Genomic DNA, 43,305 nt, shown 5'->3' with positions numbered 1-43,305 from the left:
GAGCGTTACTCGCCGGGCGAGCGGTACGGCCGCGTCTACCAGATCAACTACGCCCGCTGCATCCTGTGCGGCCTGTGCATCGAGGCGTGCCCCACCCGCGCGCTCACGATGACCAACGAGTTCGAGCTCGCCGACTCCAGCCGCGCCAACCTCATCTACACCAAGGAGCAACTGCTCGCGGGGCTGGAGGAGGGCATGGTCGACTCGCCCCACTCGATCTTCCCCGGCACCGACGAGCAGGACTACTACCGGGGCCTGGTCACCGAGGCCGCGCCCGGCACGGTGCGCCAGGTCGCCGTCTCCCAGGGCGAGAAGCCCGAGGACGAGGGGGCGGGGGCATGAGCGCGCAGCTCGCCGCCACAGTCACTCTTTCTGCCGGCGCCTCCACCGGTGAGGCCGTCCAGTTCTGGGTGCTCGGCACGGTCGCCGTGATCGGCGCCCTGTGCACCGTTTTCATGAAGCGGGCCGTGCACAGCGCGCTCTGCCTCGCCGCAACGATGATCATCCTGGCTGTGTTCTACCTCGCCAACGGGGCCTACTTCCTGGGCGTCGTGCAGATCGTCGTCTACACCGGCGCGATCATGATGCTGTTCCTGTTCGTGGTGATGCTCGTCGGCGTCACCGCGGCGGACTCCCTGAAGGAGACCATCAAGGGCCAGCGCTGGCTGGCTCTGATGTGCGGGCTCGGCTTCGGGGTCCTGCTGTTCGCGGGCATCGGGAACGCCTCCCTGAAGGAGTTCACCGGCATCGGCCAGGCCAACGCGAACGGCAACGTGGAGGGCCTCGCCGTGCTGCTGTTCACCAAGTACGTCCTTGCCTTCGAGATCACCAGTGCTCTCCTGATCACCGCCACTGTCGGGGCGGTGATGCTCACTCACCGAGAGCGCATCGGGCGGGCCAAGACGCAGCGCCAGTGGTCCGAGGCACGGGTGCATAGCGGGCACCTTGCGCCGCTGCCGGCCCCCGGCGTCTACGCCCGGCACAACGCGGTGGACATCCCCGGACTACTGCCCGACGGCACACCGTCCGAGCTCACCGTCAATCCCACCTTGCGCGCCCGTGGCCAGATGCGCCACGTAAGCCGCGACCTACTGCGTGGGATCGAGCGGTGGGAAACCTCCAGCGCCGACTGGCTGGGCCGTACGCCCCCGCGTCGCCGCGCGGACGGCTCCCTACGCGCTCCGCTCATTGCGGGCGCCTCCGACACGGCGAGTGAGGCGGCCCGGACCGAGTCGCAGTCCCGGCCGTCGCCGGCAGGGCAGCCCTCTGCCACGACCTCCACCCCAGCGGAGGCGGAACAACGGTGAACCCTGTCAACTACCTGTACCTCGCCGCCTTGCTGTTCAGTATCGGCGCGACCGGAGTGCTGGTCAGGCGGAACGCGATCGTGGTGTTCATGTGTGTGGAGCTGATGCTCAACGCCTCCAACCTGACGCTCGTCGCCTTCTCGCGCATGCACGGGAATCTCGACGGCCAGGTCATCGCCTTCTTCACGATGGTCGTCGCCGCGGCCGAGGCGGTGGTCGGACTAGCGATCATCGTGACGATCTTCCGCACCCGCCACTCGGTCTCGGTCGACGACGCCGGCCTGATGAAGCTGTAAGGGGTCGCTGAACCGTGAACGCTGAGAACCTGATTGTGCTGCTGGTCGCGGCGCCCCTGCTCGGAGCGGCCGTCCTGCTGTGCGGCGGCCGGCGGCTCGATGCCGTCGGCCACTGGATCGGCACGGCCCTGGCCGCCGCCTCCTTCGTCATCGGTGTCGTCCTGTTCGCCGACATGCTCGGCAAGGAGGCCGAACACCGGGAGATGGGCCAGTACCTGTTCAGCTGGATCCCCGTCGAGGGCTTCACGGCGGACGTCGCCTTCCAGCTCGACCAGCTGTCGATGACGTTCGTCCTGCTGATCACCGGAGTCGGCTCGCTCATCCACGTGTACTCCACCGGGTACATGGAGCACGACGAGCGCCGGCGCCGCTTCTTCGGCTATCTCAACCTGTTCCTCGCGGCGATGCTGCTGCTCGTCCTCGCCGACAACTACCTGCTGCTGTACGTCGGCTGGGAGGGCGTCGGCCTCGCCTCGTATCTGCTGATCGGCTTCTGGCAGCACAAGCCCAGTGCCGCCACCGCCGCGAAGAAGGCCTTCCTGGTCAACCGCGTCGGCGACGTGGGCCTGTCCATCGCCATCATGCTGATGTTCACCACCTTCGGGACCTTCGCCTTCGGGCCGGTCCTGGAGGCCACCGGTGAGACCAGTGAGGGCAAGCTCACCGCGATCGCCCTGATGCTGCTGCTCGCGGCCTGCGGCAAGTCCGCCCAGGTGCCGCTGCAGTCCTGGCTCGGGGACGCCATGGAGGGCCCGACCCCCGTCTCGGCCCTCATCCACGCCGCGACCATGGTCACCGCCGGCGTCTACCTGATCGTCCGCTCCGCCGACATCTTCGACGGCGCCCCGGAGGCACAGCTCGTCACCACCGTCGTCGGCGCGGTCACGCTCCTCTTCGGTGCGATCGTCGGTTGCGCGAAGGACGACATCAAGAAGGCGCTGGCCGGCTCGACGATGTCCCAGATCGGGTACATGGTGCTGGCCGCGGGCCTCGGCCCCATCGGCTACGTCTTCGCGATCATGCACCTGGTGACGCACGGCTTCTTCAAGGCCGGCCTGTTCCTCGGCGCCGGCTCGGTCATGCACGGCATGAACGACGAGGTCGACATGCGCAAGTACGGCGGCCTGCGGAAGTACATGCCGGTCACCTTCGTCACCTTCGGCCTCGGCTACCTCGCCATCATCGGCTTCCCCGGCCTGTCCGGCTTCTTCTCCAAGGACAAGATTATCGAGGCGGCCTTCGCCAAGGGCGGCACCGAGGGCTGGATCCTCGGCGGCGTGGCCCTGCTGGGCGCGGCCATCACGGCGTACTACATGACGCGCGTGATGCTGATGACCTTCTTCGGTGAAAAGCGCTGGCAGCCGACCGTCCGCCCGGACGAGACATCCAGCGTCGAGCCCGGCATCGGGGTGCGGCCAGAGAAGAAGCCGCAGCCGCACGAGTCCCCGGCGTCGATGACCGTCCCGATGATCCTGCTGGCCTTCGGGTCGGTCTTCGCAGGCGGCCTGTTCAGCGTGAACGACGCGTTCCTGCACTGGCTGGAGCCGGTCACCGGCCACGACCACGGTCACCCGCCCGTGAGCGCGCCCACCGTGACCGCGGCCACCATGGTCGCGCTGGTGACCGGCCTGGCTGCGGCCTGGGCGCAGTACGGCCGGCGTCCGGTCCCCGTCACAACGCCTCACGGATCGCCGCTGACACGGGCCGTCCGGCGTGATCTGTTCCAGGACGACGTCACCCACGTGGTGTTCGTCAAGGCCGGTGGGTATCTCACCCGCCGACTGGTCCGCCTCGACCACTCTGTCGTCGACGGTGCTGTCCAAGGCACTGCCTCCGCGGTCGGCGGTTTTTCCCGGCAACTGCGCCGCCTTCAGACCGGGCAGGTCCGGTCGTACGCACTTTCCATGTTCGGTGGTGCCGCGGTGCTGGGCGCCGCCATTCTCCAGATGAGGTCGCTGTGATGAGCCCCTTCCCGCTGCTGACCCTTACCGTGGCGGTACCCGCGGTCGGCGCGGTGGTGACGGCCGCGCTGCCCGCCGCCACGACGGATGCTCGGCGGCGCACAGCCAAGACCGTCGCTCTGGTCTTCGCATGCGCCACCCTCGCCCTGGCCGTCGCCGTGGCCGGGCGTTTCGATCCGGGTGGCGCCCGCTACCAGCTGACCGAGTCATACCCCTGGATCAAGAGCTTCGGGGTGGGCTTCTCACTTGGGGTGGACGGCATCGCCGCGATGATGGTGTTGCTCACCACGGTGCTGGTGCCGCTGGTGATGCTCGCTTCGTGGCATGACGCCGACGCGGATCCTCTCGCCGAGGCGCCGTTCGGGAACCGCCGCCGCACCCAGGTCTTCTTCGCCCTCATCCTCGCCGTCGAGGCGATGGTGGTGTTGTCCTTCCTGGCGACCGACGTCTTTTTGTTCTACGTCGTTTTCGAAGCCATGCTCATCCCGGTGTACTTCCTCATCGGGGGCTTCGGCGACCGGGCTGACGGCGGCGACGGCGAGGCGGCCGCACGGCGCTCCCATTCGGCCCTGAAGTTCCTGCTGTACAACCTGCTGGGCGGCCTGGTCATGCTGGCCGCCGTGATCGGGCTGTACACGCTCTCCGCCCGGGCCGGGATCGGCAGCGGGGCTGACGGCACGCTGGACCTGACCACCCTCATCGGTGCTCTCCGCGATGGTCGACTGTCCATCGACCCGGTGGCGGAGCGGGTACTGTTCCTGGGCTTCTTCTTCGCCTTTGCCGTCAAAGCCCCGCTGTGGCCGCTGCACACCTGGCTGCCGGGCGCCATGGGGGAGGCCACCGCCGGTACCGCGGCCCTGATCACGGGGGTCGTCGACAAGGTCGGGACCTTTGCGATGCTGCGGTTGTGCCTGGAGCTGTTCCCTGGTGCCTCAAGGTTCTTCGCGCCCGCGATCATGGTGCTCGCCGTGACCGGAATCATCTACGGCGCACTGGTGGCAGTCGCTCAGGAGGACATCAAACGCCTCATCGCCTATGCCTCGATCTCCCACTACGGCTTCATCATCCTGGGCATCTTCGCGATGACCCCGCAGAGCCAGGTCGGCGCGAGCTTCTACATGGTCAGTCACGGCATATCCACCGCCACGCTGATGCTGGTCGCCGGGTTTCTGATCTCCCGACGCGGCAGTCGCCTGATCGCCCACTACGGCGGCGTGCAGAAGATCGCCCCGGTGCTCGCCGGAGCCTTCCTCATCGGCGGCCTGGCCAACCTCTCGTTGCCGGGTCTGGCACCGTTCGTCAGCGAATTCCTGGTCCTGGTCGGCACCTTCACCCGCCACCAGGCGCTGGGCGCCATCGCCACCCTCGGCATCGTGCTGTCCGCGTTGTACGTGCTGGTGCTCTACCAGCGCACCATGACCGGCCCGGTGGCGAAGAGCGTGGCCGCCATGGCCGACCTCAGGGCCAGGGAACTGCTCGTGGTGGGCCCGCTCGTGTTCCTGCTGATCGCGCTCGGCGTCTATCCCAAGCCCGTCACGGACATCGTCGCCCCGGCAGTCGACGCCACACTCTCCGAGGTCCACCGCACGGACTCGAAGCCCGTCCACCCGGCTGCCGAAGACCGCGGCTGATGTCGTCCTTCTCCCACCATCGGACCGTCAGAGGTGAAGTGAAGTGAGCGCCTTCGTCGCACCGGAAACCGCCCGCACCGTTTGGACGGCGGCGTCCGGCAGTGTCGGCATTCCTGTTCCGCAGATCGAGTACGGCCAGCTGGCGCCCCTGCTCATCGTCCTCGGCTCCGCCGTCGTCGGCATCCTCGCCGAGGCGTTCCTGCCGCGTCGCAGTCGTCACCGGGCCCAGGTGTCGGTCGCCGTGCTGGGATTGGCGGCTGCCCTCGGCGCCGTCATCGCTCTCTTCGCCGACGGCCGATACGCCACCGACAAGGCCGGCCTGGCCGCCATGGGAGCGGTCGCCGTGGACGGTCCGGCGCTGTTCCTGCAGGGCGTCATCCTGATGACCTCCATGGTCGCGGTCCTCTCGTTCGCCGAACGGCGACTGGAGCCGCGCGGAGCGGACGGCTCGCCCGTGGGCGCGTTCGCCCCCCAACCGGCCGCGGTGCCCGGCAGTGAGGCAGAAACCGCCGCAGCCCGAGCGGAGTTCGCCACCACCGAGGTCTTCCCGCTGACCATGGTCGCGGTCGGTGGCATGCTGCTCTTCCCGGCGGCGGCCGACCTGCTGACGATGTTCGTCGCGCTGGAGGTCTTCTCCCTGCCGCTGTACCTGCTGTGCGCCCTGGCCCGACGCCGTCGGCTGTTGTCCCAGGAGGCCGCACTGAAGTACTTCCTGCTCGGCGCCTTCGCCTCGGCGTTCTTCCTGTTCGGCACGGCCCTGATGTACGGCTACGCCGGCACCGTCTCACTCGGCGGCATCGCCGATGCCATCGCCGGCCGGTCCGCGGTCGGGCCTGCGCTGGGCAGTACCACCGCGAACTACACCCTGCTGCTGACCGGTCTGGCCCTGCTGGGAGTCGGCCTGCTGTTCAAGATCGGCGCCGTCCCCTTCCACTCCTGGACGCCGGACGTCTACCAAGGAGCCCCGACACCGGTCACCGGATTCATGGCCGCCACGACCAAGGTGGCAGCCTTCGGAGCGCTGCTGCGGCTGCTGTACGTCGCACTCCCTGACCTCGTGCGGGAATGGCGTCCGGTGCTGTCCGGCGTCGCCGTGCTCACCATGGTCGTCGGCGCGGTGCTGGCCGTCAGCCAAACCGATGTCAAGCGGCTGCTGGCCTACTCCTCCATCGCCCACGCCGGCTTTCTCCTCATGGGTGTGCTCTCCGCCAGCCAGGCGGGAGTGTCCTCGGTCCTCTTCTATCTGGCTGCCTATTCCTTGGTGACCTTCGCTGCCTTCACCACCGTCACCCTCGTCCGTGATGCGGGTGGGGAGGCCTCCCGCCTGCCCGACTGGGCCGGCCTGGGCCGCCGTTCCCCGCTGCTGGCCACGGTTTTCTCCCTCTTCCTCCTGGCTTTCGCCGGCATCCCGCTCACATCGGGGTTCACCGGGAAGTTCGCCGTCTTCCAGGCGGCACTGATGAGCGGCGCGGTCCCGCTGGTGATCGTGGGTGTGCTGTCCTCGGTGGTCGCGGCATTCGCCTACGTCCGGATCATCGTCCTGATGTTCTTCTCCAAGCCGCAGCCCGACGGCCCGTCCGTCGCCGTCCCCAGCGCGCTGACGATCATCTCCATCGGCTTCGGGGTGCTGGTCACTTTGGCACTGGGTCTGCTCCCGCAGTACTTCCTCGACCTGGTCGACACGGCCTCGGCGTTCGTCCCCTGAGAGGGAAGCTGCCCGCCCCTCCGAGGGGGAGCGACCGTGATCTCCGACCCGCTGACGCCTGACGGGTGAAGAGTCATCGTGCCGACCGCGGACAGAGCGGGCGGCTTGAGCGGGGGTGGCCGTGAGGGCAGGACGCCGCGAAGTGGTTGCTGCGACGCTGTGAGGAGTTGGGGCCGCCCGTGAGCGGCAACGAATGTACCGGGCAGTGCGCGCCCCCAACGCCCGCTCCGGCCCGGACCGCGCGGGTGCGCTGTCGGCCGGACCGCGCGCAGGACACGGCCTGGAGCGAGCGGTCGGCTCCGGATGCTTCTGCGGTGGGGCAGCACCTGGCCCGACTGATCCGGGCTGTTCGGCTGGAAGCGCCGCTCGGACCAGTCGGCGGTCCCGATCGAACGGGGGAGTGTCACCCAGGGCCTGGCGGGCGGGCGACACTGAGCACCGGATCGATGAGGTGCTCATTCGAACCGGCCGGTGACCGAGCCCGCCCGGTCTCGCTGCAAGGATCTCGCCGGCCAAGACCCGGTGTGCGGTGATCTACGACGACCGCTTGGGCGCGGCGTTCGGCTGTGCGGCGGGGCGGGTGCATGGCTTGCACGGACGGAGGTTCGCGGACGTTCCGGTGGATGGACGGCGGGTGGTCGTCTCGGTGAGGTTGCGGCGGCTGACGTGCCCGGTGCTCGACTGTCCGCGGCAGACGTTCTGTGAGCAGGTTCCCGGCGTCGTGGAGCGCTACCAGCGTCGCAACAACCGCCTGGCCGGCCAACTCGGCTCTGTGTCAAGGAGTTAGCGGGCCGGGCGGGCACCCGCCTCTCCCGCGTGCTGGCCTGCGCGATCTCCCGCTCGACCGGCGCATGCTCCTGCGCAGGGCGGCAGCGCCGCTGCGGTCCCGCCTGTGCTCGGCATCGATGACTTCGCCCTCAAGCGCCGGCACCGCTACCAGCGTGATCTTCGACGCCGAGACCGGCGAGCGGATCAACGTCCTGCCCGACCGCACTGCCCAGAACCTGGGCGCGTGGCTGCGCGAGCACCCCGGCGCCGCATACGTCTGCCGCGACGGCTCCGGCTCCTACGGCGAGGCGATCCGCCAGGCCCTCCCCGAAGCGGTACAGGTCAGCGACGGGTGGCACCTGTGGAGCAACCTGTGCGGCAAGGTCCTGGCCGAGGTCCGCTCCCACACCGCAAGCTGGGCCACGGCCGTGAACCCCGCCCGGCCCGGGGGCGTGCGCGAGCAGACCACCCGCGAGCGCCGGCAGCGGGTCCACCATCTGCTCGACCAAGGAGTCGGCCTGCTCTAATGCGCCCGCCGCCTTGATGTCGCCCTGAACACCGTCAAGCGATACGCCCGTACGAAAGAGCGCACCCGGCGACCGCCGCGCACCCCGCCACAGGCCCACGCTCGTCGACCCCTACCCCGACCACCTGCGCACCCGCCGTGCGGAAGACCCGGTCGTCCCCGTCCTCCGGCTTTTCCGGGAGATCAAGGAGCTGGGCTGCACCGGTAGCCTCAACCTGCTCCACCGCCACATCACCCAGGGCCGCGCCGAGGGCGTCGACAAGCCGGTCACCACCCCGCAGCGATTCGCCCCGCCTCCTGCTCACCCGCCCCGAGAACCTGCGCGACAAGGACACCGCATTCCTGCCGGAACTGACCGAAGCCTGCCCCGAGATGACCGAAATCGCCCGCCTCACCGGCGGGTCCGCTCAACTGCTGACCACGGCGGAGGGCAACGACGCCAAGCACACCGACTGAATCATCACGGTCCGCGCCACCGACTTGCCCCACCTGCACTCCGCAGCGGACTCGGCGAGGCCGGCTGTGCCCGGCGCGCAGGTCGGCGATGGTGGGCACCGTACTCGCCGCCGAGATGTTCACGGATCAGCAGCCTGGCCGCCTCAAGGAGTGATTCCCCCTGTTCCGCCACGTGGTGACTCCATCCGGGCCGACATGGACGACGCTGTCCGCCTGGAGGTGAACGAGCGGCTGACCATGCCTGCGGAGTACGCCGGCGGCGCCGCCGGCGCCGCCGGCGTCGACGCCTGGCGCGACCCGCTCGCCGTAGGTGCTGTCAGCCCCATCGGGGCCGGCCTGAAGACCACGGACGTACCAGTTCACACGCGCGGTTGCACTACGGCGTCGGCGCCGCTGCCTTTCCGGAAGCCGTCGGCGAGTCGGTGACCGAGGTGTTCGGCGTGAATCGTCCGCCCCCGCGCGGCGCGGATGCGATGCGTAGACGTGCGACGCCATTCTCGCGGCCCTGGCAGCTGAGCTGCGGGTGGTGGGGGCGGTGACGAAACGCTGCGGGCGAGCGGGACCTCGCCGAGGAACGCGGAACGGTCCGCCTCCTTGGTGCGCTTCGGGGATCCGGCGGAGAAGCGGCCTCCCGTCCTCCCCGTCAGTCCTCGTCCCAGGGCCCATCGGCCAGGCGGGAGTCGACCCAGTGTGCGAGGAGGACGTCGAGCTCGGCCTCGCAGTCACGCACCGCGCCTGCCTGACGGCCAGGATTCCGATGCAGAACTCGAGGGGAAGCACCGCCGCCGCGCAGCCGGCCGCGATCAAGACGGTGCCCATGTGCGACCTTCCGTGTGATCACGAGAGAGTCTCGCGGACCGCGAGGAGCCCCCGGTGACCGGTCGGACCTCGATGTCGGCGGTGCCGGTGGCAGGACCGCCTCGGCCGCGGTCGGCAGGCCGGTCAGCGGGTGGCTTCCAACAGGTGGTACAGCAGGAGCAGCTGGGTGATGGCCAGCGGCTCGCTGCGGTCGGTGCCCTCGAGTTTGCCCAGGGTGCCGGGAGGATCGCCGGCGTCTACGCCGAGCTGGGACCAGATGGACTTCTCCACGACTTCGCTCTCCTCGCGCGGCGCGTAGCCGTGCACGTGCAGGGCGTCGACGGGACGGCCGTCCTCGTCCCGGGCCAGCTTCAGGTGGATCGCACGTCGGTCGCCCTTGGACAGTACGCCGTTGAGTTCCGGGTGCCGGATGGTCGGCCGCAGCAGCAGCTCGGCGGACAGGGGCGTGCCGGGCGGGTCGTCCCTGCCTGCGATCGGCGCGAACCGTACGACGATGTCGGCGGACTTCCGTTGGGGGCGTATGAACGCCTCCGACTCCGGCTCGCGGCGGTTCAGCTCGGCGAGCACCTGGTCAACGGTGTAGCCGCGCTTCTGGGTGTCCCGCTTGATCTTCCACTCCCGGCGGACTTCCTCCGGGGGGTTGAGATAGACGGTCACATCGAAGCACGCTCGGGTCAGCGTGGTGTGCAGCGGCAGCAGGCCCTCGACGATGACGAAGTCCCGCGGCTCGATCAGCTGAGGCCGTGTCAACTGCCCGGTGGCATGGTCGTACACCGGCTTCAGGATCGGCTGGCCGGTGGCAAGCAGCTGCAGGTGCTGCTCGATGATCCCGACGTAGTTGCAGTCCGGGTGCAGCGCGGTGAACGGCAGCTCCTTACGCTCCTGGCGGTCGTAGCGGTGGTAGTCATCCACGCAGATCGATGTGCTGCGCTCCGGTCCCAGTGCCTCGACCAGCCCCTTGGTGAGGGTGGTCTTGCCCGTCGCGCTGTCGCCCGCGATGGCGAGCATGACCGGTCGTCTCCGAGAGCCCTGATTGACGGCGCGCTGCATCTGCATCAGCTTGTGCGGCATTGCGTCTCCCGCTTCGTCTCGCTACGGATGCTGCTCAGCGCGGCCTGGACGACCGCTGAAACCGTGAAACCGAGTTCGCTGTAGACCACCGGGCCCGGGGCGCTGGCGCCGAACCTCCGCAGCCCGATGACCTGGTCGCCGGCCCTGGCCAGGGCCTGCCACCCATGCGGCACGCCGGCCTCCACCCACACCGCCGGGCACCGCGGCAGGAGCTCCGGGTCGGAGTCCAGTGCCTCCTCGAGCCGCTCGCGCCAGGGCACCGACACCACCCGGGCGACAACGCCCTGATCGGCCAGCTCGTCGGAAGCGGCACACGCCAGCCCGACCTCCGACCCGGTCGCTATCAGCACCACGTCGGGCTCCCCGGAAGAACGACGAACCACCTGGGATCCCTCTCGGCGGAGCAGGTCGGCGGGCACTGGCTCAAGCACCGGCAGGTCCTGGCGGGTGAGCACCAGTACCGTCGGCCCGTCGAGGCGTTCCAACGCCAGTTGCCAGCAGGCCACGGTCTCGTTGGCGTCACCCGGCCGAAGCACCGTCAGTCCTGGAATCAGCCGCAGCGACTCCAACTGCTCGATCGGCTGGTGAGTGGGCCCGTCCTCCCCGACGGCGATGGAGTCATGGGTGAACACGAACACCACCGGCAGCCCCATGAGCGCGGCCAGCCGCACCGCGGGTCGCATGTAGTCGGAGAACACCAGGAACGTGCTCCCGTATGGCCGCAGCCCCCCGTGCAGCGCCATGCCGTTGAGCGCAGCCCCCATGGCGTGTTCGCGAATACCGAAGTGCAGCGTGCGGCCACCGTAGGCCCCGGGCCCGACATCACCCGCGCCGGGGATCGTGGTGTTCGTCGAGGCCGCCAGGTCGGCCGACCCGCCCACCAGCGCCGAATACTGAGGGCCCACCGCGGCCAGTACCGCTCCGGAGGCCTTGCGGGTGGCCATCGCCGTACCAGGCTCGAACCGCGGCAGCAGGTCGCCGAGGTCGCGTGGTGGCTGCCGGCACGCTTCGGCATCCCACTCCGCGGCGAGCTCGGGGTGGGCCTCGGCCCACCGCGCCCGTTCCTGCTCCCAGGAGAGCCGGTCGGCCTGCCCTTGTGCGGCCAGCTGCCGACAGTGCTCCGCCACCTGTGCGGGCACATGGAACGGTTCGTCCGGCCAGCCGCACCGTGCCCGGGTCGCCGCCAGTTCCTGCTGCCCCAGCGGGGCACCGTGTGCCGTGCTGGTGCCGGCCAGCGTCGGCGCACCGAACCCGATCGTGGTGCGCACCGCGACGAGGGTGGGCCGGGTCTCGTCGGCGACCGCCTCGGTGAGCGCAGCCGCCATCGAGGCCACGTCGTTGCCGTCGTCGACCCGCAGCGCCTGCCAGCCATAGGCGGCGAACCGTGCCAGGACGTCGTCCCGGCAGGACTGGGAGGCCGGGCCGTCGATGGTGATGTCGTTGTCGTCGTAGATGACGATCAGACGGCCCAGCCCGAGGTGCCCGGCGAGCGAGGCCGCCTCGTGGCTGATGCCCTCCATCAGATCGCCGTCGCCGGCCAGCACCCATGTGCGGTGGTCGACGACGGTGTGTTCGCCGGTGTTGCAGCGGGCGGCGAGCATCCGCTCGGCGAGGGCGATGCCCACTCCGTTGGCCAGCCCCTGCCCCAGCGGGCCGGTAGTGGTCTCCACCCCGGGCGTATGCCCGTACTCCGGGTGCCCCGGGGTCGCCGACCCCCACTGCCGGAACCGGCGCAGCTCATCGAGCGGCAGGTCGTAGCCGAACAGGTGGAGCAGCGAGTACAGCAGCATCGACCCGTGCCCGGCGGACAGCACGAACCTGTCGCGGTCCGGCCAGCCGGGCTCGGTCGGGTCGTGCCGCAGAAAGCGTGACCACAGCACCCATGCCGGAACCGCGGCACCCATGGGCAGGCCAGGGTGCCCGCTCTGTGCGGCCTCCACCGCGTCGGCCGCGAGCAGCCGGATCGTGGCGACCGCCTGGGCGTCCAGGTCGTCAGGGAGCGGCACCAGGTCAGCCGTCACGGGGACGGTCGGCGCGGTGAGCACCCCCCGGTCTCCGGGCCTGCTCATGCTGCCTCCTCGATGTTCTCCTGCAGGCCGTACGCCTGCGCGTCGTGCGGTGCCGCCGCGGCGAGCGAGCGCAGCGTCGTCACCTCCTCACTCATCCGGTGCCGCTCGGAGAACAGCGCGCTGCCGGCGCAGAAGGTCGTGGCGCCGGCCCGCGCGGCACCGGCGATGGTGCTGCGCCCGATGCCTCCGTCCACCTCCAGCTCGATCTCCCGCCCGGTGCGCGCGATCATCGCGCGGGCCTGGGCGATCTTGGGCTCCATGGACGTCAGGTAGGACTGACCACCCCACCCCGGGTCGACCGTCATGACGAGCAGCAGGTCGACAAGGTCGAGCACATGCTCCACCTCGCTCAGCGGTGTCGCCGGATTCAGCGCCACCCCGGCACGCGCCCCCAGCTCCCCTATGGCGCCGAGCGTGCGGTGCAGGTGACGGGTCGCCTCGGCGTGGACGATGACGATCTCGCAGCCGGCCTGCACCCAGTGCGGCAGCATGCGATCCGGCTCCTCGACCATCAGATGGGCCTCGAACCCCAGGCTCACCAGCGGGCGCACCGACGCGATCACGTCGGGGCCCATGGTCATGTTGGGCACGAAGACGCCATCCATGACGTCCCACTGAATGCGGTCCACGCCCGCCTCTTCCAGCAACCGGCACTCTTCCCCCAGTCGCGAGAAATCCGCCGGCAGCACGGAAGGGACGATGCGTGGCGGCAATGCGGTCGGCGCCATGAAGCCTCCTGTCGTTGGCGTTGCGGAAGAAGCTACGTTCGGATGGTGCAAGCGACTCCCCCCGAGCGGGGGAGACTTCCGGGGGATTCGGGGACCTGTCGCCGCCGACCGGCGGGGCGACGAGCAGGGGGAGCAGCGGTCAGAATCCGTTCGCCGGAGGACCAGAAGCACCGCGACATCCTCAAGCAGCCCGCGGACCGTGTCTTCGCTGTCACCGACGCCTCGGCATCGAGTCTTCGGTGGCGTCGACGCAACGCCGAGCAGGGACTCGCCGGTTCCAGGAGGGTCCGTGCGGGACCGCCTCCGCCACCGGCTTCACGCGCGGCGCCCACCTGACACGGGATGCGGCCGGCGGGCGCGGCTCCTACGGTTCCGGCACCGTGGTCAGCGCATCCCGGCGGACTTCCGCGCCGGACGACCAGCCACGGACCGACAAGGGCGCCACCCACCGGTTCGCTCGAAGGTGGGTGGCGCCAGGGTGGACGGGATCGCACGATCGGGCCGGGCGACGCCGGGACAGGACCGCGAGCGGGTGCGTCTCCCCGCCTGCGGTGGCCGGACCGCCCGACCCCTGCCGCCCGAACGCTCGCTGTTCCCCGCGCGGCATCAGGGCCACGGAAACAACTCACCGACCTGCCACAGCAGTTGTCGGCGGGGTATCACCTTGCCGTGCCCGGCGTACCCCTGGGATGCCATCAGCGGGAGTCCGCCTCGGCCGCCTGGGCCGAGGGCTCGGCCGAGAACACCCTGCTGGAGAGGAAGTCCTCCGGCTCCAGCCGCATGAGGTCGCCTTTCGACAGCGGTGCGCCGCCGCGGTCCACCAGCCGGTTGGCGTGCCGCAGCCGCGCCCGCTCCAGGGCGTTGCGGACGCTGCGCGCGTTGGCGAACCGGGGCTGTTCGCGGCGTCGCGCGAGGTACTCCCGGAACGTGGTGTGCGCCTGTGGGGAGAGAGCGTAGAGCTGCTCGCCCACGATGAGCTCGCCGATCTGCGTCAGCTCGTCGAGTGTGTAGTCGGGGAAGTCGATGTGGTGCGCGATACGCGAGCTCATTCCTGGGTTGGACTGGAAGAAGGTGTCCATCCGGTCCCCGTACCCGGCGAGGATGACCACGAGGTCGTCGCGCTGGTTCTCCATCACCTGCAGCAGGATCTCGATGGCCTCCTGTCCGTAGTCGCGCTCGTTCTCCGCTCGGTACAGGTAGTAGGCCTCGTCGATGAACAGCAGGCCGCCCATCGCCCTTTTGAGGACCTCCTTGGTCTTCGGGGCTGTGTGCCCGACGTACTGCCCGACGAGGTCGTCGCGGGTGACCGAGACCAGGTGACCACGCTTGAGGTAGCCCAACTGCTTGAGGAGTTCGGCCATGCGCAGTGCCACCGTGGTCTTCCCGGTGCCGGGACTGCCGGTGAAGCACATGTGGAGATTGGGCCGACTGGCCGAGAGGCCGAACCGCGCCCGTTGCCGGTCGACCAGCAGCAGCGCCGCAATCTCCCGGATGCGTGTCTTCACCGGGGTGAGCCCGACCAGTTGGCGTTCCAGAGCCTCCAGCACCGTGTCGATACCCGAGTGCCGACGCTCCGCCTCGAGGTCGACGGTCGCGTCGTCGGTCAGAAGCGGCTCGGCCGGATCCGGCAGTTCCGGGGGTCCGTCCGCGCCCGGTACCGGACCGGACGCGGACGGGCGCATCCCGAACACCGGGCGATCGCCTTCCTCAACAGTCATGCTGATATCGCCTCACTGGTTGGAGACGTAACGCCGGCCGGCCGGGTTGTCGGTGGCGTACGCGTGCGTGGTGTACTGAATCCGGCGGTCGCTCGTCTCGTGCCGGGTGAGCCGGAACCCGGGCTCCTCGGCGGGGCGGTTCACGATGAACGACAGGGCGGTGGTCTGTCGGCCCAGCCGCGCGTCGTACGCGTTGATGCGCACGTAGTGGTTGGGGTACGCCTTTCGGCATTCGTTGACCTCGAGCAGCACGCCTGCGGCATCCCGCAGCTCGAACATCGGCAGGCCCCACATGTCCCAGTAGGTGTTGCGCGGGTGAGGGTCGTCGGTGAACTCCACCGACAGGGGCCAGTCGTTGTCCAGCGCGTACTGGATCTGCTTCTCGATCTCCTCGTCGCTCAGGTCGGCGAGATAGGAGAAGGCGCCTTGGGTGATTCGCATGGTTTCTCCCGGCCGTCAGGCTGTCGTCGGAGTCGCGATGACGTCCGGTGTGTCGGTGGACTCGTAGGTGAAGGTGATGTCGCCCCACGTGGACAGTGCGACATCGAGCTCGCGGTTTCGCCTCGCAGCGGCCCGCAGGATGTCCGGCCCCTCGGCGAGGAAGTCCCGGCCCTCGTTGCGCGCCTTGATCATCGCCTCGAGTGCGACGCGGTTGGCCGTGGCGCCCGCGGCGATGCCCATGGGGTGGCCGATCGTGCCGCCGCCGAACTGCAGGATGACGTCCTCGCCGAGGTAGTGCAGCAGTTGGTGCATCTGACCGGCGTGGATGCCGCCGGATGCGACCGGCATGACGCCGGCCATGGAGGCCCAGTCCTGCTCGAAGTACAGGCCCTTGACCGGGTCGGCGTCGACCTTGTCGAGGCGCAGCGTGTCGTAGAAGCCGCGCACCGAGTTGGGGTCGCCCTCGAGTTTGCCGACGACGGTGCCCGCGTGGATGTGGTCGACACCGGCGAGGCGCATCCACTTGGCGATGACCCGGAAGCTGACGCCATGGCTCTTCTGCCGGGTGTAGGTCCCGTGACCCGCACGGTGAAGATGCAGCAGGACCCCGTTGCGGCGGGCCCATTGGGCCATGGACTGGATCGCCGTGTAGCCCACCGTCAGGTCGACCATCACCACGAGGCTGCCGAGTTCCTTGGCGAAGTCGGCCCGCTCGTACATGTCCTCCATCGTCGCCGCGGTGACGTTGAGATAGTGGCCCTTGACCTCACCGGTCTCAGCTTGCGCCCGGTTGACCGCCTCCATGCAGAACACGGACCGGTCCCGCCAGCGCATGAACGGCTGCGAGTTGATGTTCTCGTCGTCCTTGGTGAAGTCCAGCCCGCCGCGCAGTGCCTCATACACCACCCGGCCGTAGTTGCGGGCGGACAACCCCAGCTTCGGCTTCGTGGTGGCACCCAGTAGCGGACGCCCGTACTTTCCGAGGTACTCCCGCTCCATCACGATGCCGTGGGGGGGACCTTGGAAGGTCTTGGTGTAGTGCGGTGGGATCCGCATGTCCTCGAGTCGCAGCGCCTTGAGCGGCTTGAACCCGAAGACGTTGCCGATGATGGAGGAGGTGAGGTTCGCGATCGAGCCTTCCTCGAACAGGTCGAGTTCGTACGCGATGTAGGCGATGTACTGGTCGTCGGCGCCCGGCACCGGCTCCACCCGGTAGCACTTGGCCTGGTAGTGGTCGTACGCGGTGAGACGGTCCGTCCACACCACCGTCCAAGTGGCCGTCGAGGACTCACCTGCCACCGCGGCACCGGCCTCCTCCGGGGGCACGCCCGGCTGCGGCGTGATACGGAAGGCCGCGAGTATGTCCGTCGGTTTCGGCTCGTAGTCGGGCTGCCAGTAGCCCATCTCCGCGTACGGAATGACTCCGGCACCCCAGCGCTCCGTCATGGGTCCTCCTGCTCGATCGGGATGTCTCTCATCATCACCTCGGAAGCCCTGCATATCCATCAAGTCTTTTCGGAATCACTTGAATGAACAGTCAAGTGTTGTGCCTGCCTCCCGCCGGACGTGCAGCCGCGATCATGGCGAACACGCTGGTCACACGGCCGGTCCGGCGTACAGCCGTCACCAGCCTGTGGCGCGGCCGCGCTCGCCGAGGCCGCGGCGATACTGTGCGGAGGCCGCCTACTGGATCGAGGCGTGAACGCGCCGGTCGGCGGCGGCACACAGCCCGGAGACCGGACCGGAGGGAAGACCGGGGACCATGGTCCCGGTACGACGCGGCGCGGCGAGATTCGCCCACAAGTGCAGCCGACGCCGGTGAACCTCCGCCCTTTCCGAGCAGAGAGGTTGTCAACGCAAGGGGACCTTGGCCATGACAGTCGTGCCGTGGTCGGGTTGGGACGTGACTTCGAGTCGGCCGCCGACGAGTTCGGCGCGCTCGGTCATGCTGCTCATGCCGTACCCGTCGCCGCCGAGGTTCCCGGGCGGCAACGAACCGGCATCGAAGCCGCACCCGTCGTCCGTCACCCGAAGCGACACCTCGTTGTCGCTGTAGCGCAGATCAAGCTGGGCCAGGTCCGCCTGCGCGTGCTTGACGACGTTGTGCAGTGCCTCCTGCGCGATGCGGTAGAGCGCGATCTCCACGTGTTCGGGCAGCCGGCACTCATCGAGTTCGAAGGCCACCTCGATGCCGGGGGTGGAGCGGGCCAGGCTGGCCAGGGCGTGGGCGAGCCCGAGGTCGTCGAGAACTGGGGGGCGCAGGCCGTTGATCGCCGCGTGGGCCTCGTCCAGGGTGAGGCGCGTGAGCCGAAGTGCCTGCACGAGCTGCTTGGCTGTGAAGTCCGGGTCCTCAGCCAGGGCGTCGGTCGCGGCGTCGAGATGGAAGCGCAGGCTGATCAGCCGCTGGGTGATGCCATCGTGGATGTCGGCGGCCAGCCGGCGTCGCTCCGCCTCCTGCGCGGCGATGACCTGCTCGGCGAACCGTTCCAGCGCACGCTCGCGTGCGGCGAGCCGGCGGTGGGACCGCGCCTGATGCATCGCTCCCGCGACAAGGCTGCCGATCGAGGTGAGCAGCCGGACGTCCCGGCCGGAGAACTCGCGGCGATCACGGGTGTGCACGTTGAGGACTCCGACGAACCCACCGGGATGGCTGATCATGGGCACTGAGGCCATGGACGTGAAGTCCTGGCCGCGGAGCTGTGGGAAGTGCAGGTATCTCGGATCGTCCTCTTTCCGCTCGACGATCACCACGGGCTGCTGATGGCGTGCCACCCACCCGCTCACCCCCTGGCCCAGCGGCAGCCTGATCCGGCCCACTTCCCGGTCGAACGGCCGAGTCGCGCCCGTGAGCGTCAGGGTCTCCCCGGTGTCATCGAGCACATGCACGAAACAGAGGTCGGTCGCCGTTGCCTCGGAGATGAGCCTGGCGACGTTCGCGGCCAGCGGCCCCAGCTCGGGGCCGGCCGATATCGCTTCGATGATCCCCACGAGCAGCGCGTTCTCCCGCTCCGGATCAGCCAGTCCGAGACCCTGCCTGCTCAACGGAAGATTCCTTCCCGGAGCGCGACGGTGATCGCGCCGGCCCGGTCGTGCACCTCGAGCTTGCGGTAGATGGAACTCATGTGGCTCTTCACCGTCTCGGTGCCCAGGACGAGTTCGGTGGCGATCGCCCGGTTCGACAGGCCGGTCACCATGAGCGAAAGGACCTCGCTCTCTCGCTGGGTCAGGCCCACAGCCGCCCCAGGCCAGAACTCCCCGGCCTGCAGTCGCGCGGCGGAGGCAGCGGCCCGGCCGGCCATGGTCGGGTCGATGACCGTCTCGCCTGCGGCGGCCCGCTCGAAGTGGCGGAGCAGTTCTTCGCCCCCCATCCATTTGAGCAGATAGCCGACCGCCCCGGCGCGCAGCGCCTGGAACAGATACTGCTCGTCGTCGTATGCGCTGAGCAGCACAACTTTCGTCTCGGGGTCCGCCTCGACGAGCCGCCGGCACAGATCCAAGCCGCTGTGGGCTCCACGCAGCCGCACATCGGACACCACGAGGTCGGGACTGTATGTCGCGACCTGGCGTTCCGCTTCCTCCGAGTTCACCGCCTGCCCGACTACGCGGACCCGTCGGGGGAAACGTGCCAGCAGCGCTTTGAGCCCTTCGAGCACCATCTCGTGGTCGTCGACGAGTACGATCCGCATCGGTCGATCTCTCATTCGAGGGAGCTTACTCGCGCCCTATGCAGCCCACCCCGGTCGTGCGGCCTCGGCTACGTATCCCGGCGGTCTTCTCCTCGCCGCATCCCTGCAGCGCCCCTCATCGGTGGGACCGAGGCCGAACCCGGGCAGATCCGGTCCCCCGCGAGCGCGACGCCGACCGCGCGACCGCAGAGAGGTCACGGGAGCGGGCAGAGGCCGCCCGCCCCCGACGACCGCGGCCGAGCTTCATGCGCAACGCCGCACGCGGACCTGCCACTACACCACAGCCGAACCGGTGAGCACCGCGGAGTTGGCCGACGTCCGCTCCGACAGCGCCTGCTGCCCGGCCTCGATGAGGTCCGCTTCGCCGCGCCAGGCCGCCAGTGCCGGATCGACCAGCGCCCGGCCGAAGGAGAACGTCAACGGCCACGGCGAAGGCAGCGGCTGCATCGCAGCCAGGTTCGCGGTGGCCCTCCGCGGGCTCTGCCCGCCGGACAAGAAGGCGACACCGGCCAGTTCGGCGGGCATCTGCTCGATCAGTACTCCCACGGTGGCCTGTGCCACAACGTCCGGCGAGGCATGCTCACCGGAGGAGGAACCCGGCAGCACCATGTTGGGCTTCAGTACCGTGGCGGCGAGGTCGACTCCGAAGGAGCGAAGTTCTTGGGCGACCGCCTGAAGCACACGTGCGGTCACCTCTTGGCAGCGAGCCATGGAGTGAGAACCGGTCATCAGCACTTCGGGCTCCACGATCGGCACCAGCCCGGCCTGGTGACAGGCACTGGCGTAGCGGGCCAGGGCGTGCGCGTTGCTGCGCACCGCGGCAACGGAAGGCCGTGTCCGATCGATGGTGATGACCCCACGCCACTTGGCGAATCGTGCGCCCAGCGTGACGTACTCCTGCAGCCTCGGAAACAGCCCGTCCAAACCCTCGGTGACGGTATCGCCGGGCGATCCTGGGAGCGGCTTGGCACCGGTGTCCACCTTGATCCCGGGCAGAATCCCCAGGTCTTGCATGGCCTGGGGGAACGGGCGGTCATCGGAGAGCCGCTGCCGCAGCGTCTCGTCGCAGAAAATGACCCCGCTCACTCCGTCGGCCAGATCAGGCGTCATGACCAGCATCTCCCGGTAGGCCCGGCGGTTCTCCTCGGTCGGTGCGACCCCGGCCGCCTCCAGACGCGACGACATGGTGCCGATGCTCTCGTCCGCTGCGAGGATTCCCTTGCCACCGCTGACCAACGCGGCTGCTGTCTCGGTCAGAACACTCATCCGGTACCCACTCCTTCGATCGATGGCTTACTGCCTGGCGCCGCCGGGCACCGAGGGTGTGCCGCACCGAATCCGCTCAAGCAGGCGACGCCGGCGCAACGACCCTAGGAATCAGCGGCCCGCCCTGCCTCCCCCGCGAGGTGGACCAGGCAGGGGAGAAGCCGCGCTCCGGGGCTTCGAGGGGGCTGTGCGCCGATTTTGGCCGAATGTGCCGTTCTGTCGCTTCCGTGTTCGCCATGTGTACGACCGCAAGCGTCCTCCGAGGCGGAGGAGCGACCTGGACAAGCGCACTGCCGACGCGGCCGGAGCGCTGGGCCCAGTCCGTTGCGGGTACCGGTGCGCTCTACGGTGCGGCTCGGCACGGGCGGTGACCTGCTCACGGCGAGGTTGTCCTCGTGCGCCGCAGGCGGGGACCGGTTGGCGGCCGGGACGTCCTGCCCCCTTGGTCTTGCGCGCCCCGCCGCGGGTGCCGGGCCGGGTGGCCCGAGCTGTCAGAAGACGCCGTCGATGTGACGGTGGGCCAGGGGGTGGAGTTTGGGGGGAGCTGACGGTCGGTCAGGGTTGTGTGGTGAGTTCGGGGAGGGTTTGCTGGGGGTTCGGTCGTGTTGAACCTCGGCGTCGGATGCGTTCCTACCCGCGGGACTGCTCAGCGAGGCCGAGCGGAAGAACGGCTGGACGCCGGCCGAGGCAGCGAGTGACGCCGGCCCGCGGGGAATGCAGCGTCTTGCGGTCATCGACCCGTCTGCGGCACGGGTTACGGAAGCGCCGCTGATGCTTCGGTGGCCGAGGCTCGATCATCGCTCACAACTCGTCGCCGGCCCCCCTCGGCTCCGCTGTGTCATGGTCACTCCACGAACACGGGCTGCTCACCTGCAACTCCACCGTGCCACCACAAGGTCCTGCAGGGACCCTTAGGATCGGCCCGCACACCGAAAGGTTCACTCAGGTGTTATCACTGACGTCTGAGTAATGCTTCAGATCGATGGAGGTATGGGGATGACAACGACCTCCCGCTTGCGTGCCTTCGTCGCTGTCGCCGATGCGGGGTCTGTCCGGGGCGCGGCACAGCGGCTGTCGCTGACAGAGTCGGCGGTCTCGGCGGCCATCACCGCACTGACTCGAGAGGTCGGCGTTCCCCTGATGGAGCGGGAGGGACGGAGCGTACGCCTCACCCGCTCGGGGCAGACCTACGCCGACTACGCCCGCACCATCCTCGGCCTGCATGACGAGGCGCTGGCCGCCGCGCGTGGCGACATCGACCCTGAACACGGGCAGGTGCGGCTTGCTTCGGTGACATCGGCCGCGGAGCACGTGCTTCCCTCGGTCCTGGCCGGGTTCCTCCAGCGCCATCCCGGAGTGGACCTCGGGCTCGAAGTCGGCACCAGCGAGCGGGTGTGGGCCCTGCTGTCCAGCCACGAGGCCGACCTTGTCATCGCCGGGCGGCCACCGGCCGGCATCGACACCACCGTGCACGCCATCCGCCCCAACGAGCTGGTGGTGGTGGCCGTGCCCAAGCTGGCCGAGCGATTCGATCTGGGGCGCACCACCTGGCTGCTCCGTGAGGCGGGCTCCGGCACGCATGTCACATGCGAGGCCCTGCTGGCCGGTCTGCAGGTGGACCCGCCCAGGCTGACCTTGGGGTCCAACGGCGCGGTCGTCGCGGGGGCGGTGGCCGGAGTCGGAGTCACCATGGTCTCCCGCGACGCGGTCGCCCGGGAGTTGGCCACCGGAGAATTGACCGAGGTGAAGGTGCCGGGCACGCCGCTGCTCCGGCCTTGGCATGCGGCCACCCACAAACGGACCTCGGCGAGCACGTCGTTGCTGCTGGAGTATCTGCTGGACAGCGAGCACACCACCGGATGGCGTCGCCCCCCGCCGGGCGGCTTCCCCCGGCGCTCCACCCGCCGGGGGGTGGGAGCCGACGGGCTGCGCTCCTAGTCTCCGACACAGGGCACCGTCCGTATCACATATGAAATCCCCGACCACTGTGCGTACGGGCGGTTGCCCCCTCATCGGATACCGCCCCGTGTGACAGCAGACAGGGGCTCCCCGGAAGGGAGAGGGATATGACGACGGTGCCCGCCGACGCAGGTATCGAAGGCGGTGACGTCGCGGTCTCGGCACCAGACCGCAACCTGGCAATGGATCTGGTGCGAGTGACCGAGGCCGCGGCCATGGCAGCCGGCCGCTGGGTCGGCCGGGGCGAGAAGAACGGCGCCGACCAGGCGGCCGTCGACGCCATGAGGGCGATGATCGGCACGTTGCCGATCGACGGCACTGTGATCATCGGCGAGGGTGAGAAGGACGCCGCACCGATGCTCTACAACGGTGAACGCGTCGGTGACGGCAGCGGTCCGGCGTGCGACGTGGCGGTCGACCCGATCGACGGGACCACGCTGGCGGCCAAGGGCATGGGCAACGCGCTGTCGGTGCTCGCTGTAGGCCCGCGCGGGTCGATGTTCGATCCGTCCGCTGTGTTCTACATGGACAAGCTGGTCACGGGACCCGCCGCCGCCGACGCCGTGGACATCCGCGCCCCGGTCCTGGACAACGTGCGCGCTGTCGCGAAGGCCAAGGGCTGCGCCGTGGAGGACATCACCGTGTGCATCCTGGAGCGGCCGCGACACAAGGAACTGGCGGAGCAGGTCCGCAGGGCCGGCGCCCGGATCAAGTTCATCTCCGACGGCGACGTGGCGGGCGCGATAGCGGCGGCCCGCGACGACACCGGCGTGGACCTGCTGCTGGGCATCGGTGGCACCCCGGAAGGCATCATCGCCGCCTGCGCGATCAAGTGCCTCGGCGGTGCGCTCCAAGGCAGGCTGTGCCCGCGCGACGACACCGAGCGCCGTCTCGCTCTGGAGGCGGGACACGACCTGGACCAAGTACTGACAGTCGAGGATCTCATCGCCAGCGAGGACGCGTTCTTCGTGGCCACCGGAATCACCGACGGCGAGCTGCTGCGTGGAGTGCGCTATGGCCCGGAGCGAGCGGCCACCGAGTCGCTGGTCATGCGCGCCCGGAGCGGCACCGTTCGCTTCGTGCACAGCGAGCACCGACTCGACCGACTCGGCGTCTACAGCGCCGTCGACTACCGTCAGCATGAAGACCCGGCGGAAGCACCGGGATGACAAGTCCGAACCGGAACGGCGCCATTGTCTTCGACGTCGATGGCACACTCGTCGACAGCGAGCGGGACGGCCACCGCATCGCCTTCAACGCAGCTTTCTCCGCAGCCGGCTTGCCCTACCACTGGGACGTCGAAACCTACGGCCTTCTCCTGCAGATGACCGGGGGACGTCGGCGCATCGCGACGTTCCTGCGGCGCCAAAGCCACAGTCACGACGAGGCGGAGGAACTCGCCGCGATCCTGCACGCCGACAAGACCGCCCGCTTCCGCACGATGGTCGAACAGGGCGCGATCCCGCCGCGCCCAGGGATCCGCGCGCTGCTGAGCGAGCTTTCGGCCACGGGAACGACGCTGGCCGTGGCCACTACCGGCACCCGGATATGGGTCGAACCCCTGCTGGACAACCTCTTCGGCAGGGGGCGGTTCGCCTGTGTGGTCACCGGCACCGAGGTCCCCACGCTCAAACCCGACCCGGGCGCCTACCTGCGGGTGCTGGACGGGATAGGTCTGCCCCCGAACCGGGCGATCGCCGTGGAGGACTCGGTCAACGGGCTGCGCGCGGCGCAGGGAGCCGGGCTCCGCTGCCTGGTGGTGACCAACCACTACACCAGGGGCCAGGACTTCACCGGGGCCCTGGCCGTGCTCGATCGGTTCCTCGTACCCGATGTGGCGATGCTGCTGCGCCACCACCTGCTCCCGAGCACGGAGTGCATCTCCTCCAGACCGAACACCGAAAGTGATCCTTAGGGGCCACGAAGTTTCCGGACGAGCGCCGATGAGGACGTTTCATCGCGGTTTCGGGGCTGGGCGGCCTATTACCGGGGGGTGGTGTCCAGCAGGGTCTTCACGGCGCTGGCTCACTACGTGTGGTGGCTCACCTACCAGTGGGCCAGACGCATGCACCCCAACAAGTCGAAGAAGTGGATCGTTCGACACTACTTCGGCAGGTTCAACAAGTTCCGGAACGACCGATGGGTGTTCGGAGATCGCGCCAACGTGCTCAACGACCGCGGAGATCCCGATTCTCCTCAAGTTCTCCTGGACGAGCATTGTTCGGCACCAGTCGATCGCAGGCGGGGCGTCACCCGACGACCCCGGCCTGACGGACTACCGGGCCCAGCGGCGACGAAAGGTCAACACCCGCTGGACAGCTACAACTTGCGCCTGCTCGCCAAACAGGACGGCCGCTGTCCGCTCTGCGGGGAACACTTTCTCACCGCCGATCAGCCGCCGCAATCATCCTAGGAATGGGAGCGGTGGTGGTTGAACGTCGTCAAGAGGGCGATAGCCGCCGACCATCTCACTCACCACGGACGGCCTGACGCGCCGAGCACGGACCGAACTCGCCTCGTGCACGCCTCCTGTCACCGCAGGCTTCGGCCTCGCAGCCGCAGGAGACCAGCAGTTGCTGCACCTTCGTGAAGTCCATGGGGCTTGCTTGAGCCGAGGTGCAGGGAAACCCGCTCGCCCGGTTCTGAGGGGGCGGGGACGCAGCAATGCGTCCCCGCTACCCGACACGAGGGCAGGATCCTCGCCCACGTCGGGATCCCGAAGGTCTACTCGTTCCACATGGTCTTGTCCTACTCGCGCGACCCGTTCTGCGGCTTCACCACGAGCCAGGACATGGTGCCTTCTTCGACTGCCACCGCCAGGCATTTGCCCACTTCGGCGGGGTGCCGATGTCGATCGTCTATGACCGCACCAAGACGGTGGGGCCGTCGGCATGTCGCCCCTGGCGAGGCCGTGCCGCTGCATCCGGAAGCTGAGGTGGTGCCGGGCCACACGTCGGCGACCTCCGGGACGAAGCGGCCGGGGGCGGGCTGGATTTCCATCGGTTAGGGGTTGAGGTTCTCGTCCAGGATGATGGGCGGGCCTACGGGAACGCCGTTGGTGTCCCGCGCTCCCGCTCCCCCTTCCTCGGTCTTTTGCCCTGGCCCGAACGCCAGGTTGTCGCCCGGGCGTTGCGCACGGAGACGGCCGGCGGGCTGGTCCTGCTGGCGGCCGCGGTGTGGCGCTGGTGTGGGCGAACAACCCACTCCTACACCGCGCTTCGCGACGTCTATTTCGGGTCGATCACGTACCTCGACGGAACGTTCTACTGGTACGGGGGCGCGCTGGAGGTTGATCAGGTTCGGTAGACCGAGTTGGGAAGCGACGCACTGGGCGTAGAACGCGTCCAGGAAGGCGACGTCCGTCGGCAGTACCGGCTTCTTGGCGCCGGAGATCCTCTCGGGGCGCAGCGCCGCTCCGGGCCGTGCGGGAAACGGGGCCAGCGCACCCCGATCCGGTCAGACGGCTCTGCGGTGTCAAAAGTCGAAGGTGAGGGTGACACCACGTGCGGCGAGGCTGTCGATGACCCGGGCGTTGTCGAATGCGGAGAGGACCGGGTGCTCGTCCCCGCGGATGCGGGCGAAGCGGCGGTACTGGAGCGTGCGCAGCGAGGCGATGTGCTCCAGTGGCGCGAGGTCGATCACGTCGTGGCCGGCGCCGTCGTGACAACCGTCGAGGGAGAGATGCTCCAGCGGAAGGCCACTCAGAGGGCGCAGTTCCTCCACGCGTTTGGAGTGCAGTGCGAGCGAGGTCAGCATGCGGGTGGCGGAGAGAGGCGCGAGGTCGGTCTCGTCGTCGTAACCCCCGGCCAGGGTAAGGGTTCGGAGCCGGCCGCAGGAGGTCAGAGGCGTCAGGTCGGTGACCTCGGTGAGTTCCAGATGCAGTGCCTCCAGGCCGGGAAGGGCCGCGCCTATGCCGTCGAGTGCGCGAATGTGGAACTCCTCGCACTCACCGCCCCACTCGCTCCAGACCAGGGCAATCGCCTTCGAGGAGGTGTGCCACCTCAGCTCGCGTACGGTGGCGCACTGGGCTTCGGTGACGGGCAGTCCGAGCAGGGCATCGGCCACGTCCTGTCGGTAGTCGAAACTCTCGAGGCCGTCGAGCCACTCCTCGCACTCAGCGTCACAGGCGTCTGTGCAGACGTGGGTGCCCTCAGCTGCCGGGGGTGGGAAGGGCGGCACTGTGCCCGCTTCCATCAGCTGACTGACCACCGCCAGACATAGATTGGTGTCGGGCAGCTCGTCGAGAGGGCCAGCGTTGCGCATGTCGGCACTCTAGTGCTGGCGGTCGTAGAACAAGTAGGCAGGTGCGGCTGACCTTCCCCTGCACGTGGGGAAGGCAGGGCGCAGATTGGTAGGGCGCGACCTGCGTACACACCTCACAACGGGCAAGAGTGGCTCCTCCACCCAACGACGGACGCTCGGCACTTGGGGAACACACGTCGTCGATCACCCATACCTCGGGCCGGACAACTTTGGACAGCCGCTCAGCGATCCGCTGCCTGACCGGCAGCGGATCCCACGGCGACTGGTTCACGAACTGCCGCAGGGCCTGCATGTTCCCGTCCGGCAGACGCTTGGCCATCGGCGAACGCTGCACGGCGGGCTCCCGGGCACTCGTCACGAGGAGTTCACCCGCCGCCTCGCGGAGCGACCGAGCGGGTCAGGGTCGGCCTGCCCTCCGACCCCGCCACCGAGGTGGGGGCGCTGGTCCACACGGAGCACTACGAGCGCGTCCTGAACTACGTCGAGATCGGCAAGAAGGAGGCCCGGCTGGTGGTGGGCGGCGCCCGCCCGGATCACGTGCACTACTGCCCCAGCGCTGCGTGTGGGCGGTGCACGGGCCGGTCAAGGCCGGAAATCCAGCCGGGCAGAAGCGTTTTGCCGCCAACGATCAGTAATCAACCCACCGCGTGGAGTGGTTCGAGCTACTTGTGGGCTGGGACGTTCATGCGGAGATGGAGGGCTGGCCGGTGGTTCTGTCGATCAATGTTGCGGTTCTGCTGGCGGTCATCATCGTCGTGCGGCTGCGGCGGCGTACGCAGGCCCGGAGCCGGAACGACGAGAAGCTGACCGTCGTGATCGTGTTGGTCTTCGGCGTGCTGATCGCCCCTACCGCGTTCGGCCAGACGATCCTCGACGTCGTCGGCCAACTCGCGCAGGGCGTTACCCAGTCGGGCAGCCCCTGAGCACTGTGCCCTTCCCGACAGCCCCGAGGCTGCGGCGATGTGGCATCGGCCACGGACGAACCATCCGGTCAAGGGGTGGTCAAGGGGTAAAACGGACACTGCGGTCCGGGACGAACAGACCGCGGACAAGGGGTGCTTCCTCACGGTGGCCCCGGCCCGTGCGCAGATCCGCGCGGGCCGGAGGACCGCCGACCCGGGCCGTAGGCCGGAGAAACCGAGGACACCGTGCCCGCCGAACTCACCCCCGACCCCGCCCACGAGCCGCACGCCACCAACGACCACGCGCACGCCACCGACGACCACACGCCCCCCGGCGAGGCGGACCAGGCCCCGGAGCTCCACTCCATGGGCCCCTCCATCGCCCCTCCCGGCCACTTCGCCCGCCGGACGCGTCGGTGCAGGTCAGCCCCGGAATTCAAGGTCCCGTGACGCGTTCAACAACCCTCCTAGGCCGACACAGGTCTGGAAGCCGACCGGACCGCGAAGGAAGGAAGTACCGAGGGCTCTGGGGATCTTCCAGCGAGCTACCGCTGATCAGCTCTGGCGGATGCTGCGCCCCCAAGACCGGCACGACCGGATCACCAGGGACACCCTGAACGCGTTGAAGGACTCGGGCCTGGTCCGGGTGGAGACGCGACTGGAGTCGGGACACCAGCTGTGGGTGCTCACCGAGAAGGGCCACAAGGAAGCCAAGCTGCTGCTGCCGAAGAACGTACGGATCTCCGCGCTGGGCAAGCTCGATTTCGACGACGAAGGCCGGCCGGTGCAAGCCGACGGCTACGACGAACACGCCGCCGCCGTCACGACGTCCGCCGCCGTGCTCACCGGCGCCGGGTACGGCACCCCGCTGTCCTGGCAGACAGAGATCGCCCACAAGCTGCCCTACTGCTACACCCAGTACGCCGACCTGACGATGCGCGCCCCGGACGGAGTGCCCGCGATGCTCCTGGAGGTCGACCGCGTCACCGAGCCCGTCGACGAACTCGTGGACAAGCTGCGCCGCTACCACGAGTGGTTCGAGCTCCTGGCGCCGAAGGCCGACAAGGACAAGGCGCGGATGACCCCGGGCGCGGCGGTGCACGACTTCCGGCTGTGGTCGCGCCTCTACCCGCCCGCTGGCCGGGAGGGCTACGTGCCGGTGGCGTTCGTGTTCACCGGCAAGACGGTGGCGCAGCGCGAGAGCCGGATGCAGCGCCTGGAGCAGGCCGCCCGCCGTTACTTCGCCGGCGAGCCGTTCCGGGCCAGGCCGCGGGGATCACGGCCGTCGACTACCACCAGGCGGTGCCCGTGGTCGTCACCGAGCTGGAGCGGATCACCGCTGACCCGGCCGGTGCCGCCGGGAAGGTGTGGCGGCGGCTGGGGCGCGATGAGTGGCAGACGCTGCGCGAGGCCTTGGACAACCCCGCGGTGACCGGCTGTACGCCGTGCAGCGGGAGCAGTCTCGCCAACGTCAGGCGGAACGCGAGGCTGCGAAGCGGGAGGCGCAGCGGCCGGTGTGCACGCGTTGCGGGGCGAAGTTCACCGACGACCGCTGGGATTCGATCCGACAGTACTCGTGGCGCGGCGAGGAAGACGACCTGTGCGGGCCGTGCGCACAGGAAGACGCCGACCGCGCCGCAACTGAATGCGTCGCGCGCCGCCAGGCGGAAGAGGCAGCCGCACGCGAGGCGGCCGAAGCGGAGGCGAAGAAGAACCGGCGCCTGTCCGGACGCCGCCGATAGAGCATCCGCCCTGACTCCTCTTCCTGGTGAGCACCCTGACCATGAGCCCGACCACAGCAGGTCAGCGCCCGGTTGGCCCGCCGACGAACAGTTCGACGTCACGGGGGCAGAGTTCAGGTCGGGCGCGGCACCAGCGGGCTGGGTGCCGCCAGCGCCCGGCACTGTCCCGGGCGACGTCGACGCCGGCCTCCACCGCCAGCTCGGGTTGCTCGAGAGTGACGCTCAAAGTCTCCTTCGTGCCCCGTCCGGCGGAGAGCGTCCAGCCCGTCGACTGATTGCGCGCGGTCGGCCAGGGTGAGCAGGCCGGCAACCGCGCTGCTGGCCGTGTGGGGGGAGGGTGGTGGTGCGGCCCACGTACGGCGGGCGTCCGTCGTGGTCGTGCCGGCCGAGGAGCAGGGTGCGGGGCGCGGTCCGGGAGCCGGGGAGAGGCTGCGGAAGGACAGCGGGCGCGGCATGGCTCGAGGTCCGGAACACGCTCCCAGTAACGGATTGACCGGCGGGCGTTTCATACCCCCACGTGGGTTAGTGCTCTGTTTGCAGTGCTTCGCGGGCGGCTTGCTGGAAGGCGATCACCGGGGTCTCCTCGGCAGAGGCGGCAGTGTCGAAGCGAGCGAGACAGACGTCGACGTGCGCCGTGCCATCTCGGATCGCCGCGCGCGCCCACTCCACCCCGATCATCTCCCACGCGCGCATCGCCCTGTGCAGTTCTGCCGCAGCCACGGCAGCCGATTGCGGTCCCGCCACGGCCACAGCTGACGAGGCCGTACTGAACTGCGCCCACGCATCATGCGTTTCCAACAAGGCTGCCTGCCATTCGGCCGGTGTGCTGCCCTGCGCGGCCAACTGGTCATCGGAGAGGTAGAGAAGGAGGCTGTCGACCTCGGCGATATCGCCGGGATGTGCGACGCGCAGCGACTCCCACGTGCGCGGGACCCGTGGCACGTCAGCAGGCCGCCGGCGGCCTCGGCACGCTGTCCGCGCTACAGGAGACGCACCGTCAGGTGAGGAAGGGGGTGAGGGCTGCGGTGACGGCGGCGGCGAGGGTGATCACTGTGGTGAAGGTGATGGCGGCACGGGTGAGGGCGGTGGGCCAGGTGGCGCCGTCGAGGCGGGCCAGTGTTGCGGCGCCGGCGGCGGCCAGCAGTGCTAGGACGGTGACGACTGCGATGGCGAGGAGGACGACGGCGACGGTCACGGCAAGCTCCCTGTAGACGGTGGGGTGTTGACAGGGATGAACCTCCCGGAATGCCTGTGCGCCATGGTTCAGCGGGGCGAAGATGAACACGGGCGCACACATAACCCTGGGGGACTAGCACATGCACGAGGCGGACAACGGCCGCGGTCCGGCACTTGCTGAGCTGCGCGGAAGACTGGAAGACGCACGGGCCCGGGCCAGGCTGAACCAGACGGAGCTGGCCGGGAAGGCCGGGCTGAGCCGTGGAACAGTGTCCAGGGCGCTCTCCCCTGAGGGCGGTATTCCGTCGGTGCAGACAGTGGCTCGTCTGGCAGGCGCGTTGAAGTTGCCGGTGGGCGAGCTGCTGGAGTTGCAGCGGACAGCGGTCGAGGAAACGGACGGGCACCCGGCCGACATGCCGGGTCCGGGCCGTCCGATCGGGCAGTGGGAGCCGCACGAGCTGGAAGTCCACCCCGCCGGTCCGGCCACCATCGCGGGCGGGGAGCGGGCGCTGCCCGCATACGTGGAGCGCCGGCATGACGAGGTGCTGGCCGAGGCGGTACGGGAGGCGGCCAACGGCCGCAGCACGATCGTGGTCCTGGTGGGCAGCTCGTCGACGGGCAAGACGAGGGCGTGCTGGCAGGCCGTGCAGCCGCTCGCGAAGACGCGGTGGCGGCTGTGGCACCCCTTCGACCCGACCCGCGCCGAGGCCGCGCTCGAAGAGTTGCAGCAGGTCGGGCCGCGCACCGTGGTATGGCTGAACGAGGCTCAGCACTACTTCGGCGACCGGACCTCCGGCGAGCGGATCGCGGCGGCCGTGCACCGGCTGCTGACCGACGAGGAGCGCGGCCCGGTCCTGGTGCTGGGCACGCTGTGGCCCGAGTACGCAGCCCAGTACACCGCTCTCCCCGCCCCGGGCGGGGACGATCCGCACACCCGGGTGCGGGAACTGCTCACCGGACGCACCGTTGCCGTCCCCGACACCTTCGACGCCGCGGCCTTGGCCGCCGCGACCGTTCTGGCCGAGGGGGGTGACCCCCTGCTGGCCGATACCCTCGCCCGCACACGCGAGGGTGGCCGGGTCACACAGGATCTGGCCGGAGCCCCTGAACTCCTGCGCCGCTACGAGCAGGCCACCCCAGCCGCCCGCGCCCTGCTGCACGCAGCGATGGACGCCCGGCGCTTCGAAGTCGGCCTCCACCTTCCTCAGACCTTCCTGACCGACGCGGCCCCCGACTACCTCTCAATAGATGACTACGACCAGCTCACCGACGACTGGGCGAAAAAGGCCTACGCCGAACTCGCCACACCAGGGCACGGCAAACAAGCCCCGCTGTGCCGGGTGCGACCTCGCCCTCAACGACGCACACCCGGCCCGCCCCAGCCAGCCGACCACCCCTCACCTCAGCCTGTGGGCACAATGTTCCGGCTCGCCGACTACCTCGAACAGCACGGCCGCCTTACCCGCCGACCTCTGTGCCCGCCTGCCTCCTTCTGGCATGCCGCGTACACCCACCTCTCCGACCCAGACGACCTGGACGTCCTGGTCGAGGCCGCCGAGGACCGACACCGCCTGGAATGGGCCCACCACCTCCGCCACCGCGCGGCCTCCCGCGGCAGCATCAACGCCCTCTGCGTCCTGGCCGGGATGCGAGAGGACGTGGACGACCAGGAGGAGGCTGAGAACCTCTATCGGCGGGCAGCCGACCTTGGCGAAACCAGCGTCCTCTTCTACCTGGCCGTCTTGCGGCTGGGAGCGAATGACAGGGAAGGCGCTGACGACCTCGCACGGCAGGCCGCCGAACAGGGCAACTTCAGCGTTCTGTCCGACCTGTCGGAGTTGCGGGAGGAGGCCGGGGACCACGAGGGCGCTGAAGCCCTGGCCCGGTTGGCCGCCGACCACGGCAGCACCAGCGCTCTGTACCGCCTGGCCATGATGCGGGAGGAGACAGGGGACCGGGCGAGTGCCGTGAGCCTCTACGAACTGCTCGTCGACCACGTCGGCGCTGATGCCCTGTACTGCTTGGCCGTGATCCGGGAGGACCTGGGAGACCGGGACGGTGCCGAGACGCTCTATCAGCGCGCCGACGACCTCGGCGACTTGGATGCCTTGTGCCGCGTGGTCACGGTGCGGGACATGGTGGGCGATTGGAAGGGCGCTGAAGTCCTCGCCCGGCGGGCCGCAGTGCACGGCAGGCCCGACGCCTTGCACAGCCTGGCGCTGTCCGTGGAAAGAGCAGGGGACGGTAAGGGTGCTGAGGGGCTCTATCAAGAGGCCGCCGATCACGGCAGCACCGAAGCCCTCTACCGGCTGGGCCAGTTGCGGGAGGAGGCCGGGGATCTGAAGGGTGCCGAGAAGTGTTACCAGGAGGCCGTCGAACACGGCATCACTGAAGCGTTCTTCCCGTTGGCTGTTTTGCGGGAGCGGGCAGGGGATGGGGAAGGAGCGGAGGATCTTTACCGGCGGGCTGCGGACAACGGCAAGTCCGACGGCCTGCGCCGCGTGGTCACGTTGCGCGAGAGAATGGGAGACAGGGAAGGGGCTGAAAGCCTTGCACGTCATCTTGCAGACACCGGCGACCCCAACGGGATGAGCTACCTGGGCCACTTGCGGGAAACGACCGGGGACCGGGAGAGCGCTGAACGTCTCTACCGGCAGGCCGCTGAACGTGGCAGCCCTTTCGCCCTGAGCTCCCTGGCCAGGCTACGGGAGCAGGCGGGGGACCTGAGGGAAGCAGAGACCCTTGCCCAGCTGGCCGCTGACCTCGGCAGTCCCGACCCCCTCTACCGGCTGGGCCGGTCGCGGGAGAAGGCAGGAGACCGGGAAGGCGCCGAGAACCTCTACCGCCAGGTCGCCGATCGCGGCCGTGCGCGCGACATGCCAGACGAAGCCTTCAGTGCACGCTGGCCGGCTGGTCTGGATCCGGACGGACTGCCCACACCGCCATGGCAGTGAACTGCGACGAACTAGGACCACCGCGCCGGCGTACCACGGCATGACCAAGCCCGACGGCACCACGACAACGGTCACCTACCGGGCCCGCTGCCGTGCGGCAACGATGGCACGCCTCACGTCACCCCTGAACGGCTTCGGTCCCCGGCGACGTGACGTCACCGGGGCGGGATGTTCGTAACGGGGGCGAATTTGAACCTGCGACGGATCCACAGCGCGGCCAACGCGCTGCCTCACACGGGCACCACCTCCTGGTCGTCTGACTCTTCGAACAGGTAAGTGACGGTGTGGTGGGATGCCCGAAGGAGTGCCACAAGACGCGCGTACTGCCGCTGATTCGCCTGCCGGACGGGCTCTTTCGCGAGCGCTGACTCTACCTCTGCGAAGAACTCCTCCGCCGTGCCCAGCGTTGCGCTTCGCTGCACCAGCATCTGCATCAGGCTCGCGTTGTGTTGTACGCCCTGTACGCCCTGTACGGCCCAGTTCCTGAACTCTGCGGACGTCTCGTTGGAATGTGCGGCGCCCCTCAGCGAGGCCAGCAACTCCGCCAAGCCTTTCAGTGCCCCCCGCGAGAACCGGCCCGACAAAAGCCGAGTCGGAGACGATGGCTGCATAAACCTGTTCTGCCTGCTCTGAGGGGTCGCTCGGCAAGAAGGGCGGAGGGCAGGCCTTCCCGCTGATCTTGGTCTGCGGGTGGCTCTGGGGCCGCTCGCAAGGCTGTGGGAGCGGCTGAGTGGTTGGCAGCAGGACCAGGTCGAGGCGGCGGCGAGGGCGGAGTTGGCCCACCTGGCGGGCATGCTGATCCGGCCGGAGATGGCGCCGCGGCTGCTGGCCGACCGGCTCACCGAGCGGCTGGAGGAGACCGGCGGTGAGCCCTTGGTCACCGGCCCGTACGGGTGGCTGATCCGCCGGGGGCTGGTGCAGCGGCCGTCCTGCTCGGACCGGCGGTGCGACGACGGGATCCGGCTGGACGCCGGCTGCGAGTGCGAGAACTGCAACAACGTGGTCCACATCCGGCGCGCCCGGCGGGCGAAGATCGCGTCGGAGGTCGACCGGGAGCTGCCCGGTCTGAGTGACGGCGAGCGCCGCAGGGGCCTCGAGGAGCGGCTGCGCGAGCAGGCGGCTATCGAGGCGGAGGACTTCGCGCGGCGGCGCGAGCAGGCCAGTGCCGAGCAGGCCCGCCGGGATGCGGCCCGAGGGGCTGCCGAGGAGCGGGCGGAGCGCCAGCGCCAGGCCGCGGCCGACGCGGTACGACAGGCCCTGCCGTGCGAGGACTGCGGGCAGGACCGGTCGGCCGGGTGCGAGGCGTGCCGTTACCGGCCCCGGACCCGAGGCCCTGATCGTGGAGGCCGGTCTGGTCGCCGCGTCCTGGGCGGCCGCCCAGGACGACGCGGACGACGTCGCCGCGGTCTCCGCCCACGTCCGTGCATCGCTGGAGGCCGACATCGAGCGCGTCCGGCGTGAGTTCCTGGAGCTGGTGGAGCCTGGCGCGCTGGACGCGGACCCGGCCATGGCGGCGTCCGCGCTCGCCTTCACCGCACTCCAGGCCGTGGAGCAGGCCCTGCCGGAGTACCGCAGCAGCGCCCTCGGACGGCTGGGGCGGACCGAGGAAGCCGAGGCGGAGGCCCGGCAGGTGTACAAGACCGAGCAGAATCGCAGGTGGTTCCGTGCGAACCCGAACGGCGCGGACGCTGTCGCCGCCGCGACGAAGGCCGCCGACGCGGCCCGGGAGCGCGCCGCGCAGTACCTGCTGGCGACGCGGCTGGAGCAGCTGCGCAAGCAGGCGGCGGCTGCGCGCCCTCGGCCGTGTACGCGTCGGCGCACAGGCCTGCCCGCACCCCCGGCACCTTGTTCGCCGCGATCGACGCGCCGAGTCCCGGTCCAGCAGCACACGACCGCCTGGTCCGCCTGCCCGTCGGCGACATCCCGCGCCGCCACCTCCGAGCACACGGCCCACTGAGGGTCGTCGCCGGCCCGCAACGCGCCGTGCGCCACCACGTCGTGGCCCCGCTCGCGCAGCTCGGCGAGGAGCGCGCGGGCCACGGGCTCGTCCATGTCCGAGGAGACAGAAATCCGCATGCCGAACGTCCCACCCGACTTGCTCCACCGTCACAACCGCCGGTGGGACGGTAGCTGCGGAAGTGCATCCGGAGCATTCCATTCACCTCCCTGAGCTGGGCTTTTGCCCCCAGACGCAAGAGTGTGTCGGTGCCGTGGAGGAACTGAAAAGGTCATCTCGAAGCCCAGCACGGACCGGTCGAGACCGTTCCGGGGCCTCGGCACCGAGGAACGTGCGCGAGGTGCCGACCTACGACCCGAAGGGGAACGAATGCGATCGACTGTCCTCACCAGGACGCTCGTCACCGCCACCGCTGTCGTCGCCATGGCCGCCGGGAGTCTGGCCGGAGCGAGCACCGGGTTCGCTGCATCCGACTCGGCCCCGCAGCAGGCCGTGGCCGCCGAGGCCGCGCCGCTCGCGGTGGTCAATCTCGGGCTGAACTCCACTCGGGCCAAGGCCGTCCAGCGCTGGTTGAAGGCGCGCTGGAACTACACCGACCCGATCGACGGACAGCTCGGCACCGACAGCTGGAAGGCCTTCCAGCGCCACCTCAAGGCCTCCTGGGACTACAACGGCAACATCGACGGAGACCCCGGAAGCGGCACGATCAAGGCGCTGCAGCGCAAACTGTCGCAGCCCGACTACGGCTACACCGGCAACATCGACGGAGATGCCGGACCGGGGACCCAGGCAGCGCTCAAGAAGTTCGCCGACTGGTGCGACAGCGTCTACTGATGCCGCGGTCCTGAGACGGCCCGTCGCCGCATGAGCGGTTGAGCCGATCTCGAACAGACGGGCCCCGGTCGCCCGGGCATGCGCACGGGGGTGCCCGGGCGGCGACCGGGGCCCGTCACCCGCACACGTCACCCGTCCAGGTGCGGTTCACCGGGCAACGCCCGTCCCTGCCCTTCGACCTGCCGACCGCCACCCACGCTGGGGGAGACACCATGCGCACCCGCACCCACCGCCTGGCCCTCGTCTGCGGCACCGCCGTACTGGCAGCCGGAGGTCTCCTCGCCGGCGGCCCCACGGCGAGCGCCGCATCGAGCGCCACAGCGGCGGAGACCCACTGCAACCACATCGACGACTCCGCCCGGCCCACCGTCAACCCCGGCGCGACGGGTGACGCGGTTCGCCAGGTGCAGTGCCTCGTCAACTTCTACAGCGGCTTTCACAACTGGCTGGAGGAGGACGGGGGGTACGGCCCGAGGACCCTGGAGGGCGTCCACTGGGTGCAGACCTGCAACGGTACCGCGGGTGGCCCGGACGGCATCGTCGGCCCCGGTACGTGGTCCCGCCTCTACGCCCCCAAGCCCGAGTGCGCTCTTCAGCCGAGCCCGCGGGTCCACGGATCCACAGGAAGGACCACACGATGAGGCTCTCGGACTTCTCCGGCTCCCGGAGCACCGGGCAGTCGGTTCCCCTCCTGCACCGCCGTACGCTCCTGGCGGCCGTCGGAGCCGCCGCCGCCTTCGGCGCGGTGTCGCGTCCGCTCCCGGCCGTCGCCGCCACACCCGCCACGTACACGCTGCTGACCCGCAGGGACTGGGGCGCGGACGAGACCCTGCGCTTCACCACCGGCGGCACCGAACGCTGGCCGGCCCAGTACTACCCCGTCCAGACGCTCAGCGTCCACCACACCGCCGACGGCAGCAACGACCCGGACCCGGCCGCTCGGGTCCGCGCGATCTACCGCACCGCCGCCGGCGCGTACGGCGACATGGGCTACAACTACCTGATCGACGAGAACGGCCGGGTGTACGAGGGACGCTGGTCCGGCACCGACGGCACGGCCGCGCACGACGCCGCGGGCCGGCTCGTCACCGGAGCGCACATCGAGGGCTACAACTCCGGGAACATCGGCATCGCCCTCCTGGGAACGCTGACCTCCAAGCCCGCGTCATCCGCCGCACGCGGCGCGCTGGTCCAGCTGCTGGCCGAGCTCGCCGAGCGGCACGCGCTCGCTCCCCTGGGCAAGGTGGTCTACCGCAATCCCGTGAGCGGAGTGAGCCGGCCCGCACCGGCCATCGGCGGGCACCGGCACTGGGCGGCCACCGACTGCCCCGGCACGGTGTACACCGCCATGCCGTCGATCCGTGACGAGGTCGCCGCGCTGATCGCCCGGTGACGGGTGACCGTCACCGGCGGCGCCCCGGGCGGGGCGGCGGGCAGTGCCGAACCCTCCGCGGGGCGGCGTGGTCACTGAGGGCGGCCCGGGGTGTTGGCACGGAGCAGCGCGGCCCCGAGGGGGGTCAGGGTGTGCAGTACGGATGCGGCGTGCCGGTGGCTGACGATCAGACCCGCGTCCCGCAGGGCGGTGGCGTGGTTGCTGGCCGACGACGCGGAGACCACGGCGGCACGGGCGAGTTCGCCGGTGGTGGCGCCGGTGGCGACGGCACGCAGGACGGCGGCGCGGGTACGGCCGAGCAGGGCCGCCAGGGGGGCGCCGGAGCCGAGGTCGCCGGGGAGAGCGGTGTGGTGGGGCTCGTGGCTGAGTGAGTAGATCAGTACAGGGTCGAGCGTGGTGTCGCCTAAGGTCACCGGGTTCCCCCAGCAGAAGTACGACGGGATCAGGAGGAGCCCGCGGCCGTTCAGATACAGGTCGCGGTCCTCGGGATAGTCTGTGTGCAGGACGGGGCGCCGCCATCTCAGGGTGGGTCCCAGGTTCTGGAGGATCCCGTCGACCCCTCCGTCGAGCACGGCACGGGCGCGGGCGGCCCGTTCCGCTTCAATACGGGCCCGGATGTGATCGCCGTGCGGGGCGATGGCGGTGTCGTAGTAGGTCCGCAACGCCTGTACCAGTTCCTCGCGCATGTCCTTCTCCACCAGCCGTGTCGCCCAGGCCGGAGCCCCACTGGTGCGGGTGAGGATGCCCACCTCGTCCAGGATCTGGCGCCGCGGGGCGGCCAGGATGGCCTCCAGGCCGGCGTCGAGCCCTTCGACGGCCTCGGGCGGGGTGAGAAAGTCGGGGAAGTAGGTGGCGCGCGGGACCAGGGGCAAGAGCAGGGTGCGCAGCGTACGGGCGAAATCCGCCGCGTGCAGCCGGGCGCGGGCGGAGCGATGCCACTCCGCGTAGGCCCAACGCCCTTGGCGGGACTGGAAGCGGTGCAGGCTCACACAGATCTCCCACAAGGGGTCCGGCGCGGCCGCGATACGGGTCCTGACCAGATCGGCATCGGTGAAGTGGATACGGAGCACTGAGTTCCCCCCAGGTGTTCTGCGCCTTCGGGCAGAGGAAACCATCCTGACTGCCATGTTCCCGTCAGAAACACCCCGGGAGCGCGAGCCAGCGAGTCGGCGGGCCGGCGCGCGTGCCGCCCAGGCATCGATCGCGGCGAAGTCGCGGAAGTCTCCGCGGTTGCCGGAACGCACGATCATCCGGGCGATGCGCCCTTCGGCTCCGAAGGTGATGTGCTCGGTGACCTCCAGGTTGTCCATGACGCGCCGCACACCCGGCACGGGCGGGATGTCCCGCTCCGAGGCGGAGGCGTCGAGCGGCCGCTGCTGAACAGCCAGATCGGAATCCGGGCCCGGGACCTGCGGTGCCGGCGGACGAAGCGGCGGGCTTCCTTGGGCCGGCGACCGGCGTACAGTCCGCCTCCGACCACCCGGGCGTCGTAGGGCGGCACGCTCGTCACGGACCGGGCGGGCAGTGCCTCTGCCGTGAGTCCTGCCTTGCGCAGAACTTCGGCGACGGTCTCGGTGATCTGTGCCGTCGACCCGTTCTTCGTTCCGTAGGCGACCGACACTTTCCTCGGCATGCCGGTCCTCTCCTCCCTCTCACAGACGGCGCAGCCAGTCGTCGGCCACGCCGTGCAGTGCCTGGTCCTCGGGCTGGAGTCGCGCGTCGTCCAGCCGATAGTCGAGCTGATCGACCACGCCGACCACACCGTCGATCTGCCGGGTCATGGACACGGCGATCCCTGTCTCGCTCTTTCGTTCCATGTGGCCGTCCAGGGTGACGACGCCTTCCGTCACCGACACGTCGACACTCCGCGGCGCCAGCCACAGGGCACGCACCAACACCTCCTCGATCACTTCCTTGCGGATCTCCGCGTCGGGGCGCAGGAAGACCTGGAGCAGGTCGCGGCGGGTGACGATCCCTACCAGCCGCTCCTCTGCGTCCAGCACCGGCAGGCGTTGCACGTGCCGTTCGGCCATGAACCGTGCGGCCTCCACGATGGAGCCGTCGGCGTGCGCGGTGACGGGCGGCTCGGTCATCAGCTGTCCGGCCGTGCGAACCCTCGCCTTCGCCGCCCGGCGCTTCGCGCCTGGTCTCAGCGCGGCGAACCGGAAGCGCCGCTTCGGTTCGTACGGGACGGGAGCCTGCGCCTGGTGCATCATCAGGTCGGTCTCTGAGATGACGCCGATGACACGTTCGTCATCGTCGACGACGGGCAGTCCGCTGATCCGGTGGCCGGCGAGCAGCCGTGCGACCTCCTTGAACGGGGTTCCGTACTCGGCCCGGACGACATCGGTGGTCATCACGGACCCGACCTTGTTGTGCTTCGTGGCGATTCCTTCCTCAGCGGAGTCGGCGCAGATAGGGGTCCTGCGGCCGGCGCGGCAGCAGACGTATGCGCGCGTCGAGCACGGTGACCGAGCCGGGTGTCGCGAGGACCGGGTTGAAGTCGGCCTCCGCCAGCTGCGGCAGGTCCTGCGCGATGCGGGACAACCGCAGGAGCAACTGCTCCAGGCCTTCGAGGTCGACAGGCCCGCTGCCGTGCGCCCCGAACAGGAGCGGCGCGCAGCGGGGGGAGGTGATGAGGTCGTGCACGTCGTGATCCGTCAGCGGGGCCAGGCGGGCCGCGTGATCGGCGAGCACCTCGGTGGCCGTACCGCCCAGCCCGAACAGGACCAGCGGCCCGAACACGGCGTCCTGGACGACTCCGGCGAACAGTTCCGTGCCGCGCTCGGCCAGCGGCTGCACGACTGCCCCGGTCATCACGCCGGCGAACCGGGTCTCCAGATCCCTGAAGGCGGCACGCACCTGGGCCTCGCCCCGCAGGTCGAGGTGGACCGCGTGCTGTTCGCTCTTGTGCAGGAGCCCCGGCCAGTGGGCCTTCATGACGACGCGTCCGTCCGCTCCGCGCAGCCGCTCGGCGGCGAGGACGGCCTCGTCCTCGGTCTCGGCCCACGCCCAGGGCAGTTGGGGGATGCCGTAGCAGGCCAGTAGATCCGCGCAGGTGTCCGGCTCGAGCCAGCCGCCGTCCGGATGTGCCGCGAGGTAGCTCGCAGCGACCTCATGAGCGCGTGCCGAGTCGACTCCGTCCAGAACCGGCAGGGTGCCCATCGGTCGGCCGAGCCAGGCCGACCGACGCGCGGCGTGGGCCAACGCCCCAGCGGCAGCCCGGGGTTCGGCATACGAGGGGATCGTGCCGCCGTCCGTCGCGGGCAGCAGCCTGACCGGTACCTCCTGCTCCAGGCGTACGACGGCGACCGGCCGCGTCCGCCGCCCCGGTCCCCGAGTGACCGCCCGTACCAGATCGTCGCCGGTCGCCGCGGCGACGGCGGTGGGAACGAGAGCCACCAGGACGGCGCCGACGCCGGGATGGCGAAGGACACGGTCCACGCAGGCGCGCAGTTCGTCCTCCGTGACGGCGGCGGTGGCGTCCACGGGGTTGCCGAAGGTGGCACCGGCGGGCAGAACGGCCTGTAGATCATCGACCAGCTCGGGAGCGAGCCGTGGCAGTACGAGTCCCGCCTCCGCGCAGGCGTCGGCGGACAGGACTCCCGCGCCGCCCGCGTTGGTCACGATCACGACATGCGCACCCGACGGAAGCGGCTGGGAGTGCAGCAGCGCGGCGGTCTCCAGGAGTTCGCCCACGGAGTGGGTGGCGGTGATGCCCGCTTGGGTGAACAGGGCCCGCCGGGTCATGGTGCGGGTGGCCGCGGCTGCGGTGTGCGAGGCGGCGGCCCGCCGCCCCTCGTCCGTACGGCCGGCGTCGACGGTCAACACTGGCATGCGACGAGTGACACGACGGGCGGTACGGGAGAACGCCCGCGGATTGCCGAACGACTCCACGTGCAGCAGGGCGAGGTCGGTACGGCCGTCTCCCTCCCACCACTGGAGCAGGTCGTTGCCGCTGACGTCGTACTTGTCACCGAGGGAGGCGAAGGACGACACGCCGATGCCGAGCCGGGACAGCCCGTCCAGCAACGCGATGCCCACTCCTCCGGACTGCACCGCCACACCGGCGGTACCGGGTCGCGGATGGTCGGCGGCGAAGGTCGCGTCCATGGACAGCGCCGGTTCGGTGTTGGAGATGCCGAGGCAGTTGGGGCCGACGAGCCGCATGCCGTACGTGCGGCATGCGGTCAGGAGCGCCCGCGCCTGGGCACTGTTCAGGCCGGCGGAGACGACGACGAGGGCCTTTACGCCCGCCTTGCCGCACTCCTCGGCGATGCCCGGTACGGCTGCGGCGGGCGCGGCGATCACGACGAGGTCAGGGGTGAGGGGCAGGGCACTGACGGAAGGGTATGCATGGACGCCCAGGATGGCGGAGGCGTTCGAGTTCACGGCGAACAGACGTCCTGTGTAGCCGCCCGCGTCGAGGTGGTGCAGCAGGGCCCGCCCCACCGAACCGGGCTTGCGTCCGGCTCCGACGACAGCGACCGACTTCGGCCGCAGCAGCGGCTCCAGGCTGGCCACGTCGGCCGCCCGGCCACGGGCCTCCACGGCCGTGAGGTACGTGTCGTCCTCGTCGAGGGCGATGGTGCAGCGCACCTCCGGCCCCTCGAAGCGCCGCGTGGCGCGCAGACCGAGGTCGGCGAAGAGCTGGAGGACTTCTCGGTTCTCGCTCAGTGCGTCAGCCGCGAAGGTGGTGATGCCGTCCTCCCTGGCCGCCGACACCAGATGTTCGACGAGCAGGGTGCCCACTCCCCGGTGGTGCAGCCCGTCGGCGACGGCGATGGAGATCTCGGCGGTGCCGTCCTCCCCGACCTCGTACTCGGCGAGTCCGATCACCAGCCCCTTCGACTCGGCCAGCAGGGCCCGGTAACCGGTCCGCGGCGGAGCGCAGGCCCGGTCGGCGGCCATGGTGGCGGAGCGGCGGCTCATGCCGAAGAACCGCAGGCGCAGGTTCTCCGGGGACATCTCCTGATACAGCCCCTCCAGCTGATCGTGGTCGCCGGGCAGCACGGGACGGATACATACGGTGGTGCCGTCCGTGAGCAGGGCGTGGACCGGGGAGCGGTTGAGCGTGTCGTCCGACATCACGGATCTCCTCCAAACCTCTCGACACCTTGAGCATCCAGCGGTTCGCAGCGGGGTCCCATGGGCTGTCCGGGTCTGTGCGGGGGCCGGACGGCCCCAAGTGCCATGGTCGTCATCCGTCACCGCGCGTGTCCGCTGCCGCCTGCCGGCGAGACCGTGCTTCCGCCCCCGCCGTGGCAAGGGAACGTTCGGCATCCGTGCTGAGCCTCTCGGCTCCCGCCGCGCCCTCCCGGTGTGAGGCACCGCGGGACGAGAAGTCATCCGGCGGAGGGGGCTGCCATGACCGAACTGGCCGCCGATAACAGGGTTGTGGTGGGCGTCGACGGGTCCGAGGCGTCTATTGCGGTGTAGCGCTGGGCGAACGAACAGGACCATGCGCTGCACGCGGATGTCGTCGCCGTGCACGCCTTGGAGTCGGCCGGACTCCAGTTGGTGTCCTGTGCGACAGGCACGAGGCGCCCTGCTGCTCGCCCTCGGGTGTGCGGCTCACAGAGAGTACGGACGGCCCGCGATCGGTGCGGTCGGCCGCGCTTGTCTGCGCAACTGCCGTGGTCCCCGTGGTGGCGGTGCCCGCCCCGGACGGGTTCCC

At 69.7% G+C, this 43,305-nt stretch carries 38 protein-coding genes and 4 pseudogenes; 23 read left to right on the top strand and 19 right to left on the bottom strand.

Annotation, left to right across the window (positions count from 1 at the left end; translation table 11 throughout):
• From ACZ5XS_RS40850 to ACZ5XS_RS40815, 8 genes and pseudogenes are all read left to right on the top strand, one after another.
• A partial coding sequence (locus ACZ5XS_RS40850) for a 4Fe-4S binding protein (protein WP_468660223.1) occupies positions 1–342 on the top strand: 342 nt, incomplete at its 5' end.
• Positions 339–1,307 carry an NADH-quinone oxidoreductase subunit J gene (locus ACZ5XS_RS40845; protein ID WP_468660221.1) on the top strand — a complete coding sequence of 323 codons (969 nt, stop codon included), beginning with the start codon at positions 339–341 and terminating at the stop codon, positions 1,305–1,307. The genes ACZ5XS_RS40850 and ACZ5XS_RS40845, both read left to right, overlap by 4 nt.
• Positions 1,304–1,603, top strand: coding sequence for an NADH-quinone oxidoreductase subunit NuoK (nuoK, locus tag ACZ5XS_RS40840; protein WP_468660219.1), 300 nt, complete (start codon positions 1,304–1,306; stop codon positions 1,601–1,603). The genes ACZ5XS_RS40845 and nuoK overlap by 4 nt, the downstream gene beginning before the upstream one ends.
• A 14-nt stretch (positions 1,604–1,617) precedes the next feature.
• Positions 1,618–3,564, top strand: a complete 1,947-nt coding sequence (nuoL, locus tag ACZ5XS_RS40835; protein WP_468660217.1) for an NADH-quinone oxidoreductase subunit L — start codon at positions 1,618–1,620, stop codon at positions 3,562–3,564.
• On the top strand, positions 3,564–5,195 hold the full coding sequence (locus tag ACZ5XS_RS40830) for an NADH-quinone oxidoreductase subunit M (protein WP_468660215.1): 1,632 nt from the start codon (positions 3,564–3,566) through the stop codon (positions 5,193–5,195). Before nuoL ends, ACZ5XS_RS40830 begins: the two co-directional genes overlap by 1 nt.
• A 43-nt stretch (positions 5,196–5,238) precedes the next feature.
• Positions 5,239–6,900 carry an NADH-quinone oxidoreductase subunit NuoN gene (gene nuoN, locus ACZ5XS_RS40825; RefSeq protein WP_468660213.1) on the top strand — a complete coding sequence of 554 codons (1,662 nt, stop codon included), beginning with the start codon at positions 5,239–5,241 and terminating at the stop codon, positions 6,898–6,900.
• A gap of 562 nt (positions 6,901–7,462) precedes the next feature.
• Positions 7,463–8,788: pseudogene (locus tag ACZ5XS_RS40820) on the top strand (ISL3 family transposase); the annotation flags it as partial.
• Positions 8,789–8,845: 57 nt separating this feature from the next.
• Positions 8,846–9,076, top strand: coding sequence for a hypothetical protein (locus ACZ5XS_RS40815; RefSeq protein WP_468660227.1), 231 nt, complete (start codon positions 8,846–8,848; stop codon positions 9,074–9,076).
• A gap of 516 nt (positions 9,077–9,592) precedes the next feature.
• Here ACZ5XS_RS40815 and ACZ5XS_RS40810 read toward each other — a convergent pair.
• The 9 genes from ACZ5XS_RS40810 to ACZ5XS_RS40770 all read right to left on the bottom strand — a co-directional run bounded on the left by ACZ5XS_RS40810 (position 9,593) and on the right by ACZ5XS_RS40770 (position 20,448).
• Entirely contained in the window at positions 9,593–10,540 is a 948-nt protein-coding gene (locus ACZ5XS_RS40810) for a phosphoribulokinase (protein WP_468660211.1), read from the bottom strand.
• The gene (gene tkt, locus ACZ5XS_RS40805; RefSeq protein ID WP_468660210.1) at positions 10,525–12,609 is read right to left on the bottom strand and encodes a transketolase; all 2,085 of its coding nucleotides are present in this window, start codon (positions 12,607–12,609) and stop codon (positions 10,525–10,527) included. The genes ACZ5XS_RS40810 and tkt overlap by 16 nt, the downstream gene beginning before the upstream one ends.
• Positions 12,606–13,337, bottom strand: coding sequence for a ribulose-phosphate 3-epimerase (rpe, locus tag ACZ5XS_RS40800; RefSeq protein WP_468660208.1), 732 nt, complete (start codon positions 13,335–13,337; stop codon positions 12,606–12,608). The genes tkt and rpe overlap by 4 nt, the downstream gene beginning before the upstream one ends.
• Before the next feature lie 695 nt (positions 13,338–14,032).
• Positions 14,033–15,055: a CbbX protein gene (gene cbbX / locus ACZ5XS_RS40795; protein WP_468660206.1), complete on the bottom strand. Its 1,023-nt coding sequence runs from the start codon at positions 15,053–15,055 to the stop codon at positions 14,033–14,035.
• A 12-nt stretch (positions 15,056–15,067) separates the two neighbouring features.
• Complete coding sequence (locus ACZ5XS_RS40790) at positions 15,068–15,496, bottom strand: ribulose bisphosphate carboxylase small subunit (protein WP_468660204.1); 429 nt, start codon at positions 15,494–15,496, stop codon at positions 15,068–15,070.
• 15 nt (positions 15,497–15,511) lie between these two features.
• Positions 15,512–16,942 carry a form I ribulose bisphosphate carboxylase large subunit gene (locus ACZ5XS_RS40785; protein WP_468660202.1) on the bottom strand — a complete coding sequence of 477 codons (1,431 nt, stop codon included), beginning with the start codon at positions 16,940–16,942 and terminating at the stop codon, positions 15,512–15,514.
• Positions 16,943–17,347: 405 nt separating this feature from the next.
• Entirely contained in the window at positions 17,348–18,538 is a 1,191-nt protein-coding gene (locus tag ACZ5XS_RS40780) for a GAF domain-containing sensor histidine kinase (protein ID WP_468660200.1), read from the bottom strand.
• Positions 18,535–19,182 carry a response regulator gene (locus ACZ5XS_RS40775; protein ID WP_468660199.1) on the bottom strand — a complete coding sequence of 216 codons (648 nt, stop codon included), beginning with the start codon at positions 19,180–19,182 and terminating at the stop codon, positions 18,535–18,537. Before ACZ5XS_RS40775 ends, ACZ5XS_RS40780 begins: the two co-directional genes overlap by 4 nt.
• Positions 19,183–19,455: 273 nt before the next feature.
• The gene (locus tag ACZ5XS_RS40770; protein WP_468660197.1) at positions 19,456–20,448 is read right to left on the bottom strand and encodes a class I fructose-bisphosphate aldolase; all 993 of its coding nucleotides are present in this window, start codon (positions 20,446–20,448) and stop codon (positions 19,456–19,458) included.
• Between the two features lie 595 nt (positions 20,449–21,043).
• Here ACZ5XS_RS40770 and ACZ5XS_RS40765 point away from each other — a divergent pair.
• From ACZ5XS_RS40765 to ACZ5XS_RS40745, 5 genes and pseudogenes are all read left to right on the top strand, one after another.
• A pseudogene (locus ACZ5XS_RS40765) lies at positions 21,044–21,174 on the top strand (IS701 family transposase); the annotation flags it as partial.
• Between the two features lie 270 nt (positions 21,175–21,444).
• Complete coding sequence (locus tag ACZ5XS_RS40760) at positions 21,445–22,386, top strand: LysR family transcriptional regulator (RefSeq protein ID WP_468660195.1); 942 nt, start codon at positions 21,445–21,447, stop codon at positions 22,384–22,386.
• 128 nt (positions 22,387–22,514) lie between these two features.
• The gene (glpX, locus tag ACZ5XS_RS40755) at positions 22,515–23,576 is read left to right on the top strand and encodes a class II fructose-bisphosphatase (protein WP_468660193.1); all 1,062 of its coding nucleotides are present in this window, start codon (positions 22,515–22,517) and stop codon (positions 23,574–23,576) included.
• Positions 23,573–24,322, top strand: a complete 750-nt coding sequence (locus tag ACZ5XS_RS40750) for an HAD-IA family hydrolase (RefSeq protein WP_468660191.1) — start codon at positions 23,573–23,575, stop codon at positions 24,320–24,322. The genes glpX and ACZ5XS_RS40750 overlap by 4 nt, the downstream gene beginning before the upstream one ends.
• Before the next feature lie 60 nt (positions 24,323–24,382).
• Positions 24,383–24,820: pseudogene (locus ACZ5XS_RS40745) on the top strand (group II intron maturase-specific domain-containing protein); the annotation flags it as partial.
• 1,061 nt (positions 24,821–25,881) lie between these two features.
• Here ACZ5XS_RS40745 and ACZ5XS_RS40740 read toward each other — a convergent pair.
• Positions 25,882–26,670: a DUF6892 domain-containing protein gene (locus tag ACZ5XS_RS40740; RefSeq protein ID WP_468660189.1), complete on the bottom strand. Its 789-nt coding sequence runs from the start codon at positions 26,668–26,670 to the stop codon at positions 25,882–25,884.
• On the bottom strand, positions 26,558–26,962 hold the full coding sequence (locus ACZ5XS_RS40735; protein WP_468660225.1) for a transposase: 405 nt from the start codon (positions 26,960–26,962) through the stop codon (positions 26,558–26,560). Before ACZ5XS_RS40735 ends, ACZ5XS_RS40740 begins: the two co-directional genes overlap by 113 nt.
• A 140-nt stretch (positions 26,963–27,102) precedes the next feature.
• Here ACZ5XS_RS40735 and ACZ5XS_RS40730 point away from each other — a divergent pair, with 140 nt between their 5' ends.
• The 5 genes from ACZ5XS_RS40730 to ACZ5XS_RS40710 all read left to right on the top strand — a co-directional run bounded on the left by ACZ5XS_RS40730 (position 27,103) and on the right by ACZ5XS_RS40710 (position 29,314).
• Positions 27,103–27,477 (top strand): hypothetical protein, encoded by a 375-nt coding sequence (locus ACZ5XS_RS40730; protein WP_468660187.1) that lies wholly within the window; start codon positions 27,103–27,105, stop codon positions 27,475–27,477.
• Positions 27,378–27,593: a hypothetical protein gene (locus tag ACZ5XS_RS40725; protein WP_468660185.1), complete on the top strand. Its 216-nt coding sequence runs from the start codon at positions 27,378–27,380 to the stop codon at positions 27,591–27,593. The genes ACZ5XS_RS40730 and ACZ5XS_RS40725 overlap by 100 nt, the downstream gene beginning before the upstream one ends.
• A 225-nt stretch (positions 27,594–27,818) precedes the next feature.
• Entirely contained in the window at positions 27,819–28,022 is a 204-nt protein-coding gene (locus ACZ5XS_RS40720; protein ID WP_468660183.1) for a hypothetical protein, read from the top strand.
• Positions 28,023–28,140: 118 nt separating this feature from the next.
• Positions 28,141–29,004 carry a replication-relaxation family protein gene (locus tag ACZ5XS_RS40715; protein ID WP_468660181.1) on the top strand — a complete coding sequence of 288 codons (864 nt, stop codon included), beginning with the start codon at positions 28,141–28,143 and terminating at the stop codon, positions 29,002–29,004.
• A 13-nt stretch (positions 29,005–29,017) separates the two neighbouring features.
• Positions 29,018–29,314: a hypothetical protein gene (locus ACZ5XS_RS40710; RefSeq protein WP_468660179.1), complete on the top strand. Its 297-nt coding sequence runs from the start codon at positions 29,018–29,020 to the stop codon at positions 29,312–29,314.
• A gap of 522 nt (positions 29,315–29,836) precedes the next feature.
• On the opposite strand, the gene ACZ5XS_RS40705 is transcribed toward ACZ5XS_RS40710, so the two are convergent.
• Together ACZ5XS_RS40705 and ACZ5XS_RS40700 are read right to left on the bottom strand one after the other, a co-directional pair.
• Positions 29,837–30,256, bottom strand: a complete 420-nt coding sequence (locus ACZ5XS_RS40705) for a hypothetical protein (RefSeq protein WP_468660177.1) — start codon at positions 30,254–30,256, stop codon at positions 29,837–29,839.
• A 55-nt stretch (positions 30,257–30,311) separates the two neighbouring features.
• On the bottom strand, positions 30,312–30,509 hold the full coding sequence (locus ACZ5XS_RS40700; RefSeq protein ID WP_468660175.1) for a hypothetical protein: 198 nt from the start codon (positions 30,507–30,509) through the stop codon (positions 30,312–30,314).
• A gap of 121 nt (positions 30,510–30,630) precedes the next feature.
• On the opposite strand from ACZ5XS_RS40700, the gene ACZ5XS_RS40695 reads away from it, so the two are divergent.
• The gene (locus tag ACZ5XS_RS40695; RefSeq protein WP_468660173.1) at positions 30,631–33,444 is read left to right on the top strand and encodes a helix-turn-helix domain-containing protein; all 2,814 of its coding nucleotides are present in this window, start codon (positions 30,631–30,633) and stop codon (positions 33,442–33,444) included.
• 230 nt (positions 33,445–33,674) lie between these two features.
• Here ACZ5XS_RS40695 and ACZ5XS_RS40690 read toward each other — a convergent pair whose 3' ends face one another.
• Complete coding sequence (locus ACZ5XS_RS40690; protein ID WP_468660171.1) at positions 33,675–33,992, bottom strand: hypothetical protein; 318 nt, start codon at positions 33,990–33,992, stop codon at positions 33,675–33,677.
• A 142-nt stretch (positions 33,993–34,134) separates the two neighbouring features.
• On the opposite strand from ACZ5XS_RS40690, the gene ACZ5XS_RS40685 reads away from it, so the two are divergent.
• Positions 34,135–34,905 (top strand): hypothetical protein, encoded by a 771-nt coding sequence (locus tag ACZ5XS_RS40685; protein WP_468660169.1) that lies wholly within the window; start codon positions 34,135–34,137, stop codon positions 34,903–34,905.
• A 326-nt stretch (positions 34,906–35,231) separates the two neighbouring features.
• On the opposite strand, the pseudogene ACZ5XS_RS40680 reads toward ACZ5XS_RS40685, so the two are convergent.
• Positions 35,232–35,520, bottom strand: a pseudogene (locus ACZ5XS_RS40680) (RpiB/LacA/LacB family sugar-phosphate isomerase); the annotation flags it as partial.
• Positions 35,521–35,770: 250 nt separating this feature from the next.
• On the opposite strand from ACZ5XS_RS40680, the gene ACZ5XS_RS40675 reads away from it, so the two are divergent.
• The 3 genes from ACZ5XS_RS40675 to ACZ5XS_RS40665 all read left to right on the top strand — a co-directional run bounded on the left by ACZ5XS_RS40675 (position 35,771) and on the right by ACZ5XS_RS40665 (position 37,628).
• Positions 35,771–36,235: a peptidoglycan-binding domain-containing protein gene (locus ACZ5XS_RS40675; protein ID WP_468660167.1), complete on the top strand. Its 465-nt coding sequence runs from the start codon at positions 35,771–35,773 to the stop codon at positions 36,233–36,235.
• Positions 36,236–36,447: 212 nt separating this feature from the next.
• Positions 36,448–36,876 carry a peptidoglycan-binding domain-containing protein gene (locus ACZ5XS_RS40670; protein ID WP_468660165.1) on the top strand — a complete coding sequence of 143 codons (429 nt, stop codon included), beginning with the start codon at positions 36,448–36,450 and terminating at the stop codon, positions 36,874–36,876.
• Positions 36,873–37,628 carry a peptidoglycan recognition protein family protein gene (locus ACZ5XS_RS40665; RefSeq protein WP_468660163.1) on the top strand — a complete coding sequence of 252 codons (756 nt, stop codon included), beginning with the start codon at positions 36,873–36,875 and terminating at the stop codon, positions 37,626–37,628. The genes ACZ5XS_RS40670 and ACZ5XS_RS40665 overlap by 4 nt, the downstream gene beginning before the upstream one ends.
• 71 nt (positions 37,629–37,699) lie before the next feature.
• Here ACZ5XS_RS40665 and ACZ5XS_RS40660 read toward each other — a convergent pair whose 3' ends face one another.
• From ACZ5XS_RS40660 to ACZ5XS_RS40645, 4 genes are all read right to left on the bottom strand, one after another.
• A complete protein-coding gene (locus tag ACZ5XS_RS40660) occupies positions 37,700–38,698 on the bottom strand; it encodes an ArsR family transcriptional regulator (protein WP_468660161.1) in 999 nt (332 codons plus the stop codon).
• 176 nt (positions 38,699–38,874) lie between these two features.
• Complete coding sequence (locus ACZ5XS_RS40655; protein ID WP_468660159.1) at positions 38,875–39,261, bottom strand: flavodoxin domain-containing protein; 387 nt, start codon at positions 39,259–39,261, stop codon at positions 38,875–38,877.
• 19 nt (positions 39,262–39,280) lie between these two features.
• On the bottom strand, positions 39,281–39,985 hold the full coding sequence (locus ACZ5XS_RS40650; protein WP_468660157.1) for a CBS domain-containing protein: 705 nt from the start codon (positions 39,983–39,985) through the stop codon (positions 39,281–39,283).
• 40 nt (positions 39,986–40,025) lie between these two features.
• Positions 40,026–42,716, bottom strand: a complete 2,691-nt coding sequence (locus ACZ5XS_RS40645; RefSeq protein ID WP_468660155.1) for a bifunctional acetate--CoA ligase family protein/GNAT family N-acetyltransferase — start codon at positions 42,714–42,716, stop codon at positions 40,026–40,028.
• Positions 42,717–43,305: the final 589 nt, after the last annotated feature.

The sequence above is a fragment of the Streptomyces sp. NPDC033131 genome, assembly GCF_055578365.1.
This window is presented reverse-complemented; position numbering and strand designations above follow the sequence as displayed.

Excerpts from the sequence above, each read along its gene's own strand:
- ACZ5XS_RS40740 (WP_468660189.1), bottom strand. The coding sequence starts at position 26,670 with ATGCGCAACGCTGGCCCTCTCGACGAGCTGCCCGACACCAATCTATGT.
- ACZ5XS_RS40810 (WP_468660211.1), bottom strand. The coding sequence starts at position 10,540 with ATGCCGCACAAGCTGATGCAGATGCAGCGCGCCGTCAATCAGGGCTCT.
- ACZ5XS_RS40790 (WP_468660204.1), bottom strand. The coding sequence starts at position 15,496 with ATGCGAATCACCCAAGGCGCCTTCTCCTATCTCGCCGACCTGAGCGAC.
- ACZ5XS_RS40665 (WP_468660163.1), top strand. The coding sequence starts at position 36,873 with ATGAGGCTCTCGGACTTCTCCGGCTCCCGGAGCACCGGGCAGTCGGTT.
- cbbX (WP_468660206.1), bottom strand. The coding sequence starts at position 15,055 with ATGACTGTTGAGGAAGGCGATCGCCCGGTGTTCGGGATGCGCCCGTCC.
- rpe (WP_468660208.1), bottom strand. The coding sequence starts at position 13,337 with ATGGCGCCGACCGCATTGCCGCCACGCATCGTCCCTTCCGTGCTGCCG.
- glpX (WP_468660193.1), top strand. The coding sequence starts at position 22,515 with ATGACGACGGTGCCCGCCGACGCAGGTATCGAAGGCGGTGACGTCGCG.
- ACZ5XS_RS40785 (WP_468660202.1), bottom strand. The coding sequence starts at position 16,942 with ATGACGGAGCGCTGGGGTGCCGGAGTCATTCCGTACGCGGAGATGGGC.
- ACZ5XS_RS40845 (WP_468660221.1), top strand. The coding sequence starts at position 339 with ATGAGCGCGCAGCTCGCCGCCACAGTCACTCTTTCTGCCGGCGCCTCC.
- ACZ5XS_RS40655 (WP_468660159.1), bottom strand. The coding sequence starts at position 39,261 with ATGCCGAGGAAAGTGTCGGTCGCCTACGGAACGAAGAACGGGTCGACG.
- ACZ5XS_RS40645 (WP_468660155.1), bottom strand. The coding sequence starts at position 42,716 with ATGTCGGACGACACGCTCAACCGCTCCCCGGTCCACGCCCTGCTCACG.
- ACZ5XS_RS40715 (WP_468660181.1), top strand. The coding sequence starts at position 28,141 with ATGCTGCGCCCCCAAGACCGGCACGACCGGATCACCAGGGACACCCTG.
- ACZ5XS_RS40770 (WP_468660197.1), bottom strand. The coding sequence starts at position 20,448 with ATGAGTGTTCTGACCGAGACAGCAGCCGCGTTGGTCAGCGGTGGCAAG.
- ACZ5XS_RS40650 (WP_468660157.1), bottom strand. The coding sequence starts at position 39,985 with ATGACCACCGATGTCGTCCGGGCCGAGTACGGAACCCCGTTCAAGGAG.
- ACZ5XS_RS40670 (WP_468660165.1), top strand. The coding sequence starts at position 36,448 with ATGCGCACCCGCACCCACCGCCTGGCCCTCGTCTGCGGCACCGCCGTA.
- ACZ5XS_RS40750 (WP_468660191.1), top strand. The coding sequence starts at position 23,573 with ATGACAAGTCCGAACCGGAACGGCGCCATTGTCTTCGACGTCGATGGC.
- ACZ5XS_RS40735 (WP_468660225.1), bottom strand. The coding sequence starts at position 26,962 with ATGCAGGCCCTGCGGCAGTTCGTGAACCAGTCGCCGTGGGATCCGCTG.
- ACZ5XS_RS40675 (WP_468660167.1), top strand. The coding sequence starts at position 35,771 with ATGCGATCGACTGTCCTCACCAGGACGCTCGTCACCGCCACCGCTGTC.
- ACZ5XS_RS40830 (WP_468660215.1), top strand. The coding sequence starts at position 3,564 with ATGAGCCCCTTCCCGCTGCTGACCCTTACCGTGGCGGTACCCGCGGTC.
- ACZ5XS_RS40760 (WP_468660195.1), top strand. The coding sequence starts at position 21,445 with ATGACAACGACCTCCCGCTTGCGTGCCTTCGTCGCTGTCGCCGATGCG.
- ACZ5XS_RS40695 (WP_468660173.1), top strand. The coding sequence starts at position 30,631 with ATGCACGAGGCGGACAACGGCCGCGGTCCGGCACTTGCTGAGCTGCGC.
- ACZ5XS_RS40815 (WP_468660227.1), top strand. The coding sequence starts at position 8,846 with ATGGACGACGCTGTCCGCCTGGAGGTGAACGAGCGGCTGACCATGCCT.
- tkt (WP_468660210.1), bottom strand. The coding sequence starts at position 12,609 with ATGAGCAGGCCCGGAGACCGGGGGGTGCTCACCGCGCCGACCGTCCCC.
- ACZ5XS_RS40775 (WP_468660199.1), bottom strand. The coding sequence starts at position 19,182 with ATGCGGATCGTACTCGTCGACGACCACGAGATGGTGCTCGAAGGGCTC.